26 protein-coding genes and 1 pseudogene are annotated in these 42,781 nt (G+C 72.3%); 22 read left to right on the top strand and 5 right to left on the bottom strand.

The features are described 5' to 3' along the window. Positions 1-252: 252 nt before the first annotated feature. The 17 genes and pseudogenes from ACFQ87_RS21690 to ACFQ87_RS21610 all read left to right on the top strand — a co-directional run bounded on the left by ACFQ87_RS21690 (position 253) and on the right by ACFQ87_RS21610 (position 28,783). Complete coding sequence (locus tag ACFQ87_RS21690) at positions 253-2,571, top strand: right-handed parallel beta-helix repeat-containing protein (protein WP_380612428.1); 2,319 nt, start codon at positions 253-255, stop codon at positions 2,569-2,571. A 79-nt stretch (positions 2,572-2,650) separates the two neighbouring features. Continuing rightward, positions 2,651-3,661, top strand: coding sequence for a methionine synthase (locus ACFQ87_RS21685; RefSeq protein WP_380612427.1), 1,011 nt, complete (start codon positions 2,651-2,653; stop codon positions 3,659-3,661). Between the two features lie 19 nt (positions 3,662-3,680). Beyond that, positions 3,681-5,969: an NAD-dependent DNA ligase LigA gene (ligA, locus tag ACFQ87_RS21680; protein WP_380612426.1), complete on the top strand. Its 2,289-nt coding sequence runs from the start codon at positions 3,681-3,683 to the stop codon at positions 5,967-5,969. 386 nt (positions 5,970-6,355) lie between these two features. Continuing rightward, positions 6,356-8,128: pseudogene (locus ACFQ87_RS21675) on the top strand (putative bifunctional diguanylate cyclase/phosphodiesterase); the annotation flags it as partial. Positions 8,129-8,324: 196 nt separating this feature from the next. Then, entirely contained in the window at positions 8,325-8,621 is a 297-nt protein-coding gene (gatC, locus tag ACFQ87_RS21670; protein WP_030057414.1) for an Asp-tRNA(Asn)/Glu-tRNA(Gln) amidotransferase subunit GatC, read from the top strand. 5 nt (positions 8,622-8,626) lie between these two features. Continuing rightward, on the top strand, positions 8,627-10,120 hold the full coding sequence (gene gatA / locus ACFQ87_RS21665) for an Asp-tRNA(Asn)/Glu-tRNA(Gln) amidotransferase subunit GatA (RefSeq protein ID WP_380612425.1): 1,494 nt from the start codon (positions 8,627-8,629) through the stop codon (positions 10,118-10,120). Beyond that, entirely contained in the window at positions 10,117-10,377 is a 261-nt protein-coding gene (locus tag ACFQ87_RS21660; protein ID WP_270143852.1) for a hypothetical protein, read from the top strand. Before gatA ends, ACFQ87_RS21660 begins: the two co-directional genes overlap by 4 nt. Positions 10,378-10,455: 78 nt before the next feature. Beyond that, positions 10,456-11,961 (top strand): Asp-tRNA(Asn)/Glu-tRNA(Gln) amidotransferase subunit GatB, encoded by a 1,506-nt coding sequence (gene gatB, locus ACFQ87_RS21655; protein WP_380612424.1) that lies wholly within the window; start codon positions 10,456-10,458, stop codon positions 11,959-11,961. 255 nt (positions 11,962-12,216) lie between these two features. After that, entirely contained in the window at positions 12,217-12,375 is a 159-nt protein-coding gene (locus tag ACFQ87_RS21650; RefSeq protein ID WP_380612423.1) for a hypothetical protein, read from the top strand. A 170-nt stretch (positions 12,376-12,545) separates the two neighbouring features. Next, complete coding sequence (locus tag ACFQ87_RS21645) at positions 12,546-15,593, top strand: AAA family ATPase (RefSeq protein WP_380612422.1); 3,048 nt, start codon at positions 12,546-12,548, stop codon at positions 15,591-15,593. 477 nt (positions 15,594-16,070) lie between these two features. After that, entirely contained in the window at positions 16,071-19,013 is a 2,943-nt protein-coding gene (locus ACFQ87_RS21640) for a putative bifunctional diguanylate cyclase/phosphodiesterase (protein WP_380612480.1), read from the top strand. A gap of 331 nt (positions 19,014-19,344) precedes the next feature. Next, positions 19,345-21,198, top strand: a complete 1,854-nt coding sequence (locus ACFQ87_RS21635; protein WP_380612421.1) for an acetolactate synthase large subunit — start codon at positions 19,345-19,347, stop codon at positions 21,196-21,198. Positions 21,199-21,231: 33 nt separating this feature from the next. After that, positions 21,232-21,756 carry an acetolactate synthase small subunit gene (gene ilvN, locus ACFQ87_RS21630; RefSeq protein WP_097236150.1) on the top strand — a complete coding sequence of 175 codons (525 nt, stop codon included), beginning with the start codon at positions 21,232-21,234 and terminating at the stop codon, positions 21,754-21,756. A 136-nt stretch (positions 21,757-21,892) separates the two neighbouring features. After that, a complete protein-coding gene (gene ilvC, locus ACFQ87_RS21625) occupies positions 21,893-22,891 on the top strand; it encodes a ketol-acid reductoisomerase (RefSeq protein ID WP_380612420.1) in 999 nt (332 codons plus the stop codon). A 241-nt stretch (positions 22,892-23,132) separates the two neighbouring features. After that, positions 23,133-24,713, top strand: a complete 1,581-nt coding sequence (gene serA, locus ACFQ87_RS21620; RefSeq protein WP_380612479.1) for a phosphoglycerate dehydrogenase — start codon at positions 23,133-23,135, stop codon at positions 24,711-24,713. Between the two features lie 336 nt (positions 24,714-25,049). Beyond that, positions 25,050-25,211 (top strand): hypothetical protein, encoded by a 162-nt coding sequence (locus ACFQ87_RS21615; protein ID WP_380612419.1) that lies wholly within the window; start codon positions 25,050-25,052, stop codon positions 25,209-25,211. A gap of 218 nt (positions 25,212-25,429) precedes the next feature. Continuing rightward, complete coding sequence (locus ACFQ87_RS21610) at positions 25,430-28,783, top strand: S8 family serine peptidase (RefSeq protein ID WP_380612418.1); 3,354 nt, start codon at positions 25,430-25,432, stop codon at positions 28,781-28,783. Positions 28,784-28,832: 49 nt separating this feature from the next. On the opposite strand, the gene ACFQ87_RS21605 is transcribed toward ACFQ87_RS21610, so the two are convergent. Beyond that, a complete protein-coding gene (locus ACFQ87_RS21605; protein WP_380612417.1) occupies positions 28,833-31,319 on the bottom strand; it encodes a YfhO family protein in 2,487 nt (828 codons plus the stop codon). Positions 31,320-31,477: 158 nt separating this feature from the next. Between ACFQ87_RS21605 and ACFQ87_RS21600 the strand changes: the two genes are divergently transcribed. The 5 genes from ACFQ87_RS21600 (at position 31,478) to cimA (ending at position 37,058) form a co-directional block, all read left to right on the top strand. Next, the gene (locus ACFQ87_RS21600; RefSeq protein ID WP_380612416.1) at positions 31,478-32,041 is read left to right on the top strand and encodes a Uma2 family endonuclease; all 564 of its coding nucleotides are present in this window, start codon (positions 31,478-31,480) and stop codon (positions 32,039-32,041) included. Positions 32,042-32,099: 58 nt separating this feature from the next. Beyond that, on the top strand, positions 32,100-33,137 hold the full coding sequence (locus ACFQ87_RS21595) for a 3-isopropylmalate dehydrogenase (RefSeq protein WP_380612415.1): 1,038 nt from the start codon (positions 32,100-32,102) through the stop codon (positions 33,135-33,137). 213 nt (positions 33,138-33,350) lie between these two features. Beyond that, positions 33,351-34,463, top strand: a complete 1,113-nt coding sequence (locus ACFQ87_RS21590) for a branched-chain amino acid aminotransferase (protein WP_380612414.1) — start codon at positions 33,351-33,353, stop codon at positions 34,461-34,463. Positions 34,464-34,558: 95 nt separating this feature from the next. Beyond that, the gene (locus ACFQ87_RS21585) at positions 34,559-35,125 is read left to right on the top strand and encodes a Uma2 family endonuclease (protein ID WP_380612413.1); all 567 of its coding nucleotides are present in this window, start codon (positions 34,559-34,561) and stop codon (positions 35,123-35,125) included. Between the two features lie 328 nt (positions 35,126-35,453). After that, complete coding sequence (gene cimA, locus ACFQ87_RS21580; RefSeq protein ID WP_380612412.1) at positions 35,454-37,058, top strand: citramalate synthase; 1,605 nt, start codon at positions 35,454-35,456, stop codon at positions 37,056-37,058. 64 nt (positions 37,059-37,122) lie between these two features. On the opposite strand, the gene ACFQ87_RS21575 is transcribed toward cimA, so the two are convergent. From ACFQ87_RS21575 to ACFQ87_RS21560, 4 genes are all read right to left on the bottom strand, one after another. Further along, positions 37,123-37,707, bottom strand: coding sequence for an ATP/GTP-binding protein (locus tag ACFQ87_RS21575; protein ID WP_380612411.1), 585 nt, complete (start codon positions 37,705-37,707; stop codon positions 37,123-37,125). Next, on the bottom strand, positions 37,688-38,350 hold the full coding sequence (locus ACFQ87_RS21570; protein ID WP_380612410.1) for a DUF742 domain-containing protein: 663 nt from the start codon (positions 38,348-38,350) through the stop codon (positions 37,688-37,690). The genes ACFQ87_RS21575 and ACFQ87_RS21570 overlap by 20 nt, the downstream gene beginning before the upstream one ends. Positions 38,351-38,511: 161 nt before the next feature. Continuing rightward, a complete protein-coding gene (locus ACFQ87_RS21565; RefSeq protein ID WP_097236138.1) occupies positions 38,512-38,925 on the bottom strand; it encodes a roadblock/LC7 domain-containing protein in 414 nt (137 codons plus the stop codon). A gap of 10 nt (positions 38,926-38,935) precedes the next feature. Then, positions 38,936-42,331 carry a nitrate- and nitrite sensing domain-containing protein gene (locus tag ACFQ87_RS21560; RefSeq protein ID WP_380612409.1) on the bottom strand — a complete coding sequence of 1,132 codons (3,396 nt, stop codon included), beginning with the start codon at positions 42,329-42,331 and terminating at the stop codon, positions 38,936-38,938. Positions 42,332-42,781 lie beyond the last annotated feature (450 nt).

Below are 42,781 nucleotides of genomic sequence, written 5' to 3'. Positions count from 1 at the left end.
ACTGGATCTTCTCCCCTCTCCCCCTTGTGGCCAAAGTTTCCGCCGCCGGTGGGGCCGCCCCCCTTTCCCGCCCCCCCGCGCTCCCTTGTTCCCGAGCTCCGCGCTCGGCACCGGGGGCCGTTCGTGTGCAGGCCCAAGGCCGGTGAAATCCGCGTTGGCGAGGCCCCCTTGGCTGTGGAATGATCCGCTCCGCCCTCCGTTCGGTCGTGTTCGGACAGTGGAGGGTCGCAAAGCGTCTTTCACGCTGAGAACATGCCCAGGGGGGCTCCCATTTCCAGAACCCGGACCGCGCTGACCGTCGGCGCGCTGCTCGTCGGGATGGTCGGTCTGCCGGCTGTCGGTGCGAGCGGTGCGGCCGCGGCGGGTACCACGCTCTTCGTCAACAACGCCGCGGGTGCCAACTGCACCGACAGTGGCACCGGCACCCAGGCCGCGCCGTTCTGCACCGTCGGCGCGGCCGCAGCGGTCGTGCAGCCGGGGCAGACGGTCGAGATCGCCGGGGGTGCCTACAACGGCTTCGCGGTGACCGTGACCCACTCCGGCACCGCCGACGCCCCGATCACCTTCCGCGGCCCGGTCCAGCAGTACTCGGCGGGCAGTCAGGCGATCCTCTCCGGCGGGGCGCCGAACCACCCGGACAGCGCCCTCGTGGTAAAGGGCGCCGACCACCTCCGGTTCGAGAACCTGTCGCTGGAGAGCTACCAGCGGCCGTCCGTCATCGTCGACGGTGGGCACGACATCACGTTCACCCACATCTCGGCCTGGGGCGGCGGTGTCAAGATCACCAATGCCTCCGACAAGGTGACCTGGGCCCGCGGAGACTTCGCCTACGCGCCCGGCCCGCTACTCCAGGTCGACGGCGGTTCCACCGGGACCGTCCTGACCACCAACGAGATCCAGCCCAACAGCGTCGACAACATGACCGGCATCCTGGTCAAGGACGCGCCGAACACCGTCGTGGTGGCCAACACCATCAACTCGCCCTGTTTCAACGGGATCGTGCTGGACGGCACGTCGACCGGTGCGGTGGTCGAGAACAACGTGGTGAACACCGCGCAGAACCAGAACGCGGCCTGCGCCACCCCGGCCAACGCCACCGGGATCAGTGTCGCGGCGAACGCCACCGCGGGCACCAAGGTCGACTACAACGTGATCGACCCGCGCAGCGGCGGTGCGGCCTACAGCTGGGCCGGTGCCAACTTCGCCACCCAGAACCAGTTCACCGCGAACACCGGTCAGGGCTCGCACGACTTCGTCGACCTGACCTACGTGCCGAAGGGGCCGAACGCGCCGGTCGACCACACCATCGACTCGGCCGACGAGAACGCTCCGGGCATGCTGCCGACCGACCGTGGCGGCTACGCTCCGGTGGACAACCCCATGGTGCCCAACACCGGTACGGGCAGCGGTTTCCGTGACCGCGGCGCGTGGGAGGATCAGTACGTCGGCAGCGCCTTCACCCCGGCCGGTCCGACGCGTCTGCTGGACACCCGTCAGCCGATCGGTGTCCCGGTGGCGCAGCCCGTTCCGGCATGGGGCACCGTCGACCTTCCGGTGACCGGTGTGGCGGGGGTTCCGGCGTCGGGCGTGACGGCGGTGACGATGAACGTGACGGTGACCGAGCCGCAGCAGGACGGGCACCTGACGGTCTACCCGCACGGTGACGCGCTGCCGACCGCCTCCAACCTGAACTGGGTGGCTGGCCGGACGATTCCGAACCTGGTGACGGTGCCGGTGAAGGACGGCAAGGTCTCCTTCTACAACGCTTCCGGTGGCACCGTGCACGTGATCGCCGACCTGGAGGGCTACTACAGCCCGAAGGGCTCGCTGTTCCACGCCCAGGGCCCGACGCGTCTGCTGGACACCCGTCAGCCGATCGGTGTCCCGGTGGCGCAGGCCGTGCCCGCCTGGGGCACCGTCGATCTGCCGGTGGCCGGCGTGGCGGGGGTTCCGGCGTCGGGCGTGACGGCGGTGACGATGAACGTGACGGTGACCGAGCCGCAGCAGGACGGCCACCTCACCGTCTACCCGCACGGTGACGCGGTCCCGACCGCCTCCAACCTGAACTGGGTTGCGGGCCGGACGATTCCGAACCTGGTGACGGTGCCGGTGAAGGACGGCAAGGTGTCGTTCTACAACGCCTCGGGCGGCACCGTGCACGTGATCGCCGACCTCGCCGGCTACTACGCCATCGACGGCAAGGTCTCCTACCACGCCTGGGGGCCGTACCGGCTCGTCGACACCCGTGAGAACACCTCCTGGGAGGAGGGCATGCGTCCGGCGGGCACCGTCCCGGCCTGGGGCACCCTGGACATCCCGATCGGCGACCTCCCGTTGGCCACGGCGGTGACCCTGAACGTGACCGTCACCGAGCCGGGCGCCCAGGGCCACCTGACCGTCTACCCGCACGGTGACGCCCTGCCGGACGCGTCGAACCTGAACTTCCTCCCGGGGGAGACCATCCCGAACCAGGTCGTGGTCCCGGTCAAGGACGGCAAGGTCTCGCTCTACAACGCGAGCGGCGCCCCGCTGCACCTCGTGGTCGACGAGTTCGGCTACCAGGGGTACTGACCCCGGTCCCCAGTCGACGGCCCCGGTCCTGAGCCCCGCGCTCGGCACCGGGGCCGTCCGCATGAGTAGGCTCGGACAGGTGAGCACTCCACACCCCTTCCCCGACCTGCGCGGCGCCGCGACCGGCGTCGGCTCGCTGCCCGGCACCGACGCCCGCGAGGCCGCCAAGACCTCCACCGGGGCGCTGGAGCAGCTGCCGTTCCTGCCCGAGCTGCCCGCGCGCGGCCCGGGCGCCGACATGATCGGCCGCAGCGCCGGCCTGCTGGTCGAGCTGTTCGCGCAGACCGAGCCCAGCGGCTGGCGCTTCGCCGACCGCCCCGGCCGGGACACCCGGCGCGCCCACTCCTGGCTCGGCGAGGACCTGGACGCGCTGGAGGAGTTCACCCAGGGCCACCAGGGCGCGCTGAAGGTCCAGGCCGTCGGCCCGTGGACGCTGGCGGCGAGCATCGAGCTCAAGCACGGCGAGAAGGCGCTCGCCGACCACGGCGCCTGCCGGGACATCGCCGGCTCGCTCACCGAGGGCCTGCGCCGCCACCTCGCGGAGGTCCGCAAGCGCGTCCCGGGCGCACAACTCGTCCTCCAGCTGGACGAGCCCTCGCTGCCCGCCGTCCTCGCGGGCCGGGTGAAGACCGCGAGCGGCTTCCAGCGGCTGCGCGCCGTCGACCGGCAGATCGCCGAGGAGGTGCTGCGGGAGCTGATCCGCGGCCTGGACGCGCCCGTGGTCGTGCACAGCTGCGCTCCGGACGTCCCGGTCCCGCTGCTGCGGCGCGCCGGAGTCGCCGGGATCTCACTCGACTTCTCGCTCCTCAGCGAGCGCCAGGACGACGACCTCGGCGAGGCGGTCGAGGCGGGCACGACGATCCTCGCGGGTGTCGTCCCCTCCACTGACCAGGCGGTGTCGGACCCGGCCGGTAGTGTCCAGGGTGTCAGGACCTTGTGGCGCAGGCTCGGGTTCGCCCCGGAGCTGCTGGGCCGCCGCGTGCTGGTGACACCGACCTGCGGGCTGGCCGGGGCCTCCCCGGCGTACGCGCGCAAGGCGCTGTCGCTCGCCGAGCGGGCGGCACGGAGCCTGGTGGACAACCCGGAATGAGAACGTAGGAGGGCTTGCGGTGACGGCTGTCGAGGGCTGGGAGGACATCCCGGCGGAGGTGCGCAGGCGGCACGCCGAACTGGCGGCGGATATCACCGACCACCGGGCCCGGTACTACGAGCAGGACGCTCCGATCGTCAGCGACGCCGAGTTCGACACGCTGATGCGCGAGCTGGAGGCGATCGAGGCCGAGCACCCGGCCCTGATCACCCCGGACTCGCCGACCCAGAAGGTCGGCGGCGACGTCGCGGAGGGCTTCACCAAGGTCGAGCACCGGGAGCGCCTGCTCAGCCTGGACAACGCCATGGACGACGACGAGCTCGCCGCCTGGGCCGAGCGGGTAGCCCGGGAGCTGGCGGGCATCGACTACCACTACCTGTGCGAACTCAAGGTGGACGGCCTGGCGGTCAACCTCACGTACGAGCACGGGGAGTTGGTGCTCGCCGCGACCAGGGGCACCGGCCGGGTCGGTGAGGACATCACCGCCAACGTCCGCACCATCAAGGAGATCCCGCACCGGCTCGAGGGCGACGACGTCCCCGAGCTGGTCGAGATCCGCGGCGAGGTCTACCTGCCCACCGAGGCCTTCGAGGAGTTGAACGGCTCGCTCGCCGCGGAGAACGAGCGCCGCAAGGCGGAGAACGAGGCACGCGCCAAGGAGGGCAAGCGCCCGCAGGCCCTTCTCAAGCTGTTCGCCAACCCCCGCAACGCCGCCGCCGGTTCGCTGCGCCAGAAGGACCCGCACGTCACCGCCTCCCGCCCGCTGCACATGGTGGTGCACGGCATCGGCGCCCGGGTCGGCTTCGACATCGACTGCCAGTCGCACGCCTACGACCTGCTGCGCGGGTGGGGCCTGCCGACGGCCCGGCACAACAAGGTGGTCAAGACCCTCGACGAGGTGCGGGCGTTCATCAAGTACTTCGGCGAGCAGCGTCACTCGGTCGAGCACGAGATCGACGGCGTGGTCGTCAAGGTGGACGAGATCGCCCTGCAGGGCCGGCTCGGCTCCACCTCCAAGTCCCCGCGCTGGGCGATCGCCTGGAAGTACCCGCCGGAGGAGGTCACCGGCAAGCTCGCCGAGATCAAGGTCGGCATCGGCCGCACCGGCCGGGCCACCCCGTACGCGGTGCTGGCCGAGCCGGTGAAGGTGGCCGGCTCGATGGTCCAGTACGCGACGCTGCACAACCAGGAGGTCGTCAAGGCCAAGGGCGTGCTGCTCGGGGACACCATCGTGCTGCGCAAGGCCGGTGACGTGATCCCGGAGATCCTCGGGCCGGTGGAAGACCTGCGGGACGGCACTGAGCAGGAGTTCGTGATGCCCTCGCACTGCCACGAGTGCGGGGCCGAGCTGCGCCCGATGTCCGAGGGCGACATCGACCTGCGCTGCCCCAACGCCCAGTTCTGCCCGGCCCAGATCCGCGAGCGGATCGCCTTCCTCGGCGGCCGCTCCTCGCTGGACATCGACGGCCTCGGCTACGTCGCGGCCACCGCGCTGACCCAGCCGCTGGCGCCGGCCGAGGCGCCGGTGAAGGACGAGGGCGACATCTTCGGGCTGACGATGGAGCAGCTGCTGCCGATCAAGGTGCTGGTGCGCGACCAGAAGACGGGCATGCCCAAGCTGGACGACCGCACCGGCAAGGAGAAGGAGGCCACCTTCTTCGCCAATCAGAAGGGCGAGCCCAAGAAGACGGCCAGTGTGCTGCTGGAGAACCTGGACAAGGTGAAGGACCGCCCGCTCTGGCGGTTCCTCAACGGCCTCTCGATCCGGCACGTGGGCCCGGTCGCGGCCCAGGAGCTGGCCCGGGAGTTCCGTGACCTGGACCGGATCTTCTCGGCCACCGAGGAGGAACTGGCCGCGGTCGAGGGGGTCGGGCCGATCATCGCCCGGTCGGTGGTCGAGTGGTACCAGGAGGAGTGGCACCGCGGCATCTTGGAGAAGTGGCGCGCCGCCGGTGTCAGCTTCACCGAGGAGTTCGCGGACGAGGAGGAGGCGGAGCGCCCGCTGGAGGGCCTGACCGTGGTCGTCACCGGCACCCTGGCCGGGCACACCCGGGACGGCGCCAAGGAGGCGCTGACCTCGCGCGGAGCGAAGGTGACCGGCTCGGTTTCGAAGAAGACCGATTTTGTGGTCGCGGGTGACAACCCGGGATCCAAGTACGACAAGGCCGTTCAGCTCGGACTGCCGGTGCTGGATGATGCGGGCTTCGTCGTCCTGCTCGCCGACGGACCGTCGGCCGCCCGCGCCCACCTGGGACTTCCGGAGCCGGAGGGGGTCGTCGAGCCGCAGGAGGCGCCCGCCGAGGGCTGATTCGAGGCCGCCCCGAGCGGCCGGTGCCCTGATCCGTGTTGTTATCGTCCTGATGCAGCGTCACCGGGTGTCGTCCAGTGAAAGCGGGAATTGTGTCACTGTGCGACACCCGGGCGCGGTGGCGCGTTTCCGGTTGTCCGAAAGTCTGCCCACCGGGTGGACCCCGGCATACCCTGGAGCGCAACAGAGTGTCAGCAGGGGTGGGGGCACCGGCTGAGCCGGGGCTCCTCGGGGTCGCTCCATGCCCGGCAGCTGTCGGTACCAGCGCGGTGCCTCACCGTAAGGCGGCCTGACGGGGGCGGGCCCGACGGAGGACAGGGCTTATGGATCGTACGACCGGCGGCGCGCCCACGCGCCCGCCGCAGGGGGTGGCGGGTGCGGTCCTGCTGCTCGGCGTGCTGCTGGCCGGAGCCGCGCCGCTCATCCCGCTGGCCGTCCTGGTCTACCGGTACGAACCCGAACTGCTGCCGCTGTTCGCGGTGCCGCTGGCGGTGCTGGTGGCCGCCTGGCGGATCGCCCGGGACCGCGCCCGCGACCAGCTGACCGACCCGCTGACGGACCTGCCCAACCGTCAGGCCCTGCTGCTGGCCGCCCAGGAGGCGATCGCGGAGCGCGAGGAGGGCTACAGCGTCGGTCTCATCCTGCTCGACCTCGATCGGTTCCGATCACTCAACGACACACTAGGACACACGGCTGGTGACCGGCTGCTGGTTCACATCGCCCGCCGACTCCACCGCGCGCTGCGCTCCGGCGGCACGGCCGGCAGCGCCACCCGCGAGTCCATCGACGACGTCTTCGTCGGCCTGCCCCGGCACTACCGGCGCGGCCGCCCGATGGTGGCGCGGATGGGCGGCGACGAGTTCGCCGTGCTGCTGCCCGGCATCAACTGCCCGGACAGCCTGGAGCGGGTGGCCAAGGCGCTGATCGCCGAACTCGCCGCGCCGATCCGCCTGGACGGCCTGCTGCTGGTTCTGGAGGCCAGCGCCGGAGTCTGCGTCTACCCGCAGGACGCCCAGGACGCCGAGTCGCTGCTGCGCCGCGCCGACGTGGCGATGGGCCACGCCCAGCGCGAGTGCAGCGGCGTCGCCCAGTACGACGAGACCCAGGACGCCGACACCCCGTACCGGATCGGGCTGCTCGGGGACCTGCGCCGGGCCCTGGAGACCGGCGAGGTGCAGCTGCACTACCAGCCGAAGGTGGCCTTCGACGGCCGGGTGGTCGGCCTGGAGGCGCTGCTGCGCTGGGAGCGGCCCGGGCAGGGGAGGGTCTCGCCGGACGAGTTCGTCGGGCTCGCCGAGTCCAGCGGCCTGATGCCCCGGCTCACCGACTACGTGCTGGAGGCGGCCGTCGGCCAGCTCGCCTACTGGCGCGACATGGGCCTGCAGGTGCAGGTCGCGGTCAACGTCTCGCCGCGCGACGTGCTCAACCCCGGCTTCGCCCAGCGCGTCGCCGGACACCTCGTCCGCCACCAGGTGCCGGCCCACGCGCTCCAGCTGGAGATCACCGAGCGGCTGCTGCTGGACGACTCCCGGCGGGCCGCCGACACCCTGGCCGAGCTGCGCGGCTACGGCGTCGGGATGTCCCTGGACGACTTCGGCACCGGACACTCCTCGCTGGTGCGGCTGCGCAGCCTGCCGGTCGGCGAGCTGAAGATCGACCGCTCCTTCGTCTCCCGGATGGTCGCCGACGACCACGACGCGGCGGTGGTGCGCTGCTCGGTGGAGCTCGCCCACTCGCTCGGCCTGACCGTGGTGGCCGAGGGCGTCGAGGACGACGAGACCTGGGAGCGGTTGCACCGCATGGGCGTGGACGCCGTCCAGGGCTGGCTGGTGTCGGCCGCACTGCCCGCCGAGCAGGCCACCGCCTGGCTGCGGGTGCACCGCACCACATCCGCCCCGCCGGTGGAGCGCCTCGGCGCCCCGCCGCAGCTCCCGTCGATCATCAAGCCGGTCGCTCCGCCGGTCGCCCAGCCCACCCCGCTGCCCACACCGCTGCCCACCGTGATGCCCACCCCGCTGCCCCCGGTGCTGCCGCCGACGCTCCCGCCCGTACTGCCACCGGCCGTCCGGGCCGTGCCCTGCAGCCAGCCGTTGCAGGCCGCGCAGCTGGAGATCAAGGCGCCCGGCGCCCAGGGTTGGGCCCGCACCAGGCCGCAGTAGCCGCGCCTCGGGGCGCCGCGCCGCCCGTGTTGACGGGGGCGCACCGTAACTCGTTGGAAGGTGGCCGGGCCGGGCCCCATAGGATGGGGTCCAAAGACCACGAGGACGGAGCGCCGAACCCGGCTGCTCCTGCCCGGGCCCGGCACCGCCGAAGGCGACGCCGGGTCTCACCAGAACTCACCCTGAGGATCGCTGCATGCCTGGCATCACGCGCGAGGAGGTCGCCCACCTCGCCCGGCTGTCGCGTCTTGAGCTGAAGCCCGAAGAGCTGGACCACTTCGCCGAGCAGCTCGACGTGATCATCGGCGCGGTCGCCCGCGTTTCCGAGGTCGCCGGACAGGACGTCCCGCCGACCTCCCACCCGCTGCCGCTGACCAACGTCATGCGCGCGGACGAGGTGCGGCCGTCGCTCACCCCGGAGCAGGCGCTGTCCGGCGCCCCCGCCGCCGAGGAGCAGCGTTTCCGTGTGCCGCAGATCCTCGGGGAGGACTGACCGAGATGACCGAGCTGATTCGCTACACCGCGGCTGAGACCGCCGCCGCCATCGCCAAGGGCGAGGTGTCCGCCGTCGAGGTGGCCCAGGCACACCTGGACCGCATCGAGGCCGTCGACAAGAAGGTCAACGCCTTCCTGCACGTCGACACCGAGGGCGCGCTGAACGCCGCCAAGGCCGTCGACGAGAAGCGTGCCAAGGGCGAGGAGCTGGGCCCGCTGGCCGGCGTCCCACTGGCGCTGAAGGACGTCTTCACCACCAAGGGCATCCCGACCACCTGCGGCTCCAAGATGCTCGAGGGCTGGATCCCGCCGTACGACGCCACGCTGACCAGCCGTCTCAAGGACGCCGGCGTCGTCATTCTCGGCAAGACCAACATGGACGAGTTCGCGATGGGCTCCTCCACCGAGAACTCCGCCTACGGCCCGACCGGCAACCCGTGGGACCTCACCCGCATCCCCGGCGGCTCCGGCGGCGGTTCGGCCGCCGCGCTGGCCGCCTTCGAGGCTCCGCTGGCGATCGGCACCGACACCGGCGGCTCGATCCGCCAGCCCGGTGCCGTCACCGGCACCGTCGGCGTCAAGCCGACCTACGGCTCGGTGTCCCGCTACGGCCTGGTCGCCTTCTCCAGCAGCCTGGACCAGGGCGGCCCGTGCGCCCGCACCGTGCTGGACGCGGCCCTGCTGCACGAGGCCATCGCCGGGCACGACCCGCTGGACTCCACCTCGATCGACGCGCCGGTCCCGGCCGTGGTCGAGGCCGCGAAGCTGCGCGATGTCCGCGGCATGCGGATCGGCGTGGTCAAGGAGTTCGCCGGCGAGGGCTACCAGGCCGGCGTGATGCAGCGCTTCAACGAGTCGGTGGAACTGCTGCGCGAGCTGGGCGCCGAGGTCGTCGAGGTCTCCTGCCCGTCCTTCACCCTGGCGCTGCCGGCCTACTACCTGATCGCGCCGTCGGAGTGCTCCTCCAACCTGGCCCGCTTCGACGCGATGCGCTACGGCCTGCGGGTCGGCGACGACGGCAGCCGCTCGGCCGAGGAGGTCACCGCGCTGACCCGCGAGGCCGGCTTCGGCGACGAGGTCAAGCGCCGCATCATCCTGGGCACCTACGCCCTGTCCTCCGGCTACTACGACGCCTACTACGGCTCGGCCCAGAAGGTGCGCACGCTCATCTCGCGCGACTTCGACGCGGCCTTCGCCGGGGTGGACGTGCTGGTCTCGCCGACCACGCCGACCACCGCCTTCCCGATCGGCGAGCGTGCCGACGACCCGATGGCGATGTACCTGGCCGACCTGTGCACGATTCCGTCGAACCTGGCGGGCAACGCGGCCATGTCGCTGCCGGTGGGCCTGGCCCCGGAGGACAATCTCCCGGTCGGCCTGCAGATCATCGCGCCCGCGATGGCGGATGACCGCCTGTACCGCGTGGGCGGCGCCGTCGAGGCCGCACTCAACGACAAGTGGGGGCACACCCTGCTGGAGGAGGTACCGGCACTGTGAGCAAGATCGAGAAGGCGAAGGCCCAGTCTGCCTCTTTGAAGGGGTGGAAGCACAGCAAGCCCGGGCTGTGGCTGTCCATCGGCACCAGCGCCTTCGGCGCCATCTCCATCGTCAAGGACGTCCGCAAGGCCCGCGAGGAGAGCGACACCCTCAAGCTGGTCAACGCCCTGGTCGGCGCCGCCGCGCTGATCACCGGCACCGCCCTGCTGGTGCGCGAGCTGCGTCAGCTGGGCTCCGACGACGTGCTGCTGGGCTGAGCTGAGCGCCCCGGCCCGGCCCCGCGCCACGCGGCGGCCGGGCCCGTACCTCCCAAGCTTCAAGTGAGAAGGGACGCTGTGAGCGTCATGAACCTGGTCTCCTACGAGGACGCTCTCGCGTCCTACGACCCGGTGATGGGCCTTGAGGTCCACGTCGAGCTCGGCACCAAGACCAAGATGTTCTGCGGTTGCTCGACCGAGCTGGGCGCCGAGCCGAACAGCCAGACCTGCCCCACCTGCCTGGGCCTGCCGGGCTCGCTGCCGGTGGTCAACGCGGTGGGCGTGGAGTCGGCCGTCAAGATCGGCCTGGCGCTGAACTGCGAGATCGCCGAGTGGTGCCGGTTCGCGCGGAAGAACTACTTCTACCCGGACATGCCCAAGAACTTCCAGACCTCGCAGTACGACGAGCCGATCGCCTTCAACGGCTACCTCGACGTGCAGCTGGAGGACGGCTCGACCTTCCGCGTGGAGATCGAGCGCGCCCACATGGAGGAGGACACCGGCAAGTCCAGCCACGTCGGTGGCGCGACCGGCCGCATCCACGGTGCCACCCACTCGCTGCTCGACTACAACCGGGCCGGCATCCCGCTGATCGAGATCGTCACCAAGCCGATCACCGGCGCCGGCGAGCGCGCCCCCGAGGTCGCCAGGGCGTACGTCGCCGAGCTGCGCGAGCTCATCCGCTCGCTGGGCGTCTCCGAGGCCCGGATGGACAAGGGCCAGATGCGCTGCGACGTCAACCTGTCGCTGCGCCCGAACGGCACCGAGACGTTCGGCACCCGCTCGGAGACCAAGAACGTCAACTCGCTGCGCAGCGTGGAGCGGGCCGCCCGGTTCGAGATCCAGCGGCACGCCACCGTGCTGACCGACGGCGGCACCATCGTCCAGGAGACCCGCCACTTCCACGAGGACGACGGCACCACCACCTCGGGCCGGATCAAGGACAACGCCGAGGACTACCGCTACTTCCCGGAGCCGGACCTGGTGCCGGTGGCCCCCTCCCGCGAGTGGGTCGAGGAGCTGCGCGCCGTCCTGCCGGAGCTGCCGCGGGTGCGCCGTGCCCGGCTGCAGGCCGAGTGGGGGCTGTCCGACAAGGACATGCAGTCCGTGCTCAACGCCGGTGCGGTGGAGCCGATCCAGGAGACCATCGCGGCCGGTGCCCCGGCCGACCAGGCCCGCAAGTGGTGGATGGGCGAGCTGGCCCGTCGTGCCAACGAGACCGGCACCGAGCTGACCGAGCAGCCGATCACCCCGGCGCAGGTCGCCCGGGTCGCCGCGCTGGTCGGCGAGGGCAAGCTGAACGACAAGCTGGCCCGCCAGGTCATCGAGGCAGTGCTGGCCGGCGAGGGCGAGCCGGACGAGATCGTCGAGAAGCGCGGCCTGGCCGTGGTCTCGGACGACTCCGCGCTGGGTGCCGCCGTCGACCAGGCCATCGCCGAGAACGAGGCGATCGCCGCCAAGATCCGCGACGGCAAGGTCCAGGCCGTGGGCGCGCTGGTCGGCGCGGTCATGAAGGCCACCCGCGGCCAGGCGGACGCCGCCCGCGTGAAGGACTTGATCCTGGAGAAGCTGGGCGCTGCCTGAGTCCTGAGGGGCTCCTAGGCTGTCAACCCTGCCTTCCTAAGGCATCTAAGGCATCTAAGGCCCTCTAAGTAAGGCCTAAGGCCCGGTCTCACCTCCGTATTGGGGTGAGGCCGGGCCTTAAACCTTTTTCCAGGCCCGATCTAAGGCATCCGGGCCCCGGAAGATCGGGCACGCTCCCGATGTGGCACCCCCGCCTGGGGGAGGAAGCTCTTACTCGACAGCGAAACGCAGTGAAACCCAAAAGGGGAACCCGAAGTGATCGAGTACGAGATCATCCAGCAGCAGGCCCACGAGCTCGAGGCCCGCGCCGAACACGAGCGCCTGGTCCGCGAGGCCAAGGAGGCGCTCCGCCTGCGCCGCCGCCCGGTCGCCGCCCGCTTCCAGCGGCGCCCCGTGCGTCAGACCGAATGCTGACGGTCCGGCACCGTGACGGTGCCGAGGGAGTTCCGGAGGGGGAGGCGCCGCGGGGGAGCGCCTCCCCCTCCGGGCTTTCCTCCACGCCCTCGTCCACGCCCGCGTCCGGGCGTTCGCCCGGGGAGATAACCCCTCCTCCCGCCGCCACCGGCTATGGCATGCTCGCCTCCATGCAGCAGATATCGGTCAGTCCCGTCTTCGTCGGCCGCGGCAGCGAGATCACCGAACTGACCGAAGCGCTGCGCCGGGCGGGCACCGGCAGCCCCCAGGCCGTCCTGATCGGCGGTGAGGCCGGCGTCGGCAAGACCCGGCTGCTGGAGGAGTTCCTGCAGCGGGCCTGCGACCGCGGAGCGGTCATCACGCTCGGCAGCTGTCTGGAGGTCGGCGCCGAGGGCCTGCCGTACGCGCCGCTGGCCGCCGCGCTGCGCCGGCTGCACCGCTTGCTGGGCGCCGAACTGGAGGCCGCCGCGGCCGGCAGCGAGGGTCATCTCGCCCTACTGCTCTCCGAATTCGGAGAGGTGGACGGCGAACCCAACGACGAGTACAGCCGGGCCCGGCTGTTCGAGCACACCGCGAGGCTGTTCGAACGGCTCGGCGCGGAGCGTACCCTCGTCCTCGCCGTCGAGGACCTGCACTGGTCCGACCGCTCCACCCGCGAACTGCTGGCCTTCCTGGTGCGCACCCTGCACCGCTCCCGGGTGCTGCTGGTCGCCACCTACCGCACCGACGACCTGCACCGCCGCCACCCGCTGCGCCCCTTCCTGGCCGAGCTCGAACGGCTGCGCACCGTCCAGCGGTTGGAGCTGGAGCGGTTCCGCCGCCGCGAGGTCGCCGCCCAGCTGGCCGGCATCCTCGGCACCGCAGCCCCCGACCGCCAGCTGGTGGACCGCATCCACCGCCGCTCGGAGGGGAACCCGTTCTTCGTCGAGGAGTTGGCCACCGCCTTCCAGGACGGCTGCGGCGCCGGGCTGACCGACTCGCTGCGGGACATCCTGCTGGTCCGGGTCGAGGGTCTGGACGAGGAGGCCCAGCGGGTGGTGCGGATCGCCGCCGAGGGCGGCTCGCACGTCGAACACGCCCTGCTGGCCGCCGTCCTGGACGACGACGAGGAGGCGCTGATCGAGGCGCTGCGGGCGGCCGTCGGCGCCAACATCCTGCGCCCGGACAGCGAGGGCGAGGGCTACCGCTTCCGCCACGCGCTGGTCCGCGAGGCGGTCTCGGACGACCTGCTGCCCGGCGAACGGCACCGGATCAACCGCAAGTTCGCGCTCGCCGTGGAGGCCCAGCCGCACCTCGTCCCCGGTGACGCGCTGCCCGCCCGCCTGGCCAACTACTGGTACCAGGCGCACGACCCGGCCCGAGCCCTGCCGACCGCCCTGGACGCCGCCCGCGCGGCCCGCCGCCGCAATGCCTTCGCCGAGCAGCTCGGCCTGCTGGAACGCGCCCTGGAACTCTGGGACATGGTCTCCGAGGAGGTGCTGGCGCACACCCTGCGCCCGTACGACTGGGCCGAGACCTACCCGCCCGGCTCCTGCGACCACAGCTCCGCCGACGCGGACTGCGACCGGATCCAACTGGTCGACGTGCTGGCCGAGGCGGTGGTCGCGGCCCGGCGCTGCGGCGACCGCGAGCGCGGCCTGAGCCTGGCCAAACGCGGGATCCGGCTGGTCGACGAGAGCGAGCACCCGGTGCGCGCGGCCTGGTTCCGGATCAACCGGGCCCGGATGCTGGGCAACCTGCGCCGCTCCGGGGACGACGAGGAGATCGCCCGCGCGTACGCGCTGGTCGACCACCTGTCGCCGTCCGCCGTGCAGGCCGAGGTGTTCGCGCTGGCCGCCGGGACGGCGATGCTCAAGAAGGCCGGCCCCGAGCACATCGAGCTGGCCGAGCGGGCGATCCGGATCGCCCAGCAGGTCGGCGCGCACTCGGTCGAGGTGCACGCTCGGATGACCCTCGGCAGCCTGCGCCACGACGTCCAGGGCGACGCCGACGGCGGGCTGGCCGAGCTGGTCGGGGCGGTCGACGCGGCCCGCCGGCTGGGCGTGCCGGACCTGCTGCTGCGCGGCATCAACAACCTGGCCAGCGCGCAGCGCGGGCTGGGCCGGGCCGAGGAGGCCGTCCGGCTGGCCCGGGAGGGCCTGGACTTCGCGGACGGCAACGGCCTGCTGCGCAACGTCGGCACCATCCTGACCGGCAACCTGGTCGAGGCGCTGCTCGACCTCGGTCGGGTGCAGGAGGCCGACGAGGTGCTCTCCGCCTGCGAGCTGAGCAGCCTGAGCGGCACCCACGCCGAGTTCCTGGACCGGATGCGCGGCGAACTCGCCCTGCTGGCGGGGGACCTGCCCACCGCGGCGACCATGCTGGCCCAGGCCCGGGCGGCCAACCGGGTCGGCCAGGCCCAGCACAGCGTGCCGATCAGCCGGCTGGCGGTGCGGGTCGCCGCGTACGGCGGGCGGCCGCTGGAAGCCCGGGCCGAACTGCTCGCCGCGCTCGCCGAGGACGGGCGGATCGGCCACGAGTCCGACGTCTACCCGCTGCTGGCGGAGGCCACCGGGGTGGAGGCGGACAGCCTCGGCCTGCCCGAGGCCGAGGCGGGCCGGGCCGAGGCGCTGGCCGCGATCGCCGCGGCGGCCGCCGAACTGCGCCCCCGGGCACCGCTGCACCAGGGCTGGGCCCGGCTGCTGGAGGCCGAACTGGACCGGGCCCGGGGGGCGGACACCCCCGGGCAGTGGGCCGAGGTGGTCACCGCGCTGCGGGCGGCCGCACTGCCGTACCCGCTGGCGCTCGCCCTGCTGCGCGCCGGCGAGGCCGAGGTGCGGGCCGGGCGGCGCGAGGCAGCGGCCGAACTGCTGCGCGAGGCGGCCGAACTGGCGGCCGCCCGGGGTGACCGGCCGCTGGGCTCGCAGATCACCGCGCTGGCCGAGCGGGCCGGATTGAACCTGGCCCCGGCCGGCCGCCCGGGCGCCGAGGCCGCGCCGACCGGGGCCCCGGGGGACTCCTTCGCCCTCACCCCCCGTGAGCGGGACGTGCTCCGGTTGCTCGCGCGCGGCTGGACCAACCGGCAGATCGCCGAGGAGCTGTACATCTCCCCGAAGACCGCGAGCGTGCACGTGTCCAACATCCTGGGCAAGCTCGGGGTCGGCGGTCGCGGCGAGGCGGCCGCGCTGGCCCACCGACTGCGCCTGTTCCCCGACGACCTGGCCCCCTCGGGCCGCTGAGACCGCAGGAAGCCGACCGTGCCCGGACGGTCGGCGCGCGGCCCGGGTCGGGCGGGTGGGCGCCGTCGCGTGCTCCCGTGCGCGCCGCGTGAGCCCCCGCCCGCGCGCCGCTGCCAACCGGGCCGATCCGTCGGAATCGGGTGCATCCACCCGCCTTGTCGCCATTACTCTAAGTTGAGTGTGCGTGTCATTGAGTGACGGAATTGGTGTAGGGTCCCGATCGGGAGCATCGGTGCGGTGCGGCGACCGGAAGGCCGCCCACCCCCTGGGCCACCGTCCTGACGGGGCGCCAGGTCATCGCGTACGGCCGAGAGGTGCGCGGCCGGTGGTCCGTGGCCGGGGCGCCAGGCCCCGGGCCGGAGGGGGAGAGGCCGAGTGAGCTCCACCGACACGGTGCTGCCCGGAGCCGGACGGCCGGGTGTACCGCCCACCGACACGTCCGCCGTCGACCCGCCGGCACCCGCCCGACGCGGCCCGCTGCGTCGGCTCCTGGGGAGCCGCGCGCTGCCCGGCCTCGCCCTCGGCGGGCTCTGCCTGGCCTACGCGCTGGGCGCGGCCGCCGGCTGGGGATCGTGCCAACTCTCCATCTTCATGGGTGACTTCGGCCTGGCCGCGGCGGCTCTCGCGGCCGCCCTGTCCTGCCTGGTGTACGGCTGCACGGTCGGCGGGCACGCCCGCCCGGCCTGGCTGCTGTTCGGCCTCTCCTCGCTCATGGTCGCCTTCGGTAACGGCACCTGGGGCTGGTACGAGCTGGTCGTGCGCACCTCGCTGCCGCAGGACTCGCTCGCCGAGTACGCCTTCCTGCTGTTCGCCCCGCTCGCCATCATCGGTGTCCTGGTGCTCGCCCAGCGCCCGCGCTCGGCGGCCGGCTGGCTCTGCCTGCTGCTCGACGGCTGGCTGATCGCCGGCTCGCTGTTCACCCTCAGCTGGAGCCTGGCACTCGGCCGGATCGCGGCCGGCGAGGACGGCTCCCCGCTGCGCATCGCCCTCAGCCTGGCCTACCCGGTGCTGGACATCCTGCTGGTCAGCCTGGTGGTGGGCCTGCGCTTCAGCAGCCGGGACGGCAACCGGGCGGCCGTGCACACCGCGATGCTCGCGCTCGCCCTCACCGTGCTGTGCGACGCCCTGTTCACCTCCCCGGAGCTGCGCAGCAACTACCACTCCGGCGAACTGCTGGACGCCGGCTGGTTCTCCGGCAGCCTGCTGCTCGCCTGGGCGCCGTGGTCCCCGCGCTGGCGCCGTCCGCTGCGCGAGCACCCCTCGGCCGGCGGCCTGCCGCGCCGCCGGGTGGCCACCACCTTCAGCGCGCTCACCCCGTACGCGGCGGCCGCCGTGTGCACCGCCGGAATCCTCTACAACGCCCTCGGCGGGCGCGAGTTGGACCGGGTGGTGGCCGCGGCCGCCTGCACCGTCGGGCTGGCACTGATCCTCAGGCAAGGCGTGATGCTGCTCGACAACCTGTCGCTGGCCCAGGAGCTCGGCCACAAGGAGGCGCACTTCCGCTCCCTGGTGCAGGGGTCCAGCGACGTCATCATGATCGCCGGGGCCAACGGCGTGCTCTCGTACGTCTCCCCGGCCGCGCTCGGCGTCTACGGGCGGGACCCGGAGGAGCTGGTCGGCGGCAACCTGCTGGACCTGGTCCACCCCGAGGACGTGGACCGGGTGCTCTCCGAGGTCCGTCGCTACCTCGCGCGGGTGCGGCTCGCCGCCCACCGCACCCCGGGCACCGCCGAGCCCTCGGCCCGGGTGGAGTGCCGGATCAGCTCCGGGGCCGGCGAGTGGCTGCACGTCGAGTCGACGGTCAGCCGGCACCGCGACGGCCTGCTGCTCAACAGTCGGGACGTCACCGAACGCGTCATGCTCCAGGCCCAGTTGCAGCACAACGCCTTCCATGACCCGCTCACCGACCTGCCCAACCGGGCGCTGTTCACCCAGCGGCTGCGCGGCGCCCTCGGCGCCCGCGGCCAGCAGGGCGGGACGGGCGCCGGGATCGCGGTGCTCTTCCTCGACCTGGACGGCTTCAAGGCCGTCAACGACACCGCCGGCCACCAGGTCGGCGACGAACTGCTGGTGCAGGCCGCCCGTCGGCTGCAGGGCGCGGTGCGCTGCGGGGACACCGTCGCCCGGTTCGGCGGCGACGAGTTCGCCGCGCTGGTCTGCGGCCCGCTCGGCCGGCTGCAGGTCCAGGAGCTGGCCGAGCGGCTGCGGGTCGCGCTCTCCGCCCCGTACTGGATCGGCGGCGCCGAGCTCGGCGTCGCCGCCAGCATCGGCATCGCCTTCGGCACCCCCGAGCGGGGCTCGGCCGCCGACCCCAGAGCCGCGGCCGACGAGCTGATGCGCAACGCCGACCTCGCGATGTACCGGGCCAAGTCCGAGGGCAAGGGCCGGGTGGTGCTCTACGCCCCGGCGATGCGGGCCGACCTGGAGCGCCGCAGCGAGCTGGAGGAGCGGCTGCGGGTGGCCGTCCGGGAGGGCGGCTTCACCCTGCTCCACCAGCCCCTGGTCGACCTCGGCAGCGGCGCGGTGACCGGCGTCGAGGCGCAGGCCCGCTGGCGCTCGGCGGGCGGCCTGCTGCTCACCCCCGCCGAGTTCCTGCGTTCGGCCGAGCACGGCGACGCGGGCGCCCGGTTCTCCCGCTGGCTGGTGCACGAGGCGGTCGCGGCCGCCGCCGACCGGCGCGCCCTGTCCGGCCGCGGCCGCGGCGTCCCGGTGGCGGTGCGGCTCTCCGCCCAGCGGCTCTGCTCGCCCGGCCTGTACGAGGCGGTGGTAGCGGCGCTGCGCGACAGCGGACTGCCGGCCGGCGAGCTGGTGATCGAGGTGGCCCGGACGGGTCCGGACTCGCTCGCCGACGAACTCGGCCGCCGGCTGGCCGCGCTGCGCCGGCTCGGCGTCTCCACCTGGCTGGCCGGCTACGGCGCCGGGAGCGGCTCGCTGGGGGCGCTCGCCCGGCTGCCCTTCGACGGGCTCAGACTGGACCGCACGCTGGTCCAGGACCTCGGCGAGTCCGCGCTCAGCAGAACCCTGGCCGGGCACGCCCTGCGGCTCGGCCGCGACCTCGGGATGAGCACCGGCGCCGAGGGGGTGGACCTGCCCCGGCAGGTCGCCGCGCTGCAGGAGCTGGGCTGCCGCCAGGCCCAGGGCTCGGCCTTCGCCCCGCCGCTGGACGAGACCCGGCTGCGCCGGGCGCTGGCCCGCCGCGGCTACCCGCTGCCCAGGCCGCTCGGCTCGCACTCCTCCCGTCGCGGGTGCCTTTCCGCGGACACCCGGACGGGTGGCTGTACGGACGCCCCGGGAAGTCGAGTCGTAGATCACCAAGCAGTTCCCCAGCCCGATCACGGGGCCTCCGACCTGCCCGAACGCCGTGCCGTCGCCGGTCCAGGGGCAAGTCCGCATGGCGAGACGGTGATCCCACCTGCTTGACACGCCACCCCGGTCAGGAGGAAGGTCGTTGCCATGCGCACCCGAATTCTCGTACTTGGCGGGCGCGTCGGCTGAGTGGGCTCACACGCCCCGCTCGTGACAGACCGACGCGCCACCCCTCGCATGCCCTTGGGCACGAGGGGTTTTTTGTTGCACTGACGCTGTTCCACTTCCGTAAGACCCCTGGCCCGATTGCCCCGGGAAGTCCGATTCATCGGATTTGAGCGGGACGATGGAGGCAGAGCCGGCGATCGGCCCGGACCGGGACCCCGTCCTCGCAGTACCGGGGCCCGCAGCACCGGACCGGCAAAACCCGAGAAGAGACAGGCAGATGACTGAGCACGCCGCATCCCCCCGCCGCGGGGACAACCCGGCCGCCCACGCTCCCGCTCCCCAGCACGTCGCCGAGACCATGACCGGAGCCCAGTCGCTCATCCGCTCGCTTGAGGCCGTAGGCGCGGACACCGTCTTCGGCATTCCGGGCGGGGCCATCCTTCCCGCGTACGACCCGCTGATGGACTCCACCAAGGTGCGCCACATCCTGGTCCGGCACGAGCAGGGCGCCGGCCACGCCGCCACCGGCTACGCCCAGGCCACCGGCCGGGTCGGGGTCTGCATGGCCACCTCCGGCCCCGGCGCGACCAACCTGGTCACCCCGATCGCCGACGCGTACATGGACTCCGTGCCGATGGTCGCGATCACCGGCCAGGTCTCCTCCAAGGCGATCGGCACCGACGCCTTCCAGGAGGCGGACATCTGCGGCATCACGATGCCGATCACCAAGCACAACTACCTGGTCACCGACCCGGCCGAGATCCCCCGAGTGATCGCCGAGGCCTTCCACATCGCCGCGACCGGCCGCCCCGGCCCGGTCCTGGTCGACATCGCCAAGGACGCCCTGCAAGCCACCACCACCTTCCGGTGGCCGGTCGAGACCGCGCTGCCGGGCTACCGCCCGGTCACCAAGCCGCACGCCAAGCAGATCCGCGAGGCCGCGAAGATGCTGGTCAGCGCCAAGCGCCCGGTGCTCTACGTCGGCGGCGGCGTGATCAAGGCGCAGGCCACCGCCGAGCTGCGGATCCTCGCCGAGCTGACCGGCGCCCCGGTCGTCACCACCCTGATGGCGCTCGGCGCCTTCCCGGACAGCCACCCGCAGCACCTGGGCATGCCCGGCATGCACGGCTCCGTCCCGGCGGTCACCGCGCTGCAGAAGTCCGACCTGCTGTTCACCCTCGGCGCCCGCTTCGACGACCGGGTCACCGGCAAGCTGGACAGCTTCGCCCCGTACGCCAAGGTCGTGCACGCCGACATCGACCCGGCCGAGATCGGCAAGAACCGCCCGGCGGACGTGCCGATCGTCGGCGACGCCCGCGAGGTGCTCGCCGACCTGATCGTCGCCGTCCAGGCCGAGTTCGACGCCGGCCACAAGGGCGACTACTCGGACTGGTGGGAGAAGCTCAACGAGTGGAAGAAGACCTACCCGCTGGGTTACGAGCCGGCCCCGAGCGGCCAGCTCTCCCCGCAGCAGGTCATCGAGCGGATCGGCCAACTCGTCGGCTCGGACGCCATCTACGCCGCGGGCGTGGGCCAGCACCAGATGTGGAGCTCGCAGTACCTCCGCTTCGAGCGGCCCGGCACCTGGCTCAACTCCGGCGGCGCCGGCACCATGGGCTACGCCGTCCCGGCGGCGATGGGCGCCAAGGCCGGCCGCCCGGACAGCGCGGTCTGGGCCATCGACGGCGACGGCTGCTTCCAGATGACCAACCAGGAGCTGGTCACCTGCGCCCTGAACGGCATCCCGATCAAGGTCGCGGTCATCAACAACGGTTCGCTGGGCATGGTCCGGCAGTGGCAGACGCTGTTCTACAACCAGCGCTACTCCAACACCGTGCTGCACTCCGGCCCCGACCATGACGGCATCGAGCCGCCGGCCCAGGGCACCCGGATCCCCGACTTCGTCCTGCTGTCCGAGGCGATGGGCTGCGTCGGCCTGCGCTGCGAGCGCCCCGAGGACCTGGACGCGGTCATCAAGCAGGCGATGGAGATCAACGACCGCCCGGTCGTCATCGACTTCATCGTCCACCAGGACGCCATGGTCTGGCCGATGGTCGCGGCCGGCACCAGCAACGACGAGATCCAGTTCGCCAAGGGCGTCCGCCCCGACTTCGGCGACGACCTCGACTGACGGCCCCCTTATCCAGAACGACTGAGGAATCCCATGTCCAAGCACACCCTCTCCGTCCTGGTCGAGAACAAGCCCGGCGTGCTCGCCCGCATCGCCGCGCTGTTCTCCCGTCGGGGCTTCAACATCGACTCCCTCGCCGTCGGCCCGACCGAGCACCCGGACGTGTCCCGGATGACGATCGTGGTCAACGTCGAGGACCTCCCGCTGGAACAGGTCACCAAGCAGCTCAACAAGCTCGTGAACGTGATAAAGATCGTCGAACTCGACCAGGCCGCTGCGATCCAGCGGGAACTGGTCCTGGTGAAGGTCCGCGCCGACAACGAGACCCGGTCGCAGATCGTCGAGATCGTCCAGCTGTTCCGGGCCAAGACGGTCGACGTGTCACCCGAAGCGGTGACCATCGAGGCCACTGGCAGCTCGGACAAGCTGGAGGCCATGCTCCGGATGCTGGAGCCTTACGGCATCAAGGAGTTGGTCCAGTCCGGCCTGGTCGCCATCGGCCGCGGCGCCCGTTCCATCACGGACCGGTCGCTGCGCGCCCTCGACCGCAGCGCCTGAGCGAGCGCCGACTCAGGCGCCGGCGACCGACGCGAGCGCCGTCTCAATCCCTGAGGCGACGACCCCACACCACCCCCGGCTGCGCATACGGTAGAACCCGCGCACCCGGCACCAACACGCAAGGAGATGTGCCCCCGTGGCCGAGCTGTTCTACGAAGACGACGCCGACCTGTCCATCATCCAGGGCCGCAAGGTCGCGGTCATCGGCTACGGCAGCCAGGGCCACGCCCACGCGCTGTCCCTGCGCGACTCCGGCGCCGACGTCCGTGTGGGCCTGAAGCCGGAGTCCAAGTCGCGCGCCAAGGCCGAGGAGGCCGGCCTGCGCGTCGTCACCCCGGCCGAGGCGGCGGCCGAGGCCGACGTCATCATGATCCTGGTGCCGGACCCGATCCAGGCCGACGTCTACGAGGCCGACATCGCCCCGCACCTGAAGGCCGGCGACGCCCTGTTCTTCGGCCACGGCCTGAACATCCGCTACGGCTTCATCAAGCCCCCGGCGGACGTCGACGTCTGCATGGTCGCCCCGAAGGGCCCGGGCCACCTGGTCCGCCGCCAGTACGAGGAGGGCCGCGGCGTCCCGGCGATCGTCGCCGTCGAGCAGAACGCCACCGGCAAGGCCTTCGAGCTGGCCCTGTCGTACGCCAAGGGCCTGGGCGCCACCAAGGCCGGCGTCATCAAGACCACCTTCACCGAGGAGACCGAGACCGACCTGTTCGGTGAGCAGGCCGTCCTCTGCGGTGGCACCGCCGCCCTGGTGAAGGCCGGGTTCGAGACCCTGGTCGAGGCCGGCTACCAGCCGGAGATCGCCTACTTCGAGTGCCTGCACGAGCTGAAGCTCATCGTCGACCTGATGTACGAGGGCGGCCTGGAGAAGATGCGCTGGTCGGTCTCCGAGACCGCCGAGTGGGGCGACTACGTCACCGGCCCGCGCATCATCACCGACGCCACCAAGGCCGAGATGAAGAAGGTCCTCGCCGAGATCCAGGACGGCACCTTCGCCAACACCTGGATCGCCGAGTACAAGGCGGGTCTGCCCAAGTACAACGAGTACAAGACGGCCGACGAGAACCACCTGCTGGAGACCACCGGCAAGAAGCTGCGCTCGCTGATGAGCTGGGTCAACGAGAAGGCCTGAGCCCCTCGGGCCCGCTGATTTTGTAACGCCCTTGTACAAGTAGGCTGCTCCCGTCCGGGTGATTTCGCCGGACGGGAGCAGCTTGGCACCAAGCCCGTCGATACACTCCGAGTGCGCGTCAGGCCCACAGCGTCGTGCGTCTACCTACGCGGCATGCCACCTTCCCCCGCTCTCCACGCCACCCACGTGCGCCGGGGAACCGGACAGTTAAGGACACACTGTCGTGAGCACTGCGACCACTGTGAAATCTGGCGTCGTCCTGATCGCCGAAGAGCTATCGCCCGCCACCGTCGACGCCCTCGGCCCCGACTTCGAGATCCGCCACTGCAACGGCGCCGACCGCACCGAGCTGCTCACCGCGATCGCCGACGTGGACGCGATCCTGATCCGCTCCGCCACCAAGGTCGACGCCGAGGCGCTGGCTGCCGCCCGCAAGCTCAAGGTCGTCGCCCGGGCCGGCGTCGGCCTGGACAACGTCGACGTCGCCGCCGCCACCAAGGCCGGCGTGATGGTCGTCAACGCGCCGACCTCCAACATCGTCACCGCCGCCGAGCTCGCCTGCGGTCTGCTGATCTCGGTCGCCCGCAACATCTCCCCGGCCAACGCCGCGCTCAAGGGCGGCGAGTGGAAGCGCAACAAGTACACCGGCGTCGAGCTGAGCGAGAAGACCCTCGGCGTGGTCGGCCTCGGCCGGATCGGTGTCCTGGTCGCCCAGCGGATGTCCGCCTTCGGGATGAAGATCGTCGCGTACGACCCCTACATCCAGGCCGCCCGCGCCGCGCAGATGGGCGTCAAGCTGGTCTCGCTGGAGGAGCTGCTGGAGGTCGCGGACTTCATCACCGTCCACCTCCCCAAGACCCCGGAGACGATCGGCCTGATCGGCGACGAGGCGCTGCACAAGGTCAAGCCGACCGTGCGCATCGTCAACGCCGCCCGCGGCGGCATCGTGGACGAGGAGGCGCTCGCCGCCGCCCTGCGCGAGGGCCGGGTGGCCGGCGCGGGCCTGGACGTGTACGCCAAGGAGCCGTGCACCGACTCCCCGCTGTTCGCCTTCGACAACGTGGTCGCCACCCCGCACCTGGGCGCCTCCACGGACGAGGCGCAGGAGAAGGCCGGTATCGCGGTCGCCAAGTCGGTCCGCCTCGCGCTGGCCGGCGAGCTGGTACCGGACGCCGTCAACGTCCAGGGCGGCGTGATCGCCGAGGACGTGCGCCCGGGTCTGCCGCTGGCCGAGAAGCTCGGCCGGATCTTCACCGCGCTGGCCGGCGAGGTGGCCGTCCGCCTGGACGTCGAGGTCCGCGGCGAGATCACCCAGCACGACGTGAAGGTGCTCGAACTGTCCGCACTGAAGGGCGTGTTCGAGGACGTGGTGGCGGAGACGGTGTCCTACGTCAACGCCCCGCTGTTCGCCCAGGAGCGCGGCGTCGAGGTCCGTCTGACCACCTCCAGCGAGAGCCCTGAGCACCGCAACGTGATCACCGTGCGCGGCACCCTCGCGAACGGCGAGGAGATCGCGATCTCCGGCACGCTGTCCGGCCCGAAGCAGATCCAGAAGATCGTCGGCGTGGACGCCTTCGACGTGGACGTGGCGCTCACCGACCACATGGCCTTCTTCAAGTACGAGGACCGCCCCGGCGTGGTCGGCGTGCTCGGCCGCCACCTGGGCGACGCGGGCGTCAACATCGCGGGCATGCAGGTCGCCCGGGACGGCGGCAGCGCCCTCGCCTCCATCACCGTGGACAGCGAGATCCCCCAGGACGTGCTGACGGCGATCGCCGCCGAGATCGGCGCCCGCTTCGCGCGCTCGGTCGACCTGGGCTGATCCTCCCGGCCTGAACAGGGCCCGGACCGCCGTTCGGACGGTGGTCCGGGCCCTGCTGCGTACTCCCGGGCGGTTCCCGTCTCAGATACTAGGAAATCCAAGTATTCGTGCAGACACGGCCGGGGCGGAGCCTTACCGTGGAAGAGCCATACGGTGTGCCGCCCCTGTAGCCAGGGAGTGCGGCCCGTGTGCGCGTGCGCCATCACGGGCAGGCGATCCCTGCTCCCGCGCATACCCCCCTCCCGTCGCCCGCTGCCGCCCTTCCCGGGGCGCGCTGCGCGCGGCACCCTCCTCCTCGTGCTGCTCGTCCGCAGCGCCGCTTCCAAGGAGCCCGGTATGCCTCCCACCGCTGACCGTCACGTCACCACCGCCCCCGCCGCCACCCCCGTCCGCGCCCCGCGCCGTCGCCGGGCCGCCGAGCGGAACCCCTTCGCGGCCGCCGCGCTGCAGCGCTCGCTCGACCGCCGTGACAACGGCGGCGTGACCGGCCACAACTGAGCGGTGCCGCCGGTGGCGTTCATCGGCCTACTAGGCCGGTCGGGCTGACGGCAGGTCACTCCGTAGGGTGCAACTCGGGTCCATCCGAGGGAAGTTGCTCGCCCTCGCCGGCGCGATCATCCTAATTTGGGGCCCCCGGAAGGGTGATCGACGTCCGCGCGGGCGGGCGTCAGCGACACGCTGTGCGGATCAGTCCCCCGGCCGGGGGAGAGGGCCCAGTGCGTCTGCCACCCGTTCGCCGACCGATCGTCCGGATCGGTCTCACTCTGGTCCTGCTGGCAGCTGTGTTCATTCCGAGCAGCGCCGCGCTCGCCGCCACCCCGGCGGCCGGCGACCCGTCCGACGTGGGACCCCCGGGCCGGGGCCGTACCGCCTCCGTCCTGCTGGAGCTCACCACCGAGGCGGTCGGCCCCGCCTGGCGGCGGGCCGCCGAGACGGCCCGACGGACCCAGCGCTCGCCGGAGGCCGTCCGTCGGGAGGCCGCCCAGGCCGGAGCCGCCCAGCGCGGCCGGGCCGGGGACGCGCTCGACCGGCTCGCCGGCGCCGTCCACCGGGCGGCGCCCGCCACCCGCGAGCTCTACCGCACCCGCACCCTGCTCACCGGCCTCGCGGTCAGCGCGCCCGCCGACCGGCTGCCCGCGCTGCGGGCGCTGCAAGGCGTCCGGGCCGTCCACCCGATCGTGAACAAGCAGCGCGACAACGCCTACTCCGTCCCGCTGATCGGCGCCCCGAAGGTCTGGGAGGGCGACTCGGCCCTCGCCGGGAACACCGGCCGCGGCATGCGGATCGGGATCATCGACAGCGGCATCGACTACACCCACGCCGACTTCGGCGGCCCCGGCACCGAGGACGCCTTCCGCTCGGTCGAGCGCGGCAAGCCCGCGCCGGCCGCGCTGTTCCCCAACGCCAAGGTGGTCGGCGGCAAGGACTTGGTCGGCGACGACTACAACCCCGACCCGTCCTCCCCGCAGTACCAGCCCGTCCCGCACCCCAGCGACAACCCGATCGACTGCGTGCGCAACGGGCACGGCACCCACGTCGCCGGAACGGCGGCCGGGTACGGCGTCACCACCGACGGCCGTCCGTACACCGGCCCGTACCGGCCCGGGCTCGACCCGGCCTCGTTCAAGATCGGCCCCGGCGCCGCCCCCGGCGCGCAGCTCTACGGGATCCGGGTGTTCGGGTGCGACGGCGCCACCGACCGGCTCGCCCAGGCGCTCGACCTGGCCGCCGACCCGAACGGCGACGGCGACCTCGGCGACCGGCTCGACGTGGTCAACCTCTCGCTCGGCAGCCGCTTCGGCAGCCCCGACGACGCCGACTCCCTGGCCGTCGACCGGCTCGCCGCGCTCGGCACCGTGGTGATCGCGGCCGCCGGCAACGAGGGCGACGTCTACGGCATCGGCGGCAGCCCCGGCACCGCCGCCCGGGCCGTCACCGTCGCCGCCTCCGTACACGGGCACGCCGACGTGGACGGCATCACCGTGCTCGACCCCGCCCCGCTGGCCGGGGTCGTCCCCGGGCACTGGAGCGAGCGCTACCGGGGCTGGTCCACCGCCGAGGTGAGCGGCGCGCTCGCCGCGCCCGTCGACCAGGCGGACGGCTGTGCCGCGTTCAGCGAGGCCGACAAGCAGCGGCTCAAGGGCAGGATCGCGCTGCTCACCTGGCACACCGGCGACGCCGAGCGGGCCTGCAACTCCGGCCCGCGCGCCGACCACGCGGCCGACGCCGGGGCGATCGGCGCGCTCTACGCCGCCGACAGCGACCACCTGGCCGAGATCTCGGGGGACGACCGGATCCCGGCCGTGCTGCTCGCCCACGCCGACGGCGAGCGGCTGCTGAAGGCCGCAGCCGCCGGGGACGTCCGGGTCCGGCTCGCCGCGCCCGGCAACCCGCTGCACGGCTCGGTCCCGCAGAACCAGCCGTCCAGGGTGGACACCCTCACCGACTTCACCTCCCGGGGCATCGGCGTGCCCGGTGTGGTCAAGCCCGACCTCGCGGCCCCCGGCGAGACCATCTGGTCGGCCCTGGTCGGCAGCGGCAGCGGCGGCCAGCGCGAGAACGGCACCTCGATGGCCGCCCCGCACGTCGCCGGGCTGGCCGCGCTGGTCCGCGCCGCGCACCCGGACTGGCCGGTCGAGCAGGTCAAGGCCGCGCTGATGAACACCAGCACGGACACCTGGCTCGGCGACGACCACGGCGGGCCGGTCTACGGGCCCGAGCGCACCGGGGCCGGACGGGCCCGGGTCGACCGGGCGGTCCGCACGCCGGTGGTCGCCTACGCGGCCGGGGAGGGCGCCGAGGCGGGCAGCGTCGGGGTCTCCTTCGGTCCGGTCGCGATCGGCGGGCCGACGGCGCTCGGACGGGAGATCGAGCTGCGCAACTACTCGGGTTCGCCGCTGACCTACCGCACCGGCTATGCCGCCGCGACCCAACTCCCGGGCGCTTCCTACCAGGTGACGCCCGCCAAGGTGGAGGTGCCGGCCGGCGGCACCGCGCGGGTGAGGGTGACGCTGTCCGTACCGGGGGAGTTGGGGCGCACGCCGGACCCGACCATCGACACCCTGCAGGGTGGCAAGGCCCGCAGCTATCGGGGCGAGCTCTCCGGGCGGGTGCTGTTCAGCCCGGTCGACGGAGCGCTGCCGCAGCTGCGGGTGCCGGTGTTCGCCGCCCCGCGTCCGGCGAGCGACCTGACCGCGACGGCCTCCGTCCGGACCGCCCGGGACGGCACCCTGGTCACGCTCGGCGGCAGCGCGGCGCCCGGTGAGCGGCCCGGGCTGGTCAGCGCCCTCGCGCTCGGCGGCGAGGCCGCCCGCTGGCCCGACTGCCCGCCCGGCGGCGGCAAGGCCGTCGGCCCCGGCTCGGGCATCCGGCCCGGGGCCGCGGCCGAGCCGGCCGGCCGGCCGCAGGACGTCTGCGTCGAGCACCCCGGCGACCGGGCCGCCAACCTGCGGGCGGCGGGGGCGGCGGCCGACGCCGACCAGCTGTACGTGGGCGTGCGGCTGTGGGCGCCGGCGGCGACGCCGGTCGGGCTGTACGGGGTGCGGGTGTCGCTGGACACCGACGGGGACGGCGTCACCGACGTGATCCTCAAGGCCGACCGACTGCACGGCAGCGACGTCCTGGTCTCCCGCGCCCTGGACGCGCGCACCGGCGCCGAGCTCGACGTCCAGCCGCTCAACGCCCGCTGGGGCGACACCGACACAGAGCTGCTGGACAGCGACGTCCTGGTCCTCCCGGTCCGGCTGAGCGCCCTGCCGGGCGTCAAGCCCGGCCACAGCACCGTCCACTACGGCGTCTGGACCGGCGAAGCGAGCGGCGGCCGGCCCGATCCGGCCGACGCCTACTCGGCCATCGGCCTGCGCGGCACCGGCCCGACCGTCCCGCTGGACGTCCTGCACCCGGCCCTCGCCGTCCAGGCCGGCCTCAGCGGCCCCGCCGCCGTGGTGGCCCCGGCCGGCCCGGGCACCGTCCTCGACGTGCACCGAGCGGCGGGCGACAGCTCCCGGCTCCTATTGCTGCACCACCTCAACCCGGCGGACCGGCGGGCCCAGGTACTCACCCTGCCGTGATCACCGAGTAGCGGGGCGGTCCGCCGGGATTCCGGCGGGCCGCCCCTCGTCATGTCCCGTCGGGGCCCCGGACGGCCAGGCGGCGGTCGCGGCGCGGGATTCGGGTCGGGCGGCGGGAGAGGCGGGCGAAGACGGCGACCAGGGCGAGGACCGCGGCGGTGGCGGAGGTGACGGTGAGGCCCTCGGTGAGGCCGGGCGGGCGGAAGGCGCAGGTGAGGCGGGAGGCGCCGTCGCCCAGGGGGACGCCGATCATGCCGAGGACGGGGGTGGGGACGGCGGCGGGGCGGCCGTCGACGGCGCAGGTCCAGCCCTCGGTGGCGGGGACCGAGAGCAGCGCGGTGCCGGTCGAGCCCGCCGGGAGGGTCGCGGTGAGGGTGTGCCCGCCGGCCTCGACGCGGGTGGCGCCGGTGGCGGTGAGACGGGCGACGGCTGCCTCCAGGGCGCCGGCCCGCAGGCAACCGATCGGGCGGGCGGGGACCTGAGTGACGACGTCCGAGCGCAGGGTCACCCGGACCACCCCGTCCGCCGGGACGGTCCCCAGCCGGTGGATCGCCACCGCCGTGGTGGGCTGCTCGCCGTCGCTGCGGTAGCTGGTGCCCAGGCCGCTGACCGTGCCGCGGTACCAGACCCCGTGGAAGTAGGCCGTCCCGCCGGGGGTGCAGCCGGCGGTGAACACCGTGCCCTCGCCGCCGCCCGGCACCGACCAGCCGCTGGTGCCGTGCAGGGTGGGCACCGGGCCGCCGGCCGGCACGGGCAGCGGGGCGTCGTAGACCTGGCTGCCGAGCAGTGACTCCTGCCTGGACCAGACCGAGGAGGTGTCCGGCCGGGCCCCCGGCGGCAGCACGGTGACCAGCGGCGGCGCGGCCGCGCGTCCGGGGGTGAAGCCGTCCGGGGGCGGTCCGTCGTCCAGGTGGGCGCGGACGGCGAACAGGGCCTGCCCGACCGGGTCGGTGACGCTGGTGGTCTGCCGCCCGCCGGCCGTCCAGCCCGCGCCGAGGTCGTGCAGCAGCAGGGCGGTGACGGTGGGCAGGTAGCCGCTGAAGTAGCCGCCGCCCTGGCCGTTCAGCAGCAGCGGGTCGTTGGTGCCGAAGGCGTGCGGGCCGGGGTCGCTGCGGCCGTCCGGCCAGTCGGCGGCCTCCCGCACGGCCGCGTACCCGGCCCGCACGGCGGCCGGGGAGGCGGTGTCGGCCGGGGCCGCGCCGAGCGCCGCGTACCCGGACCAGACGGCGTTGCCGAGCACCGCGCCGCCGAGCACCCAGGTGGCGAGGACGTTCGCCCGGCGGTCGGTGTGCCGGCGGTCCAGCACCAGGAGCGCGGCCAGCAGCACGACGCCGCCGACGCCCAGCAGCACCCAGGTGGAGGCGGGGACCGAGTGCCGGCTCGCCGCCAGCCCGGCGACCACCGCGGTGACGGCCGCGCCGCCCAGCAGGGTGAGCCAGTCCGGCCGGTGGGCCAGCGACACCCAGCCGGCCAGCACCAGCAGCCCGCTGAGCACGAAGGCGGCCCGGTACGGCCCGCCGGCCGGGATCGCCAGGCCGTGCCAGACCAGCACGGTCGGGGTCCAGACGAAGCTGAGCACCACCAGCACCAGCGCCGTGCACCAGACCGCCCGCTCGCGGATCCGCACCCGGCGGTTGAACGCCAGCCCGCACACCAGCAGCAGCCCGAGCACCCCGATCGCCACGTCCGGCAGCGGCTGCCCGCCCTGGGCGGTGGGCAGCAGCCGGGCGAGGTGGCCGCCGAGCCCGCCCGGGCCGACCGGCTGCACCGGGGACTCGGGCTGGGCGCCGCGCGCGGCGCGGACGGCGACGAACAGCACGGGGGAGACGAGCAGCACCCCGGCGGTGGTCAGGGTGACGGCCCGCCCGGTGGTCCGGACCCGGTGCCGGAACGGCCGCGGGGTGGCGAACATGCGGACGGCCAACAGGAGTCCGGCGATCAGGGTGGCCAGTGCGGCGGTGTAGAGGTTGCCCGCCCAGGCGAGGGCCACGCAGAGCGAGCCGGCCACCCAGCGCCGCTCGTGCAGACACCAGTCCCCGACCAGGCCGAGCAGCGGCAGCGACACCAGGCCCCAGAGCCACATCGGTGCCGCCCCGCCCACGTCCAGCACCCAGGCGCAGAGCCCGTACCCGACGGCGGCGAGCGCCCGCAGCCAGTGGGGGCCGGGGTGGAGGCGGCCGAGCAGATGGGCCATCAGGGCGGTGGCGAGGCCGACGGTGGCCAGGGCGACCAGGAAGACGGCGAGCGGCCCCTGGTCGCGCGGGAGCAGCGCGGTCGGCCAGGAGAAGGGGTTCATCAGGTAGGCGAAGAAGTCCGGCAGGAAGGGGGCGCCGTAGCCGCTGTTCCAGTTGAACAGCAGGTCCCCGGCGGCCCGTCCGTGCAGCAGGTCCCACAGGTGGGCGTGGTACGGCACGGCGACGTCGCCCGCCCCGGTCGGCCACCGCCCGCGCAGCCCGGCGGCCAGCGCGTACCCTCCCGCCGCCAGCCCGGCCGCACCCCCGCAGACCAGCACCTCCCGCCGCCGCTCGGTCCTCACGCACGCGCCCCGTTTCTGCCAGGAACCCCGGACCACGCCACCCTACGGGCGCCCGCGGCGCAACTCTGATCACCCGCGCTCCCTCGAAGGAGTGGCCTCCGAGGAGGCTTTGCCGAGTAGCCTGGGAGGGCCGTCAGGATGCCCCTATGGGAGGAACCATGAGCATCGCGCCGTACCCCGACTGGATTCGGCCTCCTGCCGGTGGCTACACCGCAGAGGATCTTGACCGGCTGCCTGATCTCCCGCCGCACACTGAGCTGATCGACGGGAGCCTGATCTTCGTGAGTCCGCAGACGAAGTTCCATGTCCGAGCGAAGCGCGTGCTCGAACGAGGGCTGGAGAAGGCGGTTCCGGAGGGCTGGGAAGTGTGGCCGGAGATGACTGTCACGCTAGACCGGCGGAACCGGCCGGAACCCGATCTCCTTGTGGTCCACGAGGACTCGGACACGGGCTATCGCCAAACGGGTTTCTCCGCCGAGCATGTCCTACTTGCGATCGAGGTCGTTTCGGAGGAGTCCCGCGAGCGTGACCGGGAGATCAAGCCGGGCAAGTACGCGGCAGCCGGCATTCGTCATTTCTGGCGCGTCGAATGTGACGAGGGCCGCCCGGTCGTTTACACGTTCGAGCTTGAGCCGGCGTCCAAGCGGTATTTCCCGACCGGGATCTACCACAAGCAGTTGAAAGTCGATCAGCCGTTCCCAGTGGAGATCGACCTGACCTGATCGTCCAGATGCTGGACGCGAGGTGTCAGGGGATGGGACGGCGGAGTAGGGTCCGAGTATGTCTCGCACCATTCGTCTCGCAGTTGTCCCGGGTGACGGCATCGGCCAGGAAGTGGTGGCCGAAGGCCTGAAGGTCCTGGAGGCCGTGCTTCCCTCCGACGTGAAGCTGGAGACCACCGAGTACGACCTCGGCGCCCGGCGCTACCACCGGACCGGCGAGACGCTGCCGGACGGCGTGCTGGCCGAGCTGAAGGCCTTCGACGCGATCCTGCTGGGCGCCATCGGCGACCCGAGCGTGCCGTCCGGAGTGTTGGAGCGGGGGCTGCTGCTCAAGCTGCGGTTCGCCTTCGACCACCACATCAACCTGCGGCCTGGCCGGCTCTTCCCCGGAGTGCAGTCCGCGCTGGCCGGACAGCCGCAGATCGACTTCGTGGTCGTCCGCGAGGGCACCGAGGGCCCGTACGTCGGCAACGGCGGCTCGCTGCGCACCGGCACTCCGCACGAGGTGGCCACCGAGGTCAGCCTGAACACCGCGTACGGCATCGAGCGCGTGGTGCGCGACGCCTTCCGCCGGGCCCAGGCGCGGCCGCGCAAGAAGCTCACCCTGGTGCACAAGAACAACGTGCTGGTGCACGCCGGGCACCTGTGGTCGCGGATCTTCGCCGAGGTCGGCCGGGAGTTCCCGGAGGTCACCACCGAGTACCTGCACGTCGACGCGGCCACCATCCACCTGGTCACCCAGCCGGAGCGCTTCGACGTCATCGTCACCGACAACCTGTTCGGCGACATCCTGACCGACCTGGCCGCCGCCGTGACCGGCGGCATCGGCCTCGCCGCGAGCGGCAACATCAACCCGAGCGGCGAGTACCCGGCCATGTTCGAGCCGGTGCACGGCTCGGCGCCGGACATCGCGGGCCAGGGCAAGGCCGACCCGACCGCCACCGTGCTGTCGGTCGCCATGCTGCTGGAGCACCTCGGCTTCGCCGCCGAGGCGGCCCAGGTGGAGGCCGCCGTCGCGGCGGACCTCGCCGAGCGCTCCGGCGTCCGCTCCACCTCCCAGGTCGGCGACGCGCTCGCCGCCCGAGTATCCGGCTAGCGGGCCGGATCGCGACAAGGGTCCGGCCAGGTGGGCCGGACCGCATAACCGCAGCTTGCAGCTCCCCAAGTAGAGGGAAGCTGTTCGGCACGGCCCCCTGGATGCGAGTATCGACAGTGGGCCGTGCCGTTGTGCGTCCGTTCCGGCGATGGATCGCCGTAACGTTCCTTCGGCGGGGCGGCCCGAACCAACCCCACGGTGAAGGAAACAGCCATGAGTACGCCCACCCAGGCGCCCATCACGTTCGACCTCAAGCCCTCCGCCCATCCGCTTTCCGCAGCGGAGCGCGAGGCCCGGCTGACCAACCCCGGCTTCGGCCGCGTCTTCACCGACCACATGGTCACCATCCGCTGGACCGAGGGCCGCGGCTGGCACGACGCCCAGCTGGTCCCGTACGCGCCGGTGGAGATGGACCCGGCGAACATGACGCTGCACTACGGCCAGGCGATCTTCGAGGGTCTGAAGGCCTACCGCCAGACCGACGGGTCCATCGCGACCTTCCGCCCGGAGGCCAACGCCCTGCGCTTCCAGGCCTCGGCCCGCCGCCTGGCGATGCCGGAGCTGCCGGTCGAGACCTTCGTCGAGGCCGTTGAGCTGCTGGTCCAGCAGGAGCGGGAGTGGGTCCCGAACGAGCCGGAGCAGAGCCTCTACCTGCGTCCGTTCATGTTCGCCACCGAGGTCGGCCTGGGCGTCCGCCCGGCGAACTCCTACCTCTTCATGATCATCGCCTCCCCGGCCGGCGCCTACTTCCAGGGCGGCATCAAGCCGGTCTCGGTCTGGCTGTCCAAGGAGTACGTCCGGGCGGCGCCCGGCGGCACCGGCGCCGCCAAGTGCGCGGGCAACTACGCGGCCTCGCTGGTCGCCCAGGCCCAGGCCGCCGAGAAGGGCTGCGACCAGGTGGTCTGGCTCGACGCCGCCGAGCACCGGTGGGTCGAGGAGATGGGCGGCATGAACCTGTACTTCGTCTTCGGCGAGGGCAAGGACGCCAAGATCGTCACCCCCGAGCTGTCCGGCGCCCTGCTGCCCGGCATCACCCGTGACTCGCTGCTGCGCCTGGCCTCGGACCTCGGCTACGCGGTCGAGGAGCGGAAGATCTCCACCGACGAGTGGCAGCAGGCCAACTCCGACGGCACCCTCACCGAGGTCTTCGCCTGCGGCACCGCCGCCGTCATCACCCCGGTCGGCTCGGTCAAGTCCGCCGCCGCCGACTGGACCGTCGGCACCGGCGAGCCCGGCCCGATCACCATGGAGCTGCGCCGGGCCCTGCTGGCCATCCAGGGCGGCCAGTCGCCCGACACCCACGGCTGGCTGCACAAGATCGTCTGATCGTGCCGCGCGGGCGCCCCGCGACACCGGGGCGCCCGGGCCGTAACCTCGAAGAATTCCGCTCGTTAGGGTCCTCGAACACAGTGGGAGGGACCGTGACCGCATTGCCGCACGGATACGCCGAGACGTCGTGCGCTCCGGAACATGACCTCCTCGAAGCCTTTCTGGCCCTGGACACCCCTGAGGGATTCAAGGCCGAGCTCATCGAGGGGAAGATCGTCGTGACCCCGCCGCCGGATGGTGACCACGAGATTGCGATCGGCCGGATCGTCTGGCAGGTCGCCCGCCAGTGTCCTGAGGGCATCGACTTCGCTCCGACAAAAGGGCTGATCGTACCCGGCGGACGGTTCATCCCGGATGGCACATTCACCGAGACCGATGCCTTGGCCGGACGCGAGTCCTGGTGCAAGCCGGACGGTGTGCTCATGGTCATGGAGGTTACGTCCACGCGTGCTGACAATGATCGCCTGACGAAGCGAAGGGGATACGCAGCCTCGGGGATCCCGCTCTATCTACTGGTGGACCGACAGAAGGGTCGGATCGCGCTGCACAGTGATCCGCGCCGGGGCGACTATTCGACTACGACGGATGTCGCGGTTGGAGAGCCTCTGTGGCTGCCGGAACCGTTCGGGTTCGAGCTTTCGACTGGCCGTCTGTTCTGACGCGTTTCGTATCGCGAGACGGGCGGGCCGGATCGTGGAAGCTGTGTCAGACTGCGAGCGTGTCCTCGCTGTCGCTGATTATTAGCAGCAGGCGCGCCGGTCCGCAGTGACCGCTTCCGCAGGACCCGATGCGGAGCGACCACGAGCGTCCAGACCCGCGCGCAGACCTCTCGCACCCGCGAGGGGTCTTTTTGTTTCCCCGGACCGGCCGACGGCCCCCACGAGGGGCTCGGGGACACCGGGGCCGCACGCGGGATCCTGGACAGTGGAGCCGGGACGAAGATCCGGCAGAGCAGTACGAACCTCCCCGAACGGAGAACCAGGGGCCATGACCGAGGTCAGCCGTACCGACGACAGTTTCCACGTGTTCGACACCACCCTGCGCGACGGCGCGCAGCGGGAGGGCATCAACCTGACGGTGGCCGACAAGCTGGCCATCGCCCGGCACCTGGACGAGTTCGGCGTCGGCTTCATCGAGGGCGGCTGGCCCGGGGCCAACCCGCGGGACACCGAGTTCTTCGCCCGCGCCGCCGCCGAGCTGGAGCTGCGCAACGCCCAGCTGGTCGCCTTCGGCGCCACCCGCCGGGCCGGCGGCAAGGCGGCCGACGACCCGCAGCTGGCCGCGCTGGTCACCTCCGGCGCGCCCGTGGTGACCCTGGTCGCCAAGGCGCACGACCGGCACGTGGAGCTGGCGCTGCGCACCACGCTGGACGAGAACCTGGAGATGATCCGGGACAGCGTCGAGTTCCTGCGCTCCCAGGGCCGGCGGGTGTTCATCGACTGCGAGCACTTCTTCGACGGTTACCGGGCCAACCGCGAGTACGCCCTCGCGGTGGTCCGCACCGCGCACCGGGCCGGGGCGGACGTGGTGGTGCTGTGCGACACCAACGGCGGGATGCTGCCGGCCGGCGTCCGGGAGACCGTCGCCGACGTGATCGCCGCGACCGGGGCCCGGGTCGGCATCCACGCCCAGGACGACACCGGCTGCGCGGTGGCCAACACCCTGGCCGCGGTGGACGCGGGAGCGACCCACGTGCAGTGCACCGCCAACGGCTACGGCGAGCGGGTCGGCAACGCCAACCTGTTCCCGGTGGTCGGCGCACTGGAACTGAAGTACGACCGGCGGGTGCTGCCCGCGGGCCGGCTGGCCGAGATGACCCGGATCTCGCACGCGATCGCCGAGCTGGTCAACCTGGCCCCGTCCACCCACCAGCCGTACGTCGGCTTCTCGGCCTTCGCCCACAAGGCGGGCCTGCACGCCTCGGCGATCAAGGTCGACCCGGACCTGTACCAGCACATCGATCCCGAGCTGGTCGGCAACACCATGCGGATGCTGGTCTCCGACATGGCCGGCCGGGCCTCGGTCGAGCTCAAGGGCAAGGAGCTCGGCTACGACCTCTCCACCGACCGGGACCTGGCCGGCCGGGTGGTGGCCCGGGTGAAGGAGCAGGAGAACCTCGGCTACACCTACGAGTCCGCGGATGCCTCCTTCGAGCTGCTGCTGCGCGACGAGGTGCGCGGCAGCCGGGACCGCTTCTACACCCTGGAGTCCTGGCGGACCATCAGCGAGCAGGGGCCGAACGGCTTTTCCGGCAACGAGGCGACCGTCAAGCTGCGCGCCAAGGGTGAGCGCCGGATCGCCACCGGCGAGGGCAACGGCCCGGTGAACGCGTTGGACCAGGCGCTGCGGACCGCCCTGGAGGGCATCTACCCGCCGCTGGCCACCTTCGAGTTGGTGGACTACAAGGTCCGCATCCTGGAGGGCCAGCACGGCACCGGCTCCAAGACCCGGGTCCTGATCGAGTCCACCGACGGAACCTCGGCCTGGTCCACGGTCGGCGTGGCCGACAACGTGGTCGCCGCCTCCTGGCTGGCACTTGAGGACGCGTACACCTACGGCCTGATCCGGGCCGGGCTGGAGCCGACCGAGTAACCGGTCCGAACCCGCCGATGGTCCACGGGACTTGGTGAAGTTCAGTGGGCCATCGGCGCGGGCGTCACCGGAGTCGGGCGAGCAGGGCGTGTTCGACGAGGGTGATGAGGGCGCTCTTGGCGCTGTCGCGGCGACGGGCGTCGAGCGTGATGACGGGGGTGTTCTCGCCGAGTTGGAGCGCCTCGCGGACCTCTTCCGCGGTGTGCGGCTGGTGTCCGTCGAAGCCGTTGAGGGCGACGACGAAGGGCAGTCCGCTGTTCTCGAAGTAGTCGAGGGCGGGGAAGCAGTCCGCGAGGCGGCGGGTGTCGACCAGGACGATGGCGCCGATGGCGCCGCGGACGAGGTCGTCCCACATGAACCAGAACCGGTCCTGTCCGGGGGTGCCGAACAGGTAGAGGATCAGGTCCTCGTCGAGGGTGATGCGGCCGAAGTCCATGGCGACGGTGGTGGTCGTCTTGCCGGAGACGTGGCTGATGTCGTCGATGCCGGCGGAGGCCGAGGTCATGACGGCTTCGGTGCGCAGGGGGTTGATCTCGGAGACGGCGCCGACGAGCGTGGTCTTGCCGACACCGAAGCCGCCCGCGATGACGATCTTCGCGGAGGTGGTGGCGCGGGTGGGGGCGGCCGCGTTAGAGCTTGCGAAGTCCACTGAGGACCCTTTCGAGCAGCGTGACGTCGGGCTGGTTTCCGGATTCGCCCCCGGAAGCGGGCTGGTGGATGGCGACGAGGCCGGCCTCGGCCAGGTCGGCCACGAGGATGCGGGCCACTCCCAGGGGAAGGGAGAGCAGCGCCGACACCTCCGCGACGGACTTGACCTCCGTGCACAGGGTGCAGATCCGCTGGTGCTCGGGGAGCAGGGTGGCCAGGCGCTGCGGGTCGACGTCGGCGGAGACCAGGGCCTCCAGCGCGAGCTCGTAGCGCGGCCGGGTGCGACCGCCGGTCATCGCGAACGGCCGGATCAGCGGGCCCGAGTCGGGCTCGTCCTCGAACTCCTCGACGTGCCCGGGCTCCTGGGCCGGCTGGTAGCCGGGCACCTGGGCGGGTGCCGGGGCCGGCCAGCCAGTCGGTTGCGGGCCGGGTGGCGGGGTGTCGTAGGCGGGCTGCTGTCGGGCGTACGGGTCGTGCTGGCCGTACTGCTCCTCGGGACCGGGGTACGGGTGCTGCTGGGGCTGCCCGTACTGGTGCCGGCCGTACTGCTGACCGTGGCCGACGCCGGGTGCTCCGAAGGCGTCATGGCCTGTGCCAGGGTACGGAACGCCGTACTGGCCGCTGCGGTCGTCTGGCGGTGTCACGGTTCCTCTCCTCACAGGGTGCGGCGGTGCGGTGCGAGCTTCGGTACGAGTCCGGAGCCGGTGGTGCGAAGGCCGTACAACGTCCGAACCCGAGCCCGCCGAAGCGGGCCCGGGAAGGACGCGGAGGTGCTTCGAATACCTGGACGGTATCCGACGAACCGTCAGTGCAGGAGACTGCCCTGGAGTTCCGCGCGAAGTGCGGGGGTGAGGACGGCGCCGGCTCGGTCGACGAGCAGGGCCATTTCGTAGCCGACGAGGCCGATGTCGGAGTCGGGGCTGGCCAGGACGGCGAGGGCGGAGCCGTCGCTGATGGCCATGAGGAACAGGAAGCCGCGCTCCATCTCGACGACGGTCTGGTTGACCTCGCCGCCTTCGAAGATCCGGCTGGCGCCGGAGGTGAGGGAGGTGAGGCCGGAGGCGACGGCGGCGAGCTGGTCGGCGCGGTCGCGCGGGAAGCCTTCCGACATGCACAGCAGGAGGCCGTCCGCGGAGACCACCACGGTGTGGGACACCCCGGGGGTGTTGTCCACGAAATTGGTGATCAGCCAGTTCAGGTTCTGTGCGGCCTGGCTCATCTGAGTCAACTCAACGCTCCTGGTGGTTCGAGCCGCCGAAGAGATCGGTGCTCCGGTTCTGTCCGTTGCCGGACTGGTCTACCTGATCGGGGTCGATCCGGAAGCTTCCGGTGTTGCCGGCGCTGCGGCCCTGCTCCACACCGCGGCGCAGGTTGGTGAGGCGGCCACGGACCTCCTCGGGGCTGCGGGAGACCTGCGGCCCTTCCTGCGGGGTGGGCTTGGCGTTGCCGGGCACCAGGTTCTGCTTCGGCACGCGCCGGGGCAGGCCGGCCCCGGTGGTGCCGGAGGACGAGGGCTCGCGCAGCTGCTCGGCGCGCTGCCAGTCGCCGTCGTTCGGCGACTGCCAGGCGGAGCTGGCGGTCGGGCCGGTCGGGCCGTAACCGCCGAGCGAGGACACGTCGTGGCCGCGCGTCTCGGCGGACGACGAGGTGTCCTTGGCGCCGGCGAACCAGTTGGGGCTCTCGCCGGACGGGCTGCCGCCGGCCGGGGCGCCGCCCAGGCTGCCGCCCGCCAGCTGCTGGCCGGGGCGGCGCTGGGGCAGCCCGGACGGCAGGGTGGTGGCGGGGTCGGCGGCGGGCAGGGCGGGCGGCTCCGGGGAGTACGGGTGGGCGGCCGGGGCCTCGCCGGCCCGGCGGCCGTAGCCGTCCTGGGCGTACTCGTCCTGGCGGTAGCCGCCCTGGTCGTTGCCGTACTGGTCATTGCCGTACTGGTCATTGCCGTACTGGCCGTACTGGTCGTCCGCGTAGGCGCCCTGGTCGTAGCCCTGCTGCGGGTACTGGCCGTAGCCGTCCTGGGCGTACTCGTCCTGGCGGTAGCCGCCCTGGTCGTTGCCGTACTGGTCGTTGCCGTACTGGCCGTACTGGTCGTCCGCGTAGGCGCCCTGGTCGTAGCCCTGCGGGGCGTACTGGTCGTAGCCCTGCTCGTAGTCCTCCTCGACCTCGGCATCCACCACGGGCGGCTGCGGGGAGCCCTCCAGGGCCGCGCGGCGGACCTGGTCGAGGCGCTGCGAGCGCTGGACGGACTCCAGGGCCGGGCTGAAGCCGGAGGAGCCGGCGTTGCCGATGCCGGTGAGGTGGTCGTCGAAGCCCAGCTCGGCGGCGCTGCGGGAGTGGCTGTCGGCGGCCCAGTCGGAGGTCGGCTCCTGGTCGGCGAAGATCCGGGAGACGGTGAACTGCTCCTCCGGCTCCGGCGCGGCGCCGCCCTGGGTGACGAACGGCGGGAGCATGACCAGCGAGGTGGTGCCGGCCGACTCGCCGGACGGGCGGAGCTGGACGCGGATGTCGTGCCGCTGGGAGAGCCGGCCGACCACGAAGAGGCCCATGCGGCGGGAGATGGTGGCGTCGACCGTGGGCGGCTCGGCCAGCTTCTCGTTGATCTCGGCGAAGTCGTCGGCGGTGAGGCCGATGCCCTTGTCGTGGATCTCGACCAGGACGCGGCCGTCCGGCAGACGGGTCGCGTTGACCAGCACCCGGGTCTGCGGGCTGGAGAACGAGGTGGCGTTCTCCAGCAGCTCGGCGAGCAGGTGGACGAGGTCGGTCACGGCGGCGCCGACGACCTCGACCTCCGGGATGCCGGACAGCTCGACGCGCTCGTACTGCTCCACCTCGGAGGCGGCGGCGCGGAGCACGTCGACCAGCGGGACCGGGGTGTTCCAGCGGCGGCCGGCCTCCTCGCCCGCGAGGACGAGCAGGTTCTCACCGTTGCGGCGCATACGGGTGGCCAGGTGGTCCAGCTTGAAGAGGTTCTCCAGCTGGTCCGGGTCGGCCTCGTTGTTCTCCAGGTCGGTGATCAGCGCCAGCTGGCGCTGGATCAGGCCCTGGCTGCGACGCGACAGGTTGGTGAAGATCGCGTTGACGTTCCCTCGGAGCAGGGCCTGCTCGGCGGCGAGCGCCACGGCCTGCTGGTGGACCTGGTCGAAGGCCCGGGCGACTTCGCCGATCTCGTCCTTGCCGTGCAGCGGGATCGCGCTCACCGAGGTGTCGACCCGGTCGGGGTCGGTCTTGGAGAGCTTCTCGACCAGGTCCGGCAGACGGTGGTCGGCGATCTCCAGGGCGGCGCTGCGCAGGGTGCGCATGCCGAGGATCATCGAGCGGGCGACGTAGCCGGTCAGCAGGCCGGCCAGGATCAGCGCGGCGACGACGATGACCGTGTTGAGGATGGCGTCGTAGAGCGCGTTGTCCTTGAGGTTGCGGGAGTCGGTGAGGACGTCGTCCAGCAGCGTGACTTCGGTGTTCCGCAGGGCCTGGATGTGGGTACCGGCGGCCTGGTTCCAGTTGTCCGGGGTCAGACCGGCGCTCTTGGCCTCGGCGAACGCGGCGTCGGCCGTGGCCTTGCCCCTCTGCTGGCCCTCGGCGGCGGCCTGGGCGTAGTTGCCGGCGATCGCCAGCAGGCCCTGCATGGTGGGCAGGGTGCCGTTGGGCATCTTGAGCGCCGTGCTGTCCTTCGTGGGGGCCAGGGCGACCTGCGCGTCCGCGTACTTCCGGGCGTCCTCGGGGGCGCTACCGGTGTTGAACTCGCTCAGCGAGACCTGCTCCAGCTTCTCCGAGACCAGGATCTGCTGGGTCATGTCCTGGTTCTCGTAGCGCGTGGTCGTGCCCTGCGCGATGCCGACCAGAATGCTCAGCATCAGCGAGCGCTGGGTCGAGGCGGAGGCCTTGGCCAGCGACATCGCGTAGATCGCGCGGCCCTTGCTGGTGGCGTTGGAGGAGCCGTTGCCGACCGAGTTGTCGTAGGACAGCAGCGGCGCGAACATCGTCGAGTAGGCGTTCGCGGTGGCGCTGGCGAACAGCTCCTTGCCGTACGCGACCTGCCGCAGGTGCGGTAGGTCCACCACGAGGATCTGGAAGGCCTCGTGGCGGCGCGGCAGCTCGCCGGACTTGTCCGAGGCCTCGTACGCGGCGTTGTAGGCCTTCAGCGCGGCGTCCGTGTCGGCGCGGCGCTTGGTGACCTCGTTGTTCGGGTCCTGCCCGGTGATCAGGGGTATCAGGGTCTTGTCGCGCTCGTTCTCCAGCGCCTCGGCGAGTTCGGTCGCCGCCTTGGCCAGTTCGGCCGTCTTCTCGGCGCGGGACGCCTTGATGTAGCCGTCGACCGAGGTGTTAACGCGCAGACCGCCGAAGACGAGACTGATGATCACGGGGATCAGCAGAATCGCGATCAGGCGGGTCGGCACGCGCCAGTTGCGCGGGCGGAGGAAGTCGTACCGGCTGGAGCCGCCGTCGGCGGGTGCACCGGCGCTGTCGCGCGGCTCGTTGGCCGATGTCGGGGGCTTGGGGGCCGGAGTGGCCGGGGCGCGCTCCTCGGTGGGAGTGAACGCGGAGAATCCGGCCTGGTCCGCGGCGGTACCGTTCGGCTCGCTCTGGCGGGGCTCGGAGCGCCGCTGCGGGGCGGGTTGCTGCTTACGCCTCACTCGACAACTACCTCTCGGCCGACTTGCCGGCCATGGATCAATCCAGCGCTACCCCCGGGGCCCTGGCCCGTCACCGGACGCGGCCGGCGGGGGATGTTCAGGGGCAGCTGGAATTTCAGCACGTGCAGGGATGGGGGACAAACAGCCCCGGTGCGGTACCCGCGTCGGCACAATCCGGACAATCAGCGACATGGCGGAGCAAAACCGTGGTCATCTGGCGCTGAGTGACGCTGTTTCGCCACGCTGCGTCATTGTTGATCACAAAATGCCTACCGAACTGTTATCCGCTGCTTATACACGGGTCTTGCGCGGGGCCCTCGGAGGACACCGGCCGGTAAGCGTCACCGCCCCGGGGGGGGGTGATTGGTGTGGGGTGCGGGAGGTGGTGGGGGGGTTGTCCTTGTCGGAATACCCCGCCCATAATCGGAGCAGAAGGGGAGTTGGGATCAG

It is taken from the genome of Kitasatospora sp. NPDC056531 (assembly GCF_042794375.1).
Taxonomy (GTDB): domain Bacteria; phylum Actinomycetota; class Actinomycetes; order Streptomycetales; family Streptomycetaceae; genus Kitasatospora.
This window is presented reverse-complemented; position numbering and strand designations above follow the sequence as displayed.

Excerpts from the sequence above, each read along its gene's own strand:
- ACFQ87_RS21590 (WP_380612414.1), top strand. The coding sequence starts at position 33,351 with ATGAGTACGCCCACCCAGGCGCCCATCACGTTCGACCTCAAGCCCTCC.
- ilvN (WP_097236150.1), top strand. The coding sequence starts at position 21,232 with ATGTCCAAGCACACCCTCTCCGTCCTGGTCGAGAACAAGCCCGGCGTG.
- ACFQ87_RS21565 (WP_097236138.1), bottom strand. The coding sequence starts at position 38,925 with ATGAGCCAGGCCGCACAGAACCTGAACTGGCTGATCACCAATTTCGTG.
- ACFQ87_RS21615 (WP_380612419.1), top strand. The coding sequence starts at position 25,050 with ATGCCTCCCACCGCTGACCGTCACGTCACCACCGCCCCCGCCGCCACC.
- ACFQ87_RS21690 (WP_380612428.1), top strand. The coding sequence starts at position 253 with ATGCCCAGGGGGGCTCCCATTTCCAGAACCCGGACCGCGCTGACCGTC.
- ACFQ87_RS21635 (WP_380612421.1), top strand. The coding sequence starts at position 19,345 with ATGACTGAGCACGCCGCATCCCCCCGCCGCGGGGACAACCCGGCCGCC.
- ACFQ87_RS21645 (WP_380612422.1), top strand. The coding sequence starts at position 12,546 with ATGCAGCAGATATCGGTCAGTCCCGTCTTCGTCGGCCGCGGCAGCGAG.
- gatC (WP_030057414.1), top strand. The coding sequence starts at position 8,325 with ATGCCTGGCATCACGCGCGAGGAGGTCGCCCACCTCGCCCGGCTGTCG.
- ACFQ87_RS21600 (WP_380612416.1), top strand. The coding sequence starts at position 31,478 with ATGAGCATCGCGCCGTACCCCGACTGGATTCGGCCTCCTGCCGGTGGC.
- gatA (WP_380612425.1), top strand. The coding sequence starts at position 8,627 with ATGACCGAGCTGATTCGCTACACCGCGGCTGAGACCGCCGCCGCCATC.
- ACFQ87_RS21595 (WP_380612415.1), top strand. The coding sequence starts at position 32,100 with ATGTCTCGCACCATTCGTCTCGCAGTTGTCCCGGGTGACGGCATCGGC.
- cimA (WP_380612412.1), top strand. The coding sequence starts at position 35,454 with ATGACCGAGGTCAGCCGTACCGACGACAGTTTCCACGTGTTCGACACC.